51 protein-coding genes (2 of these 51 cut by a window edge) are annotated in these 57,188 nt (G+C 61.1%); 27 read left to right on the plus strand and 24 right to left on the minus strand.

Translation table 11 applies throughout. The annotated features are described in order from the left end of the window. Positions 1–874, minus strand: partial view of a threonine aldolase family protein gene (locus BLQ55_RS16230; RefSeq protein WP_092255130.1) — the 5' portion only. It extends 167 nt beyond the left edge of the window; only the first 874 of its 1,041 coding nucleotides appear in the window; it begins with the start codon at positions 872–874; its stop codon lies off the left edge, out of view. 194 nt (positions 875–1,068) lie between these two features. On the opposite strand from BLQ55_RS16230, the gene BLQ55_RS16235 reads away from it, so the two are divergent. The 8 genes from BLQ55_RS16235 to fdhA all read left to right on the plus strand — a co-directional run bounded on the left by BLQ55_RS16235 (position 1,069) and on the right by fdhA (position 11,131). Further along, the gene (locus BLQ55_RS16235) at positions 1,069–1,773 is read left to right on the plus strand and encodes a TraX family protein (RefSeq protein WP_092255133.1); all 705 of its coding nucleotides are present in this window, start codon (positions 1,069–1,071) and stop codon (positions 1,771–1,773) included. A 343-nt stretch (positions 1,774–2,116) separates the two neighbouring features. Continuing rightward, positions 2,117–3,370 (plus strand): serine hydroxymethyltransferase, encoded by a 1,254-nt coding sequence (gene glyA / locus BLQ55_RS16240; RefSeq protein ID WP_003206308.1) that lies wholly within the window; start codon positions 2,117–2,119, stop codon positions 3,368–3,370. Between the two features lie 21 nt (positions 3,371–3,391). Next, on the plus strand, positions 3,392–4,642 hold the full coding sequence (locus tag BLQ55_RS16245; protein ID WP_003177603.1) for a sarcosine oxidase subunit beta: 1,251 nt from the start codon (positions 3,392–3,394) through the stop codon (positions 4,640–4,642). A gap of 14 nt (positions 4,643–4,656) precedes the next feature. Then, entirely contained in the window at positions 4,657–4,986 is a 330-nt protein-coding gene (locus BLQ55_RS16250) for a sarcosine oxidase subunit delta (RefSeq protein ID WP_014340581.1), read from the plus strand. Continuing rightward, the gene (locus BLQ55_RS16255; protein ID WP_092255135.1) at positions 4,983–8,000 is read left to right on the plus strand and encodes a sarcosine oxidase subunit alpha; all 3,018 of its coding nucleotides are present in this window, start codon (positions 4,983–4,985) and stop codon (positions 7,998–8,000) included. The genes BLQ55_RS16250 and BLQ55_RS16255 overlap by 4 nt, the downstream gene beginning before the upstream one ends. Before the next feature lie 167 nt (positions 8,001–8,167). Further along, the gene (locus BLQ55_RS16260) at positions 8,168–8,800 is read left to right on the plus strand and encodes a sarcosine oxidase subunit gamma (RefSeq protein ID WP_072405821.1); all 633 of its coding nucleotides are present in this window, start codon (positions 8,168–8,170) and stop codon (positions 8,798–8,800) included. A 106-nt stretch (positions 8,801–8,906) separates the two neighbouring features. Further along, positions 8,907–9,764, plus strand: a complete 858-nt coding sequence (gene purU, locus BLQ55_RS16265; RefSeq protein ID WP_060740301.1) for a formyltetrahydrofolate deformylase — start codon at positions 8,907–8,909, stop codon at positions 9,762–9,764. Positions 9,765–9,931: 167 nt separating this feature from the next. Then, positions 9,932–11,131, plus strand: a complete 1,200-nt coding sequence (fdhA, locus tag BLQ55_RS16270; RefSeq protein ID WP_092169460.1) for a formaldehyde dehydrogenase, glutathione-independent — start codon at positions 9,932–9,934, stop codon at positions 11,129–11,131. Positions 11,132–11,171: 40 nt separating this feature from the next. Here the strand turns inward: fdhA and BLQ55_RS16275 are convergent, their stop codons facing one another. The 6 genes from BLQ55_RS16275 to BLQ55_RS16300 form a co-directional block, all read right to left on the minus strand. Next, positions 11,172–12,155 (minus strand): RHS repeat-associated core domain-containing protein, encoded by a 984-nt coding sequence (locus tag BLQ55_RS16275; RefSeq protein WP_092255137.1) that lies wholly within the window; start codon positions 12,153–12,155, stop codon positions 11,172–11,174. A gap of 148 nt (positions 12,156–12,303) precedes the next feature. Continuing rightward, a complete protein-coding gene (locus BLQ55_RS16280; RefSeq protein ID WP_092255139.1) occupies positions 12,304–13,392 on the minus strand; it encodes an RHS repeat-associated core domain-containing protein in 1,089 nt (362 codons plus the stop codon). After that, positions 13,376–13,633, minus strand: a complete 258-nt coding sequence (locus BLQ55_RS16285; RefSeq protein WP_092255142.1) for a cold-shock protein — start codon at positions 13,631–13,633, stop codon at positions 13,376–13,378. Before BLQ55_RS16285 ends, BLQ55_RS16280 begins: the two co-directional genes overlap by 17 nt. A 179-nt stretch (positions 13,634–13,812) precedes the next feature. Continuing rightward, positions 13,813–14,085, minus strand: coding sequence for a hypothetical protein (locus tag BLQ55_RS16290; protein ID WP_053213219.1), 273 nt, complete (start codon positions 14,083–14,085; stop codon positions 13,813–13,815). 607 nt (positions 14,086–14,692) lie between these two features. After that, positions 14,693–15,268 carry a hypothetical protein gene (locus tag BLQ55_RS16295; protein ID WP_092255144.1) on the minus strand — a complete coding sequence of 192 codons (576 nt, stop codon included), beginning with the start codon at positions 15,266–15,268 and terminating at the stop codon, positions 14,693–14,695. A gap of 105 nt (positions 15,269–15,373) precedes the next feature. Continuing rightward, positions 15,374–15,796 (minus strand): DUF3757 domain-containing protein, encoded by a 423-nt coding sequence (locus BLQ55_RS16300; protein WP_092255146.1) that lies wholly within the window; start codon positions 15,794–15,796, stop codon positions 15,374–15,376. 303 nt (positions 15,797–16,099) lie between these two features. Here BLQ55_RS16300 and BLQ55_RS16305 point away from each other — a divergent pair, with 303 nt between their 5' ends. Beyond that, on the plus strand, positions 16,100–16,669 hold the full coding sequence (locus BLQ55_RS16305) for a DUF2780 domain-containing protein (protein ID WP_092255148.1): 570 nt from the start codon (positions 16,100–16,102) through the stop codon (positions 16,667–16,669). Here BLQ55_RS16305 and BLQ55_RS16310 read toward each other — a convergent pair whose 3' ends face one another. After that, positions 16,670–17,557, minus strand: coding sequence for an acyltransferase (locus tag BLQ55_RS16310; protein ID WP_092255150.1), 888 nt, complete (start codon positions 17,555–17,557; stop codon positions 16,670–16,672). Between the two features lie 328 nt (positions 17,558–17,885). Between BLQ55_RS16310 and BLQ55_RS16315 the strand changes: the two genes are divergently transcribed. Then, on the plus strand, positions 17,886–18,392 hold the full coding sequence (locus BLQ55_RS16315; protein WP_092255152.1) for a retropepsin-like aspartic peptidase RloA2: 507 nt from the start codon (positions 17,886–17,888) through the stop codon (positions 18,390–18,392). 112 nt (positions 18,393–18,504) lie between these two features. Here BLQ55_RS16315 and BLQ55_RS16320 read toward each other — a convergent pair whose 3' ends face one another. Continuing rightward, positions 18,505–19,599: an RHS repeat-associated core domain-containing protein gene (locus BLQ55_RS16320; protein WP_092255154.1), complete on the minus strand. Its 1,095-nt coding sequence runs from the start codon at positions 19,597–19,599 to the stop codon at positions 18,505–18,507. Positions 19,600–19,777: 178 nt separating this feature from the next. Between BLQ55_RS16320 and creB the strand changes: the two genes are divergently transcribed. The 3 genes from creB (at position 19,778) to creD (ending at position 23,470) form a co-directional block, all read left to right on the plus strand. Beyond that, on the plus strand, positions 19,778–20,458 hold the full coding sequence (creB, locus tag BLQ55_RS16325; protein WP_092255156.1) for a two-component system response regulator CreB: 681 nt from the start codon (positions 19,778–19,780) through the stop codon (positions 20,456–20,458). Then, complete coding sequence (creC, locus tag BLQ55_RS16330) at positions 20,458–21,876, plus strand: two-component system sensor histidine kinase CreC (RefSeq protein WP_092255158.1); 1,419 nt, start codon at positions 20,458–20,460, stop codon at positions 21,874–21,876. The genes creB and creC overlap by 1 nt, the downstream gene beginning before the upstream one ends. A gap of 220 nt (positions 21,877–22,096) precedes the next feature. Beyond that, positions 22,097–23,470 carry a cell envelope integrity protein CreD gene (creD, locus tag BLQ55_RS16335; protein ID WP_092202758.1) on the plus strand — a complete coding sequence of 458 codons (1,374 nt, stop codon included), beginning with the start codon at positions 22,097–22,099 and terminating at the stop codon, positions 23,468–23,470. A 197-nt stretch (positions 23,471–23,667) separates the two neighbouring features. On the opposite strand, the gene BLQ55_RS16340 is transcribed toward creD, so the two are convergent. The 9 genes from BLQ55_RS16340 to BLQ55_RS16380 form a co-directional block, all read right to left on the minus strand. Beyond that, positions 23,668–24,297 carry a glutathione S-transferase family protein gene (locus BLQ55_RS16340; protein WP_092202756.1) on the minus strand — a complete coding sequence of 210 codons (630 nt, stop codon included), beginning with the start codon at positions 24,295–24,297 and terminating at the stop codon, positions 23,668–23,670. Positions 24,298–24,398: 101 nt separating this feature from the next. Beyond that, positions 24,399–25,697 carry an MFS transporter gene (locus BLQ55_RS16345; protein ID WP_092255160.1) on the minus strand — a complete coding sequence of 433 codons (1,299 nt, stop codon included), beginning with the start codon at positions 25,695–25,697 and terminating at the stop codon, positions 24,399–24,401. Positions 25,698–25,903: 206 nt separating this feature from the next. Then, positions 25,904–26,083: a hypothetical protein gene (locus tag BLQ55_RS16350; protein WP_060740312.1), complete on the minus strand. Its 180-nt coding sequence runs from the start codon at positions 26,081–26,083 to the stop codon at positions 25,904–25,906. Beyond that, a complete protein-coding gene (locus tag BLQ55_RS16355) occupies positions 26,080–27,210 on the minus strand; it encodes a PepSY-associated TM helix domain-containing protein (protein ID WP_092255162.1) in 1,131 nt (376 codons plus the stop codon). The genes BLQ55_RS16350 and BLQ55_RS16355 overlap by 4 nt, the downstream gene beginning before the upstream one ends. 129 nt (positions 27,211–27,339) lie before the next feature. Next, a complete protein-coding gene (locus BLQ55_RS16360; RefSeq protein ID WP_092255164.1) occupies positions 27,340–29,778 on the minus strand; it encodes a TonB-dependent siderophore receptor in 2,439 nt (812 codons plus the stop codon). A gap of 231 nt (positions 29,779–30,009) precedes the next feature. Next, the gene (locus BLQ55_RS16365; protein ID WP_092202747.1) at positions 30,010–30,984 is read right to left on the minus strand and encodes a FecR domain-containing protein; all 975 of its coding nucleotides are present in this window, start codon (positions 30,982–30,984) and stop codon (positions 30,010–30,012) included. Continuing rightward, positions 30,981–31,499 (minus strand): RNA polymerase sigma factor, encoded by a 519-nt coding sequence (locus BLQ55_RS16370; RefSeq protein WP_092255166.1) that lies wholly within the window; start codon positions 31,497–31,499, stop codon positions 30,981–30,983. The genes BLQ55_RS16365 and BLQ55_RS16370 overlap by 4 nt, the downstream gene beginning before the upstream one ends. A gap of 224 nt (positions 31,500–31,723) precedes the next feature. Then, positions 31,724–32,431, minus strand: coding sequence for a 3'-5' exonuclease (locus BLQ55_RS16375; RefSeq protein WP_092202743.1), 708 nt, complete (start codon positions 32,429–32,431; stop codon positions 31,724–31,726). After that, entirely contained in the window at positions 32,428–34,362 is a 1,935-nt protein-coding gene (locus tag BLQ55_RS16380) for a putative nucleotidyltransferase substrate binding domain-containing protein (RefSeq protein ID WP_305367283.1), read from the minus strand. The genes BLQ55_RS16375 and BLQ55_RS16380 overlap by 4 nt, the downstream gene beginning before the upstream one ends. 258 nt (positions 34,363–34,620) lie before the next feature. Between BLQ55_RS16380 and BLQ55_RS16385 the strand changes: the two genes are divergently transcribed. Next, the gene (locus tag BLQ55_RS16385; RefSeq protein ID WP_060740319.1) at positions 34,621–35,067 is read left to right on the plus strand and encodes a response regulator; all 447 of its coding nucleotides are present in this window, start codon (positions 34,621–34,623) and stop codon (positions 35,065–35,067) included. 182 nt (positions 35,068–35,249) lie between these two features. On the opposite strand, the gene BLQ55_RS16390 is transcribed toward BLQ55_RS16385, so the two are convergent. Beyond that, entirely contained in the window at positions 35,250–37,427 is a 2,178-nt protein-coding gene (locus BLQ55_RS16390) for a malate synthase G (protein WP_092202739.1), read from the minus strand. 562 nt (positions 37,428–37,989) lie between these two features. Between BLQ55_RS16390 and BLQ55_RS16395 the strand changes: the two genes are divergently transcribed. Next, positions 37,990–38,511, plus strand: a complete 522-nt coding sequence (locus BLQ55_RS16395; RefSeq protein WP_092255170.1) for a glycine cleavage system transcriptional repressor — start codon at positions 37,990–37,992, stop codon at positions 38,509–38,511. Positions 38,512–38,725: 214 nt separating this feature from the next. Here the strand turns inward: BLQ55_RS16395 and rarD are convergent, their stop codons facing one another. The 5 genes from rarD to BLQ55_RS16420 form a co-directional block, all read right to left on the minus strand. After that, positions 38,726–39,613, minus strand: a complete 888-nt coding sequence (gene rarD / locus BLQ55_RS16400) for an EamA family transporter RarD (protein WP_092202735.1) — start codon at positions 39,611–39,613, stop codon at positions 38,726–38,728. A gap of 205 nt (positions 39,614–39,818) precedes the next feature. Then, entirely contained in the window at positions 39,819–40,793 is a 975-nt protein-coding gene (locus BLQ55_RS16405) for a serine/threonine protein kinase (RefSeq protein ID WP_060740323.1), read from the minus strand. Positions 40,794–40,999: 206 nt separating this feature from the next. After that, on the minus strand, positions 41,000–42,901 hold the full coding sequence (locus BLQ55_RS16410; RefSeq protein WP_092202733.1) for a PhoX family protein: 1,902 nt from the start codon (positions 42,899–42,901) through the stop codon (positions 41,000–41,002). 67 nt (positions 42,902–42,968) lie between these two features. Beyond that, on the minus strand, positions 42,969–43,733 hold the full coding sequence (locus BLQ55_RS16415; RefSeq protein WP_092255172.1) for a TOBE domain-containing protein: 765 nt from the start codon (positions 43,731–43,733) through the stop codon (positions 42,969–42,971). A 58-nt stretch (positions 43,734–43,791) separates the two neighbouring features. After that, positions 43,792–44,532, minus strand: coding sequence for a ComF family protein (locus tag BLQ55_RS16420; protein WP_092255175.1), 741 nt, complete (start codon positions 44,530–44,532; stop codon positions 43,792–43,794). A gap of 91 nt (positions 44,533–44,623) precedes the next feature. On the opposite strand from BLQ55_RS16420, the gene bioB reads away from it, so the two are divergent. The 12 genes from bioB to BLQ55_RS16480 all read left to right on the plus strand — a co-directional run. Then, positions 44,624–45,679 (plus strand): biotin synthase BioB, encoded by a 1,056-nt coding sequence (bioB, locus tag BLQ55_RS16425; RefSeq protein WP_014340550.1) that lies wholly within the window; start codon positions 44,624–44,626, stop codon positions 45,677–45,679. Between the two features lie 161 nt (positions 45,680–45,840). Beyond that, positions 45,841–47,019: an 8-amino-7-oxononanoate synthase gene (bioF, locus tag BLQ55_RS16430; RefSeq protein ID WP_092255177.1), complete on the plus strand. Its 1,179-nt coding sequence runs from the start codon at positions 45,841–45,843 to the stop codon at positions 47,017–47,019. Next, positions 47,012–47,743, plus strand: coding sequence for an alpha/beta fold hydrolase (locus BLQ55_RS16435; protein ID WP_092202723.1), 732 nt, complete (start codon positions 47,012–47,014; stop codon positions 47,741–47,743). The genes bioF and BLQ55_RS16435 overlap by 8 nt, the downstream gene beginning before the upstream one ends. Continuing rightward, positions 47,736–48,548, plus strand: coding sequence for a malonyl-ACP O-methyltransferase BioC (bioC, locus tag BLQ55_RS16440; RefSeq protein WP_092202721.1), 813 nt, complete (start codon positions 47,736–47,738; stop codon positions 48,546–48,548). Before BLQ55_RS16435 ends, bioC begins: the two co-directional genes overlap by 8 nt. After that, positions 48,545–49,225, plus strand: a complete 681-nt coding sequence (gene bioD / locus BLQ55_RS16445) for a dethiobiotin synthase (protein ID WP_092202719.1) — start codon at positions 48,545–48,547, stop codon at positions 49,223–49,225. The genes bioC and bioD overlap by 4 nt, the downstream gene beginning before the upstream one ends. A 118-nt stretch (positions 49,226–49,343) precedes the next feature. Further along, positions 49,344–49,640 carry a pyrroloquinoline quinone biosynthesis protein PqqE gene (locus BLQ55_RS16450; protein WP_092255179.1) on the plus strand — a complete coding sequence of 99 codons (297 nt, stop codon included), beginning with the start codon at positions 49,344–49,346 and terminating at the stop codon, positions 49,638–49,640. A 276-nt stretch (positions 49,641–49,916) separates the two neighbouring features. Beyond that, positions 49,917–51,722, plus strand: coding sequence for a phenylacyl-CoA dehydrogenase (locus tag BLQ55_RS16455; protein WP_092202715.1), 1,806 nt, complete (start codon positions 49,917–49,919; stop codon positions 51,720–51,722). Between the two features lie 479 nt (positions 51,723–52,201). Continuing rightward, positions 52,202–52,693 (plus strand): DUF1097 domain-containing protein, encoded by a 492-nt coding sequence (locus BLQ55_RS16460; RefSeq protein ID WP_092202713.1) that lies wholly within the window; start codon positions 52,202–52,204, stop codon positions 52,691–52,693. A gap of 86 nt (positions 52,694–52,779) precedes the next feature. Further along, positions 52,780–53,292, plus strand: coding sequence for a DoxX family protein (locus tag BLQ55_RS16465; protein WP_256326592.1), 513 nt, complete (start codon positions 52,780–52,782; stop codon positions 53,290–53,292). Positions 53,293–53,472: 180 nt separating this feature from the next. Beyond that, positions 53,473–54,759 carry a GGDEF domain-containing protein gene (locus BLQ55_RS16470; protein ID WP_092255180.1) on the plus strand — a complete coding sequence of 429 codons (1,287 nt, stop codon included), beginning with the start codon at positions 53,473–53,475 and terminating at the stop codon, positions 54,757–54,759. A gap of 91 nt (positions 54,760–54,850) precedes the next feature. Continuing rightward, the gene (locus BLQ55_RS16475) at positions 54,851–56,647 is read left to right on the plus strand and encodes an acyl-CoA dehydrogenase C-terminal domain-containing protein (protein ID WP_092255182.1); all 1,797 of its coding nucleotides are present in this window, start codon (positions 54,851–54,853) and stop codon (positions 56,645–56,647) included. 245 nt (positions 56,648–56,892) lie between these two features. Beyond that, a protein-coding gene (locus BLQ55_RS16480; RefSeq protein ID WP_092255184.1) for an acyl-CoA dehydrogenase C-terminal domain-containing protein crosses the window boundary here: on the plus strand, positions 56,893–57,188 show its start. The gene runs 1,483 nt beyond the window's last position; only the first 296 of its 1,779 coding nucleotides appear in the window; its start codon is at positions 56,893–56,895; its stop codon lies off the right edge, out of view.

A 57,188-nucleotide genomic window follows, 5' to 3' on the forward strand; every position in this document is an offset into this window, starting at 1 on the left:
CGCCGTTGGCCTGGACCGGGAACATCAGTTCCACGCCGGGAATGTCGTTGACCAGCTCTGCCAGCAATTGGGCGCAGTGGTTGGCGTGGCGGGCGTGTTTGAGCCAGGCGTCGTCTTGCAACAGGCCGACCCAGGGCGCTGACAGGAAGCGCATTTTCGAGGCCAGTTGCCCGGCCTGTTTGCAGCGGTAGTCGAAATCCACGGCCAGGTCATGGTTGAAGAACAGAATCGCTTCCCCTACCGCCATGCCGTTCTTGGTGCCGCCGAAGCACAACACGTCCACGCCGACCTTCCAGGTCAGGTCCGCCGGCGAGCAGCCGAGGAAGGCGCAGGCGTTGGAAAAGCGCGCGCCGTCCATGTGCAGGTTCAGCCCCAGTTCCTTGCAGGTGACGCTGATGGCGCGGATTTCATCCGGCGTGTAGACGCTGCCGACTTCCGTGGCTTGGGTCAGGGTGACGACCCGAGGCTTGGGGTAGTGGATGTCCTGGCGCTTGAGGGCGATCTCGCGGATCGCCTCGGGGGTCAGCTTGCCGTTTTCGGTGCGTGCCAGCAGCAGCTTGGAGCCGTTGGAGAAAAACTCCGGTGCGCCGCATTCGTCGGTTTCGACGTGGGCGGTTTCCGAGCAGATCACGCTGTGATAACTCTGGCACAACGAGGACAGGGCCAGGGAGTTGGCCGCCGTGCCGTTGAACGCGAAGAACACTTCGCAGTCGGTTTCGAACAAGGCCCGGAAATCGTCCGCCGCGCGGTGGGTCCACTCATCGTCGCCATAGGCACGCTGGTGACCCTGGTTGGCTTCTTCCATGGCGGCCCAGGCTTCGGGGCAAATGCCGGAATAGTTGTCGCTGGCAAACTGTTGACTCTTGTCGGTCATGGCCTTGCTCCTGAATAGAGAGTCCTGGATAAAGAGATCCCTGGCGGAATGCCCGGATGGGGCGTTCCCTGGTCCGGCGTGTTTGGGTCCACAGCGCCGTGGTCGATACTGGTGCGCACTTTACCCAAGATTAGTGGGGGAACACACCGGATGTTTCTGTCGGAAAGTATCAATCTCATTGCGCGGCTTTATACATGAACCGGCGTGACGGGGCCCTGGACCTGCTCAAGTGGTTGGCTCTTTTGTCGATGGTCCTCGATCATCTGCGATATGTCGGTTTTTCCGTCGATTGGCTCTATGTGCCGGGACGCCTGGCATTCCCGTGGTTCTGCCTGGCGATGGCGGCGAATCTGGCGCGCAGCGGTGCCAGCGTCGCTCCATGGCGGTACCTGGGCTGGCTGCTGCTATTCAGTGCCGTCAGCGAAATGCCCTACCGCTTGTTCATTCCTGATCCCAGCACCCTGAATGTGATGCCAACCTTGGTGCTGGGATTGTTGGTGGCGCGCTGTTGGCAAACGCCCAGCCTGGAGGCGCGATGCCTGGCGGTGATGGCGGTGCTGTTGGCGGCGCTGTTTTCGTCGCGGTTGATGTTCGGTTTCTTCGGTGTGCTGCTGCCGCTGGCGATGTTGCTGGTATTCAAGCGCCCCTTGTACATGGCGTTGTTGCCGGGACTGGTCTGCGTGGCGGCCAACCAATGGCGGGTGTTGTATGGCGCGGCGTGGTTGGGCGATGGGGTGGCGTTGTGGGGGCTGGTGGCTTGCCTGATTGCGCCATGGCTTGGGCAGGTGCTTTTGCGACACGCCGGTCGTTTTCATCCACCGGCGATGCGGCGCTGGGCCTATGGCCTGTATCCGGCGCATTTCCTGGTTTTGCTTGTGGTTCGCCACCTATCGGCCTGAACAGAACCCTGTCGCTAGGGATTTATCTGTGGTGAGGGGATTTATCCCCGTTGGGCTGCGAAGCAGTCCCCAAGCTGGCTAACTCGATCAATCCGACACACCCAGTTGTCTGGTTTTAGGGCCGCTTCGCGCCCCAGCGGGGATAAATCCCCTCGCCACAAGGACCCTGTCTCCAGTCCAAACAGGACCGTGTCTGTTCCTATGTCGTAAACGCACCTTTGCGTGGCGTCCATAGGCATTTGACATGCCTGCGCCAGCCATACCATCGCATCCAAAGGGCACGACCGAATGGTCCGTGCCTCACCGAGACGAAAGGCGCACCGCCGCCGCTGGGAGAGACGCGATGTTCAGCAAACAAGACCAAATTCAAGGCTACGATGATGCGCTGCTGGCGGCGATGAACGCCGAAGAGCAACGCCAGGAAGATCACATCGAGCTGATCGCGTCGGAGAACTACACCAGCAAGCGCGTGATGGAGGCCCAGGGCAGCGGCCTGACCAACAAGTACGCCGAAGGCTATCCGGGCAAGCGCTACTACGGTGGCTGCGAGCACGTCGACAAAGTCGAAGCCCTGGCCATCGAGCGCGCCAAGCAGTTATTCGGTGCCGATTACGCCAACGTCCAGCCGCACTCCGGGTCTTCGGCCAACAGCGCCGTGTACCTGGCCCTGCTGCAGGCCGGCGACACCATCCTGGGCATGAGCCTGGCCCATGGCGGTCACCTGACCCACGGTGCCAAGGTGTCGTCCTCGGGCAAGCTCTACAACGCGGTGCAATACGGCATCGACACCACCACCGGCCTGATCGACTACGACGAAGTCGAGCGCCTGGCGGTCGAGCACAAGCCGAAAATGATCGTGGCCGGTTTCTCCGCTTACTCCAAGACCCTGGATTTCCCACGTTTCCGTCAGATCGCCGACAAGGTCGGTGCCCTGTTGTTCGTCGACATGGCCCACGTGGCTGGCCTGGTTGCCGCCGGTCTGTACCCGAACCCGCTGCCGTACGCCGACGTGGTCACCACCACCACCCACAAGACCCTGCGCGGTCCGCGTGGTGGCCTGATCCTGGCCAAGGCCAACGAAGAAATCGAGAAGAAGCTCAACGCCGCGGTATTCCCCGGCGCCCAGGGCGGCCCGCTGATGCACGTGATCGCCGGCAAGGCGGTGTGCTTCAAGGAAGCGGCGGAGCCTGGCTTCAAGGCTTATCAGCAGCAAGTGATCGACAACGCCCAGGCCATGGCTGGCGTGTTCATCAAGCGCGGCTACGATGTAGTGTCCGGTGGTACCGATAACCACCTGTTCCTGGTCAGCCTGATCCGTCAGGGCCTGACCGGCAAGGATGCCGATGCTGCCCTGGGCCGCGCCCACATCACCGTCAACAAGAACGCCGTGCCGAACGACCCGCAATCGCCATTCGTGACGTCGGGCCTGCGCATCGGCACCCCGGCGGTGACCACCCGTGGCTTCAAGGTTACCCAGTGCGTCACGCTGGCCGGCTGGATCTGCGACATTCTCGACAACCTCGGCGATGCCGATGTCGAGGCCAATGTCGCACAGCAAGTGGCGGCCCTGTGCGCGGACTTCCCGGTTTATCGCTGAGTCGGTTTTGGAGTAATGACTATGCAACGCTATTCGGGCTTCGGCCTCTTCAAACACTCACTCAGCCATCACGAAAACTGGCAGCGGATGTGGCGCACGCCGACCCCGAAAAAGGTCTACGACGTGGTCATCGTCGGCGGTGGCGGGCATGGTCTGGCGACCGCCTACTACCTGGCCAAGGAACACGGCATCACCAACGTGGCGGTGGTCGAGAAGGGCTGGCTGGGCGGCGGTAACACCGCGCGCAACACCACCATCGTGCGCTCCAACTACTTGTGGGACGAATCGGCCCACCTGTACGAACACGCGATGAAACTCTGGGAAGGCCTGTCCCAGGACCTGAACTACAACGTGATGTTTTCCCAGCGTGGCGTCTACAACCTGTGCCACACCCTGCAGGACATCCGTGATTCCGAGCGTCGCGTCAGCGCCAACCGCCTAAACGGCGTGGATGGCGAGCTGCTCAACGCCAAGCAAGTGGCCGACGAGATCCCGTACCTGGATTGCTCGAAAAACACCCGCTACCCGGTGATGGGCGCCACCGTCCAGCGTCGCGGCGGCGTGGCCCGTCACGATGCCGTGGCCTGGGGCTTTGCCCGGGCGGCGGACGCGTTGGGCGTGGACCTGATCCAGCAGACCGAAGTGATCGGTTTCCGCAAGGAAAACGGCGTGTGCATCGGTGTGGAAACCAACAAGGGCTTCATCGGCGCCAAGCGCGTCGGCGTGGTGACCGCCGGTAACTCCGGGCACATGGCCAAGCTCGCCGGCTTCCGCCTGCCGATCGAATCCCATCCGCTGCAAGCGTTGGTGTCCGAGCCGATCAAGCCGATCATCGACAGCGTGATCATGTCCAACGCCGTGCACGGCTACATCAGCCAGTCCGACAAGGGCGACCTGGTGATCGGTGCCGGTATCGACGGCTACAACGGCTACGGCCAGCGCGGCTCGTACCCGGTGATCGAACACACGGTCCAGGCCATCGTCGAGATGTTCCCGGTATTGTCCCGCGTACGCATGAACCGCCAGTGGGGCGGCATCGTCGACACCACGCCGGACGCCTGCCCGATCATCTCCAAGACCCCGGTGCCGAACATGTTCTTCAACTGCGGTTGGGGCACCGGCGGCTTCAAGGCCACGCCGGGTTCGGGCAACGTCTTCGCTGCAAGCCTGGCCAAGGGTGAAATGCACCCGCTGGCCGCGCCGTTTTCCATCGACCGTTTCCACAACGGCGCACTGATCGACGAACACGGCGCTGCTGCCGTCGCCCACTAACAGGAGAAATCCCTATGTTGCACATCTTCTGTCCTCACTGCGGCGAACTGCGCTCCGAAGAGGAATTCCACGCATCCGGCCAGGCGCATATCCCGCGTCCGCTGGATCCGAACGCCTGCACCGACGAGGAGTGGGGCGACTACATGTTCTTCCGTGACAACCCACGCGGGTTGCACCATGAACTGTGGGACCACGTCGCCGGCTGCCGCCAGTACTTCAACGTGACCCGTGACACCGTGACCTACGAGATTCTCGAAACCTACAAGATCGGCCAAAAGCCGCAGTTCACCGACAAGGCTGACAGTCCGAAAGCGGCTGCACAGGCTCTGGGAGAGAAGGTATGAGCCAGATCAATCGCCTGTCCAACGGCGGACGGATCGACCGCAACAAAGTGCTGAGCTTCACCTTCAACGGCCAGACCTACAAAGGCTTTGAGGGCGACTCCCTGGCCGCTGCACTGCTGGCCAACGGCGTCGACATCATTGGCCGCAGTTTCAAGTATTCCCGCCCGCGCGGCATCTTCGCCGCCGGTGCCGAAGAGCCAAACGCGGTGCTGCAGATCGGGGCCACCGAAGCCACGCAGATCCCTAACGTGCGCGCCACGCAACAGGCGCTGTATCAAGGTTTGGTCGCCACCAGCACCAACGGTTGGCCGAACGTGAACAACGACATGATGGGCATTCTCGGCAAGGTCGGCGGCAAGCTGATGCCGCCGGGCTTCTACTACAAAACCTTCATGTACCCACAATCGTTCTGGATGACCTACGAGAAGTACATCCGCAAGGCCGCCGGGCTGGGTCGCTCGCCGACCGAGAACGATCCGGACACCTACGACTACATGAACCGTCACTGCGACGTGTTGATCGTCGGTGCTGGCCCTGCTGGTCTGGCCGCCGCACTGGCCGCGGCCCGCAGCGGTGCGCGCGTCATCCTGGCCGATGAGCAGGAAGAGTTCGGCGGCAGCCTGCTCGACTCCCGCGAGAGCCTGGACGGCAAGCCGGCGACCGAATGGGTCGCGGCTGTGGTGGCTGAACTGCGCTCGATGCCTGAAGTGGTGTTGCTGCCTCGTGCCACGGTGAACGGTTACCACGACCATAACTTCCTGACTATCCATGAGCGCCTCACCGACCACCTCGGTGACCGCGCACCGATCGGCCAGGTCCGTCAGCGTATCAACCGCGTTCGCGCCAAGCGCGTGGTGCTGGCGACCGGCGCTTGCGAGCGCCCGCTGGTCTACGGCAACAACGACGTGCCGGGCAACATGCTGGCCGGTGCGGTGTCCACCTACGTGCGTCGCTACGGCGTGGCACCGGGCAAGAAACTGGTGCTGAGCACCAACAACGACCACGCCTATCGCGTCGCCCTGGACTGGTTCGACGCCGGTCTGCAAGTGGTGGCCGTGGCCGATGCGCGCAGCAACCCACGTGGTGCGCTGGTGGAAGAAGCCCGCGCCAAAGGCATCCGTATCCTTACCGGCAGCGCCGTGATCGAGGCCCGTGGCAGCAAGCGCGTCACCGGGGCCCGTGTCGCCGCGATCGACGTCCGCGCCCATAAAGTCACCAGCCCTGGCGAATGGCTGGACTGCGACCTGGTGGCCAGCTCCGGCGGCTACAGCCCGGTGGTCCACCTGGCATCGCACCTGGGCGGCAAGCCGATCTGGCGTGAAGACATCCTCGGTTTCGTACCGGGCGAAGCACCGCAAAAACGTGTCTGCGTCGGCGGTGTGAACGGTGTCTACAGCCTCGGTGACAGCTTGGCCGACGGTTTTGAAGGCGGCGTGCGCGCGGCCAGCGAAGCCGGCTTCAAAGCGGTGGAGGGCGTGTTGCCCAAAGCCCTGAGCCGTCATGAAGAGCCGACCCTGGCGCTGTTCCAGGTGCCGCACGAAAAATCCACCGCACGGGCGCCGAAGCAATTCGTCGACCTGCAGAACGACGTCACTGCCGCCGCTATCGAACTCGCCACCCGCGAAGGCTTCGAGTCGGTGGAACACGTCAAGCGCTACACCGCACTGGGCTTCGGTACCGACCAGGGCAAACTGGGCAACGTCAACGGCCTGGCCATCGCGGCCCGCTCGCTGAACGTGAGCATCCCGCAGATGGGCACCACCATGTTCCGTCCGAACTACACGCCGGTGACGTTCGGCGCGGTGGCTGGCCGGCACTGTGGGCACATCTTCGAGCCGGTGCGCTTCACCGCACTGCATGCCTGGCATGTGAAGAATGGCGCCGAGTTCGAAGACGTCGGCCAATGGAAACGCCCTTGGTACTTCCCGAAGAACGGCGAAGACATGCATGCGGCGGTCAAGCGCGAATGCAAGGCGGTGCGTGACAGCGTCGGCCTGCTGGACGCCTCGACCCTGGGCAAGATCGACATCCAGGGCCCGGATGCCCGCGAGTTCCTCAACCGCGTCTACACCAACGCCTGGACCAAGCTCGACGTGGGCAAGGCCCGCTACGGCCTGATGTGCAAGGAAGACGGCATGGTCTTCGACGACGGCGTAACGGCCTGTCTGGCGGACAACCACTTCCTGATGACCACCACCACGGGCGGTGCGGCGCGCGTGCTGCAATGGCTGGAGATCTATCACCAGACCGAATGGCCGGACCTGAAGGTGTACTTCACCTCGGTCACCGACCACTGGGCGACCATGACCCTGTCGGGCCCCAACAGCCGCAAACTGCTGAGCGAAGTCACCGACATCGACCTGGACAAGGACGCGTTCCCGTTCATGACCTGGAAGGAAGGCCTGGTGGGTGGCGTGCCGGCACGGGTGTTCCGGATCTCGTTCACCGGTGAACTGTCGTACGAAATCAACGTACAGGCCGACTACGCCATGGGCGTGCTCGAGCAGATCGTCGAGGCCGGGAAGAAATACAACCTGACCCCGTATGGCACCGAGACCATGCACGTATTGCGGGCCGAGAAGGGCTTCATCATCGTCGGTCAGGACACTGACAGCTCGATGACGCCGGACGACCTGAACATGGGCTGGTGCGTAGGCCGGACCAAACCGTTCTCGTGGATCGGCTGGCGTGGCATGAATCGCGAAGATTGCGTGCGTGAAGACCGCAAGCAACTGGTGGGTCTCAAGCCGATCGACCCGAATGTCTGGCTGCCGGAAGGCGCGCAACTGGTGTTCAACACCAAGCAGGCGATCCCGATGACCATGGTCGGTCACGTGACCTCCAGCTACGCCCACAACTCCCTGGGTTATTCATTTGCCATGGGTGTGGTCAAGGGCGGCCTGAAGCGGATGGGCGAGCGAGTGTTCGCGCCATTGGCCGATGGCAGCGTGATCGAGGCAGAGATCGTTTCTTCGGTGTTCTTCGATCCGAAGGGGGATCGGCAGAATATCTAGTGGCTTGAGGTCCTGTGGGAGACCGGCGATGCCGCGTCGGCATCATCGCGAGCAAGCTCGCTCCCACAGTTGATCGCGTAACCCTTGTGGGAGCGAGCTTGCTCGCGATGACGGCCTGACAGCCACAACAAGGGTTTGACTCAACAGCATTCAGACAGGTGCTCCATATGACCGCAGTCAACGTGTACCAACAACGCCCAACCACCGGGGCCAAGGCCGAGTCGTCGCTGCACCATGCCGACCTCGCCAGCCTGGTGGGCAAGGGTCGCAAGAACGCCGGTGTGACCGTGCGCGAGAAAAAACTCCTGGGCCACCTGACCCTCCGTGGCGATGGCCACGATCCGGCATTTGCCGCGGGCGTGCACAAGGCCCTGGGCCTGGAATTGCCAGGCGCCCTGGCCGTCATCGTCAAGGGTGAAACCAGCCTGCAATGGCTCGGCCCGGATGAATGGCTGCTGGTGGTCCCCACTGGCGAAGAATTCGCCGCCGAGCAGAAACTGCGTGAAGCCCTGGGCGACCTGCACATCCAGATCGTCAATGTCAGCGGCGGCCAGCAGATCCTCGAACTGTCCGGCCCGAACGTGCGCGACGTGCTGATGAAATCCACCAGCTACGATGTACACCCAAGCAACTTCCCGGTGGGCAAGGCCGTGGGTACGGTGTTCGCCAAGTCGCAACTGGTGATTCGCCACACGGGCGAAGACACCTGGGAACTGGTGATCCGCCGCAGCTTCTCCGATTACTGGTGGCTGTGGTTGCAGGATGCCGCGGCTGAGTATGGGTTGAGCGTGCAGGCCTGAATATCGCAGTCCAAAGCCGGACACTTTTGTGGCGAGGGGATAAATCCCCTCGCCACAGAGTTCTGTGTTCGGCGGGGCTTATCCATAACAAACAGGAGTCACCGCAATGAGCCGCGCCCCGGATACATGGATCTTGACTGCCGACTGCCCCAGCGTGCTCGGCACCGTGGACGCGGTGACCCGCTTTCTGTTCGAGCAGGGTTGCTATGTCACCGAACACCATTCCTTCGACGACCGGCTCTCGGCGCGTTTCTTCATTCGCGTGGAGTTTCGCCAGCCCGACGGTTTTGACGAGCAGGCCTTTCGCGCCGGCCTGGCCGAGCGTGCGCAAGCCTTCGGCATGGTCTTCGAACTGACGCCGCCCAACTACCGGCCCAAAGTGGTGATCATGGTCTCCAAGGCCGATCACTGCCTCAACGATTTGCTCTACCGCCAGCGCATCGGCCAGTTGTCCATGGATGTGGTGGCCGTGGTGTCCAACCACCCCGACCTCAAGCCGCTGGCCGACTGGCACCAGATTCCCTACTACCATTTCCCCCTGGACCCGAACGACAAGCCGGCCCAGGAGCGACAGGTGTGGCAGGTGATCGAAGACACCGGTGCCGAGTTGGTGATCCTTGCCCGCTACATGCAAGTGCTGTCGCCGGAATTGTGTCGCAAGCTCGACGGCAAGGCGATCAACATCCATCACTCGCTGCTGCCGGGCTTCAAGGGGGCCAAGCCGTATCACCAGGCCTATAACAAAGGCGTGAAGCTGGTGGGCGCCACGGCGCACTACATCAACAACGACCTGGACGAAGGCCCGATCATCGCCCAGGGCGTGGAAGTGGTGGACCACAGCCACTATCCCGAAGACTTGATCGCCAAGGGCCGCGACATCGAAGGGCTCACCCTGGCCCGGGCGGTGGGGTATCACATTGAAAGAAGGGTGTTCTTGAACGCCAATCGCACGGTCGTTCTTTAAGGCCGACATCGCGAGCAAGGGGGACGCGGTCAAATTGTGGGAGCGAGCTTGCTCGCGATGAGGCCCTTGAGACAACAAAGAAACAAGACACAAGCACTAACCCGAGCAATCAACGCGCTGCCTGCCTGGGCAACGCAGTTCCACAAAAACAACAGCGAGGTGAAAGCATGTCTGGTAATCGTGGTGTCGTGTATCTCGGCAACGGCAAGGTCGAAGTACAGAAAATCGACTATCCAAAAATGCAGGACCCGCGCGGCAGGAAGATTGAGCACGGTGTCATCCTGCGCGTGGTCTCCACCAACATCTGCGGCTCCGACCAGCACATGGTCCGCGGCCGTACCACTGCCCAGACCGGCCTGGTCCTGGGTCACGAGATCACCGGTGAAGTGATCGAAAAGGGCAGCGACGTCGAGAACCTGAAAATCGGTGACCTGGTGTCGGTGCCGTTCAACGTGGCTTGCGGACGCTGCCGTTCCTGCAAGGAGCAACACACGGGCGTCTGCCTGAGCGTCAACCCGGCCCGTGCCGGTGGTGCCTACGGTTATGTGGACATGGGCGACTGGACCGGCGGCCAGGCCGAATACGTGCTGGTGCCGTACGCCGACTTCAACCTGCTGAAACTGCCGGATCGCGACAAGGCCATGGAGAAGATCCGTGACCTGACCTGCCTGTCCGACATCCTGCCGACCGGCTACCACGGCGCCGTCACTGCTGGCGTTGGCCCTGGCAGCACCGTCTACATCGCGGGTGCCGGCCCGGTTGGCCTGGCGGCTGCCGCTTCCGCTCGCCTGTTGGGCGCGGCGGTGGTGATCATCGGCGACGTCAACCCGATCCGCCTGGCTCACGCCAAGGCCCAGGGTTTCGAAATTGCCGACCTGTCCACCGATACACCGTTGCACGAACAGATCGCTGCGCTGCTGGGCGAGCCTGAAGTCGACTGTGCTGTCGATGCGGTAGGCTTCGAAGCCCGCGGCCATGGCCATGACGGCGTCAAGCACGAAGCCCCGGCCACCGTGCTCAACTCGTTGATGGGGGTGGTCCGCGTCGCTGGCAAGATCGGTATTCCCGGTCTCTACGTTACCGAAGATCCGGGCGCAGTTGATGCCGCCGCGAAAATGGGCAGCTTGAGCATCCGCTTCGGCCTCGGCTGGGCCAAATCCCACAGCTTCCACACCGGCCAGACCCCAGTGATGAAGTACAACCGCCAGCTGATGCAGGCGATCATGTGGGACCGTATCAACATTGCTGAAATCGTCGGTGTGCAGGTGATCAGCCTGGATGACGCGCCGAAGGGTTATGGCGAATTCGATGCGGGCGTGCCGAAGAAGTTTGTGATTGATCCGCATAAGTTGTTTAGTGCGGCGTAAGAACGGCCTGCACGGGAAAGGGCGACTTCGGTCGCCTTTTTTAGCTTCGTATATTGAATTTTTGTGTATTTTTGTTTTGTGATGAAGACGGAGAAGGAATAATTACTCTGTCTTTGTTAAGGGTGTTTCGATCAACTATCACAGCCTTAAGTTCGTCGGCTCGTTTTGTATTGAGCTTGTTACCGATCACCCTGTGTACCAGAGCTCTAACGGCGGGACTCTTCCTTAATGTCGTGAATGCTCCGTGTGTTGCCTTCATACCGGCCCCTAGACTCAGCAGTGCGCCACCGCCATTCTGTAGGGCTACTCCTGCTGTGTAACCTGCCATCTGCAACGTCGTACCTGTCACTACGCTGGTATATCCCGCATTGGTAATCAGCTCAGCATATCCTTGGAATCCCACCGGGCGCGCTCGAAATAAAGCCCCTACGATATTCTCCGTATGTGTCGCGAGCGCTTCGAAAAATTCGAAGAGCTGAAAAAGTGACAGGCTAAATTGCCCGGTAGGGTCTACTCGATTTATCGGATCTCCAACGCAATAGCCGTAGGCATTAAACCCGCCCTGGCCAAACGGGCTCAACTTGTCCGGGCTGTTGAACCGCATCAACAACGGGTTGAATGCCCTGTATCCGTTACCCAACAGATAGTGTCCAGTCACCGGGTCCGGCCGTTCGCCGTTGAAACCGAGCATGCTGAGTAGACCGCTTTCTGTGGCACGGTGGCCGTAAGGTGTGTACGCGAGACAATGAGGGCCCGTTGCATCGAGCGCGTGCAATACCGAGCGTTGTTGATCGGTGGCAAGCAAAGTAGTTTCGAGGGCCCCGTTCTGACGTTGGTGCAGCGCCAGCAGTTGGTCATCGTGCTGGAGAATCGACCATTGCTCCGTGCCCTGAATTTCACAGGTCAATCGATCTTTCAAGTAAAAGCGTTGGGTGCCGGCTTGCGCCGTTGGTGTGCAATCGACCAGCCGATCCAACGGGTCGTAGCGGTATCGACAGAGTAGGTTTTCGCGTTCGAATGGCATCGGCAGTACTCCCTGGAGGGTACGCGTATTTCAAAAGTTACTTTGGCACAATTGGTTAAAGTCGTCACTAGTAACTCTGTTAGGGCCGAGGGGGAAAAAACGTCACTCACGTTAACTTACTCAGGGATTTAAATTGACGCTGCTTTATTTACCAGTCGTATCGAATTCTTTTTCCTCTTTCAATAATTTCCCGGGCCTTTTGTTGCCGAAGCCGAAGGTCTTTTGGTGACTCAAATATTGTTTCCATGGGTGAGAAGCGCTCAGTCGGAATAGGTATATACAAATCTTGACGCGTTGTAGGAGGTGCTTTAGGGTCCATAACGCTGGGTGAGTGATAAATATTTGTAGGCCGTTCTGTAGCCCGAGGGAACGCCCAATAAGTGTGCAGTCGTGCATTGGCAGGCAATGGTGGTAACGGTCCAATTTTTGGAAGTCTCTGCTTTGGCATAGAACTGCTAGGAGCCCCAGCACTGATTGAGTCTTGGAAGCCGGGCGATGTGGCATTTTTTGGGGGGGCTGGGGTGGGAATAGACCCGCGCAATGGTTTGGACGAAGCTGAAGCCATCGAGCCCGAATTTACGATCCGGGAAGCACTGTTTGCTGCGTTTACAGTCGTGGCTTGAAACGAAGTCGCGGGTGACGGGGTATTTGGCGTCCGAGGTCTTAAGAAGTTTAAAAAGGCTTTCCAAAGACTGGAAAAGCTAATGTAGTGCCCTGAAGGGTCAGTGCTGTTAACAGGGTCGCCTATACAATAGACGTAGGCGTTCAACCCACCTGCCCCAAACGGACTGAAACTGTCTGGGCTGTTGAACCGCATCAACACCGGGTTGAATGCCCGATAACCATTACCCAGCAAATAATGACCCGTCACCGGGTCCGGCCGTTCGCCATTGAAGCCGAGCAAGCTAAGCAAATCGTTTTCCGGCGGGCGGTGGCCGTAAGGCGTATAGACAAGGGCACAAGGCTGCGTTGCATTGAGCGCGTGCAATACCGAGCGTTGTTGATCGGTGGTAAGCAAAGTGGTTTCGACGGCGCCGTCCCGGCGCTGTTGTTGCGCCAGGAGATGATCCTCCTGCTGGAAAATCGAACGCTGTATTGAACCTTGTATCTCGGAGGCCAGGCGGCTTTTCAGATAGAAGCGCTGAATGCTGGCCTGAGTGGAACGCGTGCAATTGGCCAAGCGATCCAATGGATCGTAATGATAGCGGCAGAGCTGCATTTTACGGTTCGTCGACATGGTTCGCTCGCTGTGTGGAACCGGTCTTTAATTCCGGCATCACTCTCGTGGCTTGCATACCTTTTTCTCCTTTCTCGATTTCAAACGAAACGCTCTGCCTCTCCTTCAAAGTTTTATAGCCCTCACCAGCAATCGCCGAATAGTGAACGAACAATTCTTCACCACCTTTGCCACATGTAATGAAGCCATAGCCTTTTGCATCGTTAAACCATTTAACGGTTCCTTTGATTCGGTCGTTCATTTTTATTGTCCTGCTTGCCCGAATGGATAAAGGCGTGGTTGCCCATGGCTTTGTTTTCGTTGACACAACAGGAGCTTAGGATCGGGGCAAATCGTTGCCTACTGTCAGAGTTGACAGTAGGCAATACCGAGAGGAAATAACCGGTGGCAGGTGATATTCAGATGACTGTCATGAGGCGGTCATGCCATGGCCTGCGCTTGCAATCGTCGGCCGATTACGTCCAGTACATCGCAGCCATCGCGCAAGGGAATCGCCAGGAGCAGGGCGAAGTCGTGGAGGACGACGGCGTCGGAACTGATCTCCTCGCGGAAGGCGATATTTTCCAATAATTGAGTGACGGCGCGGATGCGGTAGGCGGCGGTTTCGTAGAGGACGTCGAGGGGGGCTTGGGTGTCGATGAGCAGGGTGGCGGGGGTGCAGTCGACGCCAGTGATGGGGATGTATCGGTTCATTGGATAGAGCTCCCGTAGCTTGGTGGATGCCGCCACTCACTCGTCGCCAAACGAATGGGTGGCAGCTGTACGCGGGTTGGCGAACCGGATAGCTACGGACTCCGGCAGACCTCAGGTCTCCCGCGCACAACTACCATTAAGTAGTTTTTCGAGTGCAAAAGCCCGTGCCAAAAAGCAGGGCTTCTGACCGTAGTTTATCGAGTCGCCAAACCCGAGTCGCCATGTGGACGACGGGAAGAACTATAAGCATCGCCTATTGGGCTGGGCAAGGCTCGCTGTTGCGGGGGATTTCCCAAGTATTTGTGGGATTTTTGGTCGTGAGTATTCAGGCGGGAACACCGCTTCCTTTGTGGCGAGGTGCAGCAGCCCCAAAATGCCAGTCAGTTAAAGCCTCAAATCCGTGGGAGCAAAGCTTGCTCGCGATTGGGGTGAGCCAGTTGACAACGCCATTGACTGGTCTGCCGCCATCGCGAGCAAGCTTTGCTCCCACAGGTTTTGTGTCGTTTGATTCTTAACTGACTGGGCATTAGGCGGCAGCCCCCTGCTTTTCAGATACCAGCGGCGAGCGCTTCGCACTCGAGCGGGAGCAAGCTCCCTCGCCACCCGGTTATTGGTGTGCAGTTGCGGCCCCGATCCGGTCGCAGAATTCAGGGTAGAACCCCCGGGCGCTGGGGCCTTGGCAATAGTCTTGCGCCTGGGTCAGGGCATCGGCGCTGAAATCCAGACTGCGGGGCATGCTGGCGAAGGTGACGTAGCCACCTTGTTGCGTTTTGATGGCGTCGAAACCCTGCATGTCGTAGACCAGTTCCACGTCATCGTCGGCCAGCAGTCGCGCCTTGACCGTCACTTTTGTGTATTGCTTGCCCCCCGGCGCGCCATTGAGCGCCGCCAGGCCGTGGCCGACCACGCGCAGCATGTGCGGGACCCAGGGCTCGCAGTCGTCCGTGCAAGCGCCGGGACGGTAGAGCATGGTCAGTGCTTGCTGATCGCGGCTTACCTCGGTCAGGGCCGGGTCGGAGCGTTTGATGCGATGCTCGATGGTCAGCCAGGTCTTCTGCGCATCACTGGTGTCGTCGGCAAGCTCTGGATTCAGCGGACCCCGCTGGCATTCGGTGACACCAAAGGCAATGAGCATGCCTGTCAGAATGACCGCGAGGGTGGCGCCGCCGATTTTTACGTTCATGGGCAAACTCTGCAGGAGGAAGCCGCACTGTACGGTAATGGTGCTGGCGAGGGCAGGGGGCTTTGGGCGGCGGTGCTGGAACAGTGACGCGGTTACCAGGATCGATCAATAAATCAAATTGAAGTAGTCGCCGTTCATCAACCTGCACATTCGCGTCTCCGCGCTTTCGCAGCGATTGCTCACCCACTTTGAAAAGGCCGGTTCCAGGATTTGTTGATCGTCCAACTTCAGATTGATCGCCCCGTACCTGCACGTGATGGTCGCACGGGGGGCTGTCTGCTCGTCCCCATCGCCCTCATGGGTGACGTACTCGGCACCTTCGAATTGCAACGAGGTCGGGTCGACCACGTCCACCAGGCTTTCGCTCTTCCATTCGAGGTCTTCCCGGATATCGACGAAGTAAACGTCTTCCAGAGATTCAATGTTCCTGTGAATGTCAGTGACGGCGGGGCACGTTATTTCACCGGCATGGACATGGCCGATGATCATCAAAAGCATGATCGCGCCTCCAGCCAGTATTTTTTTCATATGCCAGGCTCCAGGGCTCGGTTCGACAATTTCACGGCTTTGGTCGGGGCGGGCTACTGTCAATGTTGGCAGTTATTTATGTCAATTTAGAACTGTATAAGGATGTTTGGTAACTTTTTGCTATATAAAAAAGCGCAGTTTTCGTTAAATCAGATGCTTCCTACGGTCCTTGAAGAATTTTCCGTAATGGCTATCGGCCATTCACGTAATGCGTTTAGGAACAATCCCCGTCCGTGTCAGTCCAAAGCACGCTTTACGCCGCTCTTTATGGGCGGCTTTTTCATGCTTAAGAGGATGTCCCGGATGAAGGTTTCACGAGGTTTTGCACTGTCTTGGCTGCTGACACTGGCCGCCAGCCCGGCCTTCGCGCAGTTCAGCCTCAGCGATGCGGCCAATGTGGTGTCGGCGATGCAAGGCAACTCAGGTGAGAAGGAGGGCGTCGTGGCCGCCGCGCCGAAAGCTGCCGGTCTGCTCAATACTCTGGGATCGGAACTCAAGATCACGCCGGAACAGGCCATCGGCGGTGCTGGCGCGATGCTGGGACTGGCGAAGAATCGGCTCAGCGAGCCGCAGTTCTCCGAGTTGAGCAGAAGTGTGCCGGGCCTGGATCAGATTGCTGGCAACAGCGCCATCGGGGGGCTCAATGGCCTGGGCGGTCTGCTCGGTGGCGGGGCGGACAAAAATGCTTTGCTCGATGGTCTGCTGGGTAACGTCAAGGACACCGGCGACCTGAACAATGCCTTCAGTGCGCTGGGCATGGACAGTGGCATGATCGGCCAGTTTGCCCCGATCATTCTGCAGTACCTCGGCCAGCAGGGTGTGACCGGTTCGCTGCTGCAGAACCTGGGTGGTATTTGGGGCGCAGGTGTCTGATCAACCACCCTCGTTGCGCAAATACGTAATACGCCGGTCCTTTTCAGTCCAGAGCTGATTGACCCAGTTCTGCACGTGCTGGCGAAACACCGGGTCGTTTTCATAATCCCCCTGCCACAACGCCGGGTCCAACTCGCGGGTCTGGATGTCGACGATGACCCTGGGCACCGCGCCGCTGATCAAGTCCCAGAACCCGGGAATCTTCTCTTGCGGGTACACCACCGTCACGTCCAGTACCGCATCCAGTTGTTCACCCATGGCCGCCAGCACGAACGCCACGCCACCGGCCTTGGGCTTGAGCAGGTGGGTGAAGGGCGATTGCTGTTGTTGGCTTTTGGCGGTGGTGAAGCGGGTGCCTTCGAGGTAGTTGACCACGGTGACCGGTTGACGCTTGAACAGCTCGCAGGCGGCCTTGGTGATTTCCAGGTCCTTGCCGGCCAGCTCCGGGTTCTTCGCCAGGAACGCCTTGGTGTAGCGTTTCATGAAAGGGTAGTCCAAGGCCCACCAGGCCAGCCCCAGGAACGGTACCCAGATCAGTTCCTTCTTGAGGAAGAACTTGAAGAACGGCGTGCGCCGGTTGAGGGTCTGGACCAGGGCGGGGATGTCCACCCAGGACTGGTGATTGCTGATCACCAGGTAAGAGGTATCGCCGCGCAGATCCGCGCCGCCGCGGATGTCCCAGCGGGTGGGGATGCACAGGGCAAAGATCAGCTTGTCGATCTCGGCCCAGGTCTCGGCGATCCACATCACCGCCCACGAGGCGTAGTCGCGAAAGCGCCCGGGCAGGACTAGTTTGAGCAGGGCGAACACCATCAGCGGCCCGAACAGCACCAGGGTGTTGAGCAACAGCAACAGGGTGACGAAACAGCCGGTGAGCAGGCGGCGCATAGATGACTCTTGCAAACGGGTGGGCGGGCCATGATAAGCAAGCTTCGGGCGCCAGGCCAAATCGGTGTGGACGAATGTTTCACCTTTTGATCGGTATGCTGGGTTTGCTTCTGTGGCGAGGGGATTTATCCCCGTCGGGCTGCGCGGCGGCCCGGATTCTGTACAGCGGTTCAGCACCATGGCGAGCGCTTCGCACTCGAACGGGGATAAATCCCCTCGCCACAGGGGCCGCGCCGGGCTGGTTGTTCTCGGCTATCGATCTTGAAGTACGCAGAACGAATCCCTTTGCCACTGTCTAAAAGCCCACCCATACAGGAAGCCCTATCCCATGAAATCCCTTCTCGCCCTGCTTACCCTGGTGGCCCTCCCAGTGCTGGCCGCCGAGCCGACCCTGTACGGGCGCTACGAATACATCGCGCTGCCGGAAATCGGCGGTGAAGTGCTCAAGGCCAAGATGGACACCGGCGCCCTGACCGCCTCGCTGTCGGCCAAGGACATCGAGACCTTTACCCGTGACGGCGATGATTGGGTGCGGTTCCGCCTGGCGACCAAGGATGCGAGCAACAAGGTCTACGAACACAAGATCGCCCGCATCAGCAAGATCAAGACCCGTTCCGAAGAGGATGAGGACGACGACGAAAAGATCGCCCCCACCAAGCGCCCGGTGGTCGATCTGGAATTGTGCCTGGGTAATGTCAAGCGCACGGTCGAGGTCAACCTGACTGACCGCAGCAGTTTCAATTACCCACTGTTGATTGGTGCCAAGGCGTTGCGTGAGTTCGGCGCGGCGGTGAACCCGGCGCGGCGTTATACGGCTGACAAGCCGGACTGCTGATGGCGTAGCTCAGCAATTCTTATAAGGGTTCCGAAAATTAGAAGGTGTTTTTTCGGGGCCTGGTGGCTTGGGCGTTAGGGTAATATATAAAAGTTTTTATGTTTAAATTTACTTAAGATTGACGGATCTCCTTGGTTAAGTCGAGTTTAGTAAAATGCTGTATATATTTGTAGCGAGCTATTTCTGCACCGGTTATCCTGATTGCAGGGAGGATATTTACCTCAGGTAGTCCCTCATTAGATAAAAAATTATTTAACTTTTCGAGGTTTGCTTGTTTGCTTAAGCTTTTCGCAAGGTCAATTCTTGTGTCGAAAGCTATGGTGTTAAGTAGTTCGGCCCCGCTGGGCAGTGAAAAGGCAATTTTCTTATATATATTTGGAAATGTCTCAAACTCATGTAAAAGTTTAAGGAATTCATATTGAGTCCAAATTTCTATTGGGTCGGTGAGAGGTGGGTTAATGGTAAAATGATCATGTTGCCCTAATCTTGCTTCATTGGCTTTCGCGATCTCGACTATGGCTTTGTTCTGTTTTAGGTTACTTACTTTTTTTGCTGTCTGTAGTGTTGGTGTGGATTTGGCAGCTCGCTCACTCCGTGCTCCGATGGATGTTAAGGTGGTTGACTGGGTCGTGAGCGGTTTTCGAACACTCTTTAACATCGACCGAATTGGAGTGTGCCCTGTCGGATCGTTCCGGTTAATGGGGTCTCCTATACAATAGCCATACGCATTCAATCCCCCCTTTCCAAATGGGCTCAAACTGTCTGAACTGTTAAATCGCATCAATACCGGGTTGAAAGTTCTAGACCCATTTCCCAATAAATAGTGTCCTGTCACCGGATCGGGCTGCTCACCATTAAACCCAAGTAAACTGAATAAACCATTTTCTGAGGGGCGATGGCCATAAGGTGTATAGCTTCGGTAGGGGCGAGCCCCGGTTGCGTCGAGTCCAGTCAATACCGAACGCTGTTGATCGGTCGCCAGCAGGGCAGTCCAGCCATTTACATCCACGCGTCGAAGTAGGGCCAGCAACTGGTCTTCGTGCTGGAAAATACTACTTTCCACTGCGCCCTGTATTTCGGTAGCCATTCGGTTCTTGCAATAAAAGCGCCGAATGATGGCCTCCGCGGATGGTGCACGGTCGACCAGCCGATCGAGCGGGTCGTAGCGGTAGTGGCACAATACGGCTCTGCGAGAGTAGGTAGTCATGGGCTAAGCTCCATCTGAAGCCTTCAAGAACGGTCTCCAGCATCAGCCGTTTTTCAGCGGGTGCCTACTATCAGAACTGTTAGGTATGACGGCTAACCGCGCAAGCTTGAATGCCGGTTGACGTGCTCCAAGCCTTGCGGCACCGTTCCGGCAACTTTTACTGCCGGGCTCGCAAGCCATGCCTCATATCCTGATTGTCGAAGACGAAGCCGCCATCGCCGATACGCTGGTGTTTGCCCTGCAAGGGGAGGGGTTTGACACCACTTGGCTGAGCCTTGGCGCCGCCGCCCTCGATCACCAGAAGAACACCCCGGCCGACCTGATCATCCTCGATGTGGGCCTGCCGGATATCAGCGGATTCGAGACGTGTAAAAGTCTCAGACGTTTCAGCGACGTTCCGGTCATCTTTCTGACAGCCCGGGATGGGGAGATCGAGCGGATCGTAGGCTTGGAAATCGGCGCCGACGATTACGTAGTCAAACCCTTCAGCCCCCGCGAGGTGGCGGCCAGGGTCCGGGCGATCCTCAAGCGCGTGGCGCCGCGCCCAGCGGTGGAGCCGGGCACGGGACTGTTCCAGGTCGATGCCGACCGTGTGCAGATCAACTATCGCGGCAAACCGCTGAACCTCACCCGCCACGAATTCCGCCTGCTCAATTGTCTGCTGGAGCAACCCGAGCGGGTCTTCAGTCGCGAACAATTGCTCGATGCCTTGGGCGTTGCCAGCGATGCCGGCTACGAGCGCAGCATCGACAGCCACATCAAGAGCGTGCGCGCCAAGTTGCGCCTGGTCCGGGCCGAGGCCGAACCGATCCAGACACATCGAGGCCTGGGCTACAGCTACAGCCCGGGGCACAGCTGATGTCGCTGGGGATCCGGATTTTCCTGGTGTATGTGCTGTTTATCGCCCTGACCGGCTATTTCGTGCTCAACACGGTCATGGAGGAAATCCGCCCCGGCGTGCGCCAGTCCACCGAAGAAACCCTGGTGGACACCGCCAATCTGATGGCCGAGATCCTGCGGGACGATTTCAAGGCCGGCACCCTCAACCAGAATCGCTGGCCGCAGTTGCTCAAGGCCTACGGCGAACGCCAGCCGGCGGCGACGATCTGGGGCCTGCCGAAGAATCAGGTCAGCCATCGCATCTACGTCACGGATGCCAACGGCATCGTGGTGCTCGACTCCAGTGGCGTGGCGGTAGGGCAGGATTATTCGCGCTGGAATGACGTCTACCTGACCCTGCGCGGCCACTACGGCGCCCGCTCGAGCCGTAGCGATCCGGACGATCCGGCGTCTTCGGTGATGCACGTCGGCGCGCCGATTCGCGACAACGGCCGGATCATCGGCGTTGTCACCGTCGCCAAGCCCAACAGTTCCTTGCAGCCTTATGTCGACCGCACCGAGCGGCGCCTGTTGGCCTATGGCGCCGGCCTGGTCGCCCTGGGCTTGTTGCTGGGCGGCTTGCTGTCGTGGTGGCTCAGCGCGGCACTGCGGCGTTTGACGAGCTACGCCCAGGCGGTCAGCCAGGGGCGTCGGGTGGAAGTGCCGCATTATCGTGGCGGCGAGTTCGAGCAATTGGCGGGTGCCGTGGAGCACATGCGCACCCAACTCGAAGGCAAGGCGTACGTCGAGCGTTACGTGCACACACTCACCCACGAACTCAAGAGCCCGCTGGCGGCGATTCGTGGCGCCGCCGAACTGCTGCAAAGCGACATGCCCGCCGCCCAGCACCAGCGCTTCGTCAGTAACATCGACAATGAAAGTGCGCGCATGCAGCAGTTGATCGAACGCTTGCTCAACCTGGCCCAGATCGAGCAGCGCCAGGGGTTGGAAGAAGAAGTCTCGGTACCGCTGGCGGCGTTGATGGACGAGTTGCTGGAGGCGCGCGGCGGCTGGATCGAAAGTCGCCAGTTGAAAGTCGAACGGCACATCGCTGCCGGCTTGACGTTGACGGGAGAGCCGTTCCTGTTGCGCCAGGCCTTGGGCAACTTGTTGGAAAACGCCCTGGACTTCACCCCTGTCAACGGCTTGCTACGGGTCAGCGCCGAGCGCCGTGGGAACCGCGTCGAGATCCGCCTGTTCAATCAGGCCGCGCCGATCCCCGACTACGCGCTGCCCCGCCTGAGCGAACGCTTCTACTCCCTGCCGCGCCCGGACAGCGGTCGCAAGAGCACCGGCCTGGGGCTCAACTTCGTGGAGGAGGTGGTGCAGTTGCATGGGGGGCAGTTCAGTATTGGCAATGTCGAGGGTGGGGTGGAGGTGGTTTTGCGGTTGTCCTGACCCCGCAGTTGCTATCTGACTAAACACCCATTCCTGTGGGAGCGAGCTTGCTCGCGATAGCGGGGTACCAGTCGGCATAACTGGCGCTGACCCACCGCCATCGCGAGCAAGCTCGCTCCCACAGAGGTTCCTGGTTCTCCACACAATCTCCACATTCCCCCCATAAACCCCTCACACAACCACCCCAGACTCTCCCTCATTCGAACAGGGAGAGCCCCACATGAACCGCAGCCTCGCCATTAAACTGGGCATGATCGCCCTCTTGATTCTCTTGCTGATGATTCCGCTGTTGATGATCAATGGCCTCATCGATGAGCGCCAGGAATTGCGCGACGGTGTGCTGCAGGACATCGCCCGCAGCTCCAGCTACAGCCAGCAATTGATCGGGCCGATGATCGTGGTGCCGTTTCGCAAGAGCGTGAAGGTCTGGAACACCAACGAGAAGACCGGTGTGCGTTTCCTGGAAACCGTCGAGCGAACGGGGGAGTTGTATTTCTTGCCCGAGCAATTCGAGCTCGACGGCCAGGTCCGCACCGAAACCCGTGCCCGGGGTATCTACGAAGCGCGGATGTTCCACGCCGATAACCGGATCGATGGCCGCTTCAAGGTGCCTGAGCGCTATGGCGTCGCCGCCAAGGACTTTGCCGACTACCGCTTCGACGAACCGTACTTGAGCGTTGGCATCAGCGATATTCGTGGCATCGAGAACGCGCTGACCCTGACGCTGAACCAGCAGACCGTCGACTTCCTGCCCGGCTCGCGGCTTGGCTGGCTGGGGCAGGGTGTGCATGTGCCGCTGCCGATGATCACCGCCCAGGGCGGTCCCGAGCTGACCTTCGGTTTTGACCTGCGCCTGCAAGGTACTGGCGAGTTCCAGATTCTGCCGGTGGGCAAATCCACCAAAGTGCACTTGTCGGCGGACTGGCCGCACCCGAGCTTCATTGGCAACTATCTGCCCAGCAATCGCGAGATCAATGAGCAGGGCTTCAGTGCCGACTGGCAGACGTCGTTTTTCTCCACCAACCTGCTGGAAACATTACAAGCCTGCGAGCCGAGCGATAGCTGTGAAGCGTTCCGCAGCCGGGCCTTCGGTGTGAGCTTCATCGACCCGGTGGACCAGTACCTCAAGAGCGACCGGGCGATCAAATATGCGCTGCTGTTCATTGCCCTGACGTTCGCCGGCTTCTTTCTCTTCGAAGTGCTCAAGAGCCTGGCCGTCCACCCGGTCCAGTACGCCTTGGTGGGTGTGGCGCTGGCGTTCTTCTACCTGCTGCTGTTGTCGCTGTCGGAACACATCGGCTTCACCCTGGCGTACCTGGTGTCGGCCAGTGCCTGTGTCGTGCTGATCGGGTTTTATGTCTGCCATGTGTTGCGCAGTGTGAGCCACGGCCTGGGGTTTTCGGCGGGGCTGGCGGGTTTGTACGGTTTACTCTACGGCCTGTTGAGCGCGGAGGACTATGCACTGCTGATGGGGTCGCTGCTGCTGTTCGGCCTGCTGGGCGTGTTCATGGTGCTGACCCGCAAGCTGGATTGGTACGGAGTGGGGTCGAAGCCGGCCGCTGCAATGGCCTTCGATCTGGGAGAAGTGAAATGAGCCGGTCGTTGGGGTTGCGTGAGGATCAGCGGGAGGGAGCGATGTTGGTGGCGCTGATTGCCGGGTTGTTTCCGCTGGACCGCAGTGGTCCTATCGCGAGCAAGCTCGCTCCCACAGGAGATCCCGGTCGTCCAGGCAAAGCAACCCAATGTGGGAGCGAGCTTGCTCGCGATGGGGCCGGTGCAGCCAGTGCAGCACTAAACCTTGGGCACCGTCGCTGCCATTGAAGGCCGCAAGCTCACCTCGGCAAACCACGCCGCCAATTGCGGGTTGGCCTTGCGCCATTCCAGGTCGGGATGGCGCAGGTCCAGGTAGCCCAGGGCGCAGGCCACGCTGATGGAGGCCACGTCGAAATGGCTGGCCAGTTCGGCGATCGCCTCGGCTTCCAGCAGGCCCAGGGCCCGGCGAATCTTGTCCCGTTGCGCATCGAGCCATTCGTCCCAGTGTTTTTCCACAGGACGTAGCGCGGTTTCGTAGCGGATCATCACCGCCGCATCCATGACTCCATCGGCCAGGGAGGCCAGGGTCAGGCGCCGCCAGCGGGCCGCACCCTCGCGGGGAATCAGCGGGTTGCCGACATGCTGGTGATCGAGGTAGTCGAGAATGACCCGACTGTCATGGATCACGCTCCCGTTGGCCAGGCGCAGGGCCGGGATCTTGCTCAACGGATTGTCCTCGATCAGCACGCGGTCCGGCTTGACCGGTGTGAGCTGGCTGAGCTGCAACGCCACGCGGTCTTGCTGGCCGGTTTCGTGCAGCAGCACCAGGACCTTGCGAACGAAGGGCGAAGCGGGGTTGTGGAACAGCGTCATGCTGGGGGTGGACATGGCAACGTCTCGATTCAAGGGGACTTGTTGCGCAGCATAGCGCGTTCATCCGTGTTCGAGGCAGGCGCGACCGGGGTGAAGAAGGCCGGTCGCGCCATGCATCAGGCGGCCGGTTGAAGGGCCTGCGGTTCTGGCGTCGATGTCGTCGGTTGCTGCTTGAGTTCCCGGGCGACAGTCCAGACGATGAACGCGGCGATGACATCGAAGATTGCCAGCAGCACGAACAGTGGGCTGTAGCCGATCCGGGTCACCATGACGCCGAAGAGCAGGGTGAAGGCGGCGGCGCCCAGGTAACCGAACATGCCGCCCATGCCGGTGGCGGTGGCGACTTCATTCTTGCCGAACGAATCGGACGTGATGGCGTACAGCGCCCCGGACAGGGTCTGGTGGGCGAAGCCGCCGATGCACAGCAGGGCGATGGCGGTGTACGGGCTGGCGACCAAACCGATGCAGGCTGGGCCGATCATGCAGGAGGCGCCGAACAGCAGGACCATCTTGCGCGAAGTGAACAACGACACCTTGCAGTATTTATGGAAGAACGGGCTCAGGTAACCGCCCAGCACGCAACCGAGGTCGGCGGCCAGGAACGGCAACCAGGCGAACATCGCGATCTCCTTGATGTTCATGTGCCGCTCGGTCATGAGGTACAGCGGGATCCAGGCGTTGAACGTCTGCCAGGCCGGCTCGGAGAGGATCCGCGCGCTGGCGATGGCGTAGAAGTTGCGGCTGGCGATGATGCGTTTCCAGCTGCCTTTCTTCGGCGTCGGGTCTTGAAAGTGAGCTTCCTGGCCGCTGAGGATGTAATCGCGCTCGGTGTCGCCCAGGAGCTTCTGGTCGCGTGGATGTTTGTAAAAGATCAGCCAGAGGAACGTCCAGGCCACGCCCAGGCCGCCAACGATCAGGAACGCCAGCTCCCAACCACTGTTCAGGATCGCCCAGACCACTAGCGGCGGAGCCAGCACGGCGCCGATCGAGGAGCCGATGTTGAACCAGCCGATGGCCACCGAGCGTTCCTTGGCCGGGAACCATTCGGTAGAGGTCTTTACCGCAGCCGGCAGCCCAGCGGCTTCCGTCAGGCCAAGCAAACCGCGGAAAAACGCCAGGCCCTGCCAGCCCGACGCCATGGCCGCCGCGGCACAGGCGATGGACCAGGCGAACGCGAAAATGGCGAAGCCCATCTTGGTACCGATGGCATCGATGATGTAGCCGGCCACTGGTTGCATCAAGGCATAGCAGACCTGCCAGGCCACGACGATGTGGGAGTATTGCTCCGTGGAGATGTTCATTTCGCTCATCAGGGTGGGAGCGGCCACCGAGAGGGTATTGCGAGCCAGGTAGTTGACCATCAGGCCGGCCGTGACCAGGCCGACCATCCACCAGCGGATGCCTTTGATTTTCATCACTTCACCATCGATTATTTTTGGATTTGGCGTGGCGTGTTTCGTTGTAGGTTGTCGTACAACCAGCGCACTTATAGAGGGTCAAGAATTAATTTGTCAATAAATATGTCAAAGGCTGGGCGGTCTGAAACAGCCGGCGCGCTTGCGGTTGTCGTATGACGAAGAGAAAAGGGGCGCCCACTCTGGCAAGTGCACGCCCGGATGACTCAGCGGCGAGGGATCAGTCCCCACACCGCCAACACGGAGGGTATACCCAACCCCAGCCAACTGACGGCGTCCCACAGACCATCCCCCAGCAAGGCACTGAACAGCCCGGCGGCGCAGAGAATGGCGATCAGCACGGGCATGCCGAACACTTTCCAGAAACTCGATTGCCGTGGCCTCACGAGGCGACCTCCGTACCGACCGTTGCACGCTTGGCCGCTTTGCGCCGCACCAGCCACAGGTAGACGCCGCTGCCGAGGACGATGATGGTGAGCACGTCGAGGGTGGCCCAGAAGATCTGCATCGGCCGGCCACCGTAGTCGCCGAAGTGCAACGGTAGAGACAGGCTCATGACGTCCATGTACCACGGCCGCTCGGCCACCGCGGTGACCTCCAGGGTGCTGGCATCGATCAATACCGGCGTCAGCAAGTGCGAGGTCAGGTGGGTGCTGCCTTTCATGAACACGCCGTAGTGGTGCTGGCTGGAAAACAACGTGCCGGGGAAGGCGATGAAGCTGGGCTCCATGCCCGGCGCGACCTCCCTGGCGATGTCGAGCAAGCGGGTAGCCGGGGCCAATTGCGTCAGCGGCGGGGCGTTGCGATAGGGTTCGACCATGGCGCTGAGGCTGTCGTTGCGCCAGGCGGCGATGATCAGGTCGGCGCACGCGGCAATCACGCCAGTGACGCCCACGGTGAGCGCCCAGACCAGCGTCACCACGCCGATCAGGTTATGCAGGTCGAGCCAGCGCAGGCGCGTGGATTTGTCCTGGCGTACCGTGGCGAATTTCAAGCGCCGCATGAACGGCAGGTACAGGACCACCCCGGAAACGATGGCGATCACGAACAGCAACCCCATGAACGCCAGCAGCAACTTGCCCGGCAAACCCGCGAACATATCCACGTGCAGGCGCAGCATGACCATCATGAAACCGCCATTGGCCGAGGGCCTTTCCAAGGCCTCGCCGGTGCGCGCATCGAGCATGAAGGTATGGGAGGAGTTGGGCTCGGTGTCCGCTGTCGGCGCCATGATGGTGAAGATGCCGTTGGGCTCGTCTTCGTCCCAGCCAAAATACTGGACCACTTCACCCGGACGATGGGCTTTGGCCTTTTCCACTAACTGCTGGAGGTCCAGGTGTGGCGTGTCGGCAGGCATCTCCCGGAACTCGGGAGCGTCGCCCAGCAGGTGTTCGATTTCGTGGTGGAAGATCAATGGCAGCCCGGTAATCGCCAGCATCAGCAGGAACACCGTGCAGATCAGGCTGGTCCAGGTGTGGACGAAGGACCAGCGGCGGATGGTTTTGCTTTTCATGAGCGATCCGAATGCAAGAGGGCCTCGATGCCTGAGCCCCGTCAGTCAAACCGCTCCCACAGGGATTTCATTTGACTGACAGGTCTCGGGTACAGGTGCCCTCAAAAAGGTTTTGCAAATGCTAACCGTTTACCATTTGTAATTCACGCTGGCGACGACGTTGCGTTGGTCGCCGTAGTAGCAGTAGAAGCCATCGCAAGTGGACAGGTAGTCCTTGTTGAAGATGTTCTTCGCGTCCACCGCCACCGTGACGCCTTTGAGGGTCTTGTTCAAACGCCCGAGGTCGTAATGGGCCGAGGCGTCGTACACGGTGTAAGAGCCGACATGACCCCAGTCGGTGTTGGTGGTGTTGCCGTAGGTGTCGCCGACATAACGCACACCGGCGCCGACACCGAAGCCATCCAACGGGCCGTTGTGCCAGGTGTAGTCGGCCCAGGCGGTGGCCTGGTTGCGCGGCACCTGGGCCATGCGCTTGCCTTTTTCCGCTGCGGTGCCCTTGGTGATTTCACTGTCGTTGTAGGTGTAGGAACCGATGAGCTTCAGGTTGTCGGTCACATCGCCCGAGGCTTCCAGTTCCAAGCCACGCACCTGGACTTCACCCACTTGGCGGGTGACGTTGTTTTCGGTCACGGAGTTGTTTTTCTGGGTCAGGTCGAACACAGCCGCGGTCAGCAAGGTCTTGGTGCCCGGCGGTTGATATTTGATGCCGGCTTCGTATTGTTCGCCTTCTGTTGGCTTGAACGCTTCGGTGCTGTTGACGGTTGAACCGGCCGCCGCCTGGAACGACTGGGCGAAGGAAATGTAGGGCGTCACACCATTATCGAAGACGTAGCTCAACGCCGCGTTGCCGCTGAATTTCTTGTCGCGCTGGGTGTTGGTGACGTTGTTCTGGTTGTGGAATTCGGTGCCGGTGTGAATCCAGTCTTCACGGCCGCCGAGGGTCAGGCGCCAGTTGTCCAGGGCGATCTGGTCCTGGACATACAGGCCGGTCTGGTTGGTTTTCTGGTTGTAGTCATACATGGTGAAGTACTGGACGTTGGAGAAGTCCTGTCCGTAGATCGGGTTGTGGATGTTGCTGGTCGGCACGCCGGTCGAGCCCCACAGCCAACGGGAATTGCTGTTGGAGCGCTGGTGATCCAGGCCCAGCAGCAGGGTGTGACTGAGGGCGCCGGTCTGGAAGTCGGCCTGGAAGTTGTTGTCCACGGCGAATTGGCTGATGTCTTCGTCAATGACACTGGCGCTGCGCTTGATGGTGCCATCGGCGCTGACTGCTTCCTCAGGCCCCGCCGGCCAGAATTGCCCACCAGCGGAGATGCCCTGGGTTTGCAGGTCGCTCTTGGTGTAGCGCAGGTTCTGGCGGAACTGCCAGGTGTCGTTCAGACGGTGTTCGAACGCATAACCGAGGGCGTAGTAGGTACGGTCGTAGAACTCCCAATCCGGGTCGCCGAGGTTCTTGTGATGGGAAATCTTGCCCGCTGGTGACGACAGCTTGGTGCCTTGCAACGGCAGGAATTGTCCGGTGATGCCCGTGTCGTCGCGGGTGTACTGGGACAGGAAGGTCAGGCGCGTGTCGTCGTTGATGTTCCAGGTCAGGCTCGGCGCGAGGTTGTAGCGCTTGTCCGGGATGTGGTCGACCTGGGAGTTGCTGTCGCGCACGGTGCCGCTGACCCGATAGAGGAACCGGCCTTCGTCATCGACTTTGCCGGTGCTGTCGAAGTTGATCTGCTTGTGCTCGTAGCTGCCGGCCTGCAACTCGACCTCATGGCTGCTTTCGGCCTGTGGGCGACGGCTGACCATGTCCAGCATGCCACCGGGTGGCGTCTGGCCGTAGACCGAGGATGCCGGGCCGCGCAGCACGGCGATGCGCTCAAGGTTCCAGGGCTCGATTTTCGGCGTGATGTAGTTGCCCTTGGGCAGTGGCAGGCCATCGAGGAACTGGGTCGGCACGAAGCCGCGAACCAGCAGCCAGTCGTTGCGCGAATCCGAGCCGTAGCCGCTGCTCTGCACGCCGGCGGTGTAGCGCAGGGCATCATTGAGGTTGAGGACAGAGCGGTCCTCCATCTGTTGGCGGGTGACCACGGAGACGGAGCGCGGCAGTTCGACGATCGGCGTGTCGGTCTTGGTGCCGGCGGCGGTGCGGGTGGCGACGTAGCCCTCGGTCGGGCCCCACGCGGTTTCGCTGAGACCGGCACCGATCACGCTGGTTTCCGGCAAGGCCATGACGCCTTCAGGTACGGCCACCAGGCTGTAGGTGCCAGCGCTGCTTTGTTCCAGTTGCAGGCCGGTGCCGCGCAAGGCCTCGCGCAATGCGCCGGTGGCGTCGAACTGGCCCTGGACCGGGGCCGAGGTCTTGCCCGAGGCCAGGGACGGATTCAGGCTCAGCGCGAGGCCGGCCTGGCTGGCGATCTGGTTCAGGGTGCTGGCCAGGGGCGCGGCGGGCAGGTTGTAGGTGCGCACGCTCGTGGCTTGTTCGGCGGCCAGCAGCGGGGCGCAGGTCAACGGGACGGCGAAGGCAATGGCAACGGCCAACAGGCTGGGGCGCAACAGGGTGTCTAGCGGGCGGGACATACGGCGGCTCCTGAATGGAAATATTTCTCAATTGCCTGGGTGCCGGATGAAAATCGAAAAGTGATAGGGCTGGATGAAAATAATTTAGATTCGTTTTGCAGATGGTGGCTTTGTGGTGAAGCGAATGGCCTCATCGCGAGCAAGCTCGCTCCCACAGGATGATTCGTGGGCGACCCGGTCAATGTGGGAGCGAGCTTGCTCGCGATGAGGCCATCCCTGACATAAAGCCATTCAGGGCTTGGCTGCAGCCCGTGGCCCCACCACCACCCACCACCGCGTGTGATGCTCGATCTGCACCGGCAAGGTCGGCAACAGGGCGGTCAGGGCCAGGTCGGTGTCATGCAGCGGGAAACTGCCGGTGATGCGCAGGTCGGCCACTCGTGGCTCGACACCGAGGTAGCCGCGCCGGTAACGCCCCAACTCATGGATCAGGTCTTCAAGGCGGGCGTTGTCCACCACCAGCATGCCGCGGGTCCAGGCATCGGCGCCGGGGCTCAGGGCAACGGTCGGCCCGAGGCCGTCGCGGCGCATCAGCACTTGTTGGCCTTCGCGCAGGATCTGTTCGCTGTCCGTGGCCTGGGGATGCGCCGCCACGGCGGATTTCAGCACGCTCAGGCGCGTGCCTTCGTCTTCACGCTTGACCAGGAATCGTGTGCCCAACGCGCGCAGGCGGCCTTCGCGGGTCTCGACAATGAACGGACGCGGGTCGTCGTGCCCGGTTTCCACCAGGATTTCGCCTTCCTGCAGGACGATACGGCGCTGCTTGTCATCGAAACGCACGTCCAGCGCACTGTGGGTGTTGAGGTTGATCAGCGTGCCGTCGCTCAGGCGCAGGGTGCGTTGCTCGCCTGTCGCTGTGCGCTGGTCGGCCAGCCAGTAATCCAGTGGCAGGTAACGTTCACCGGCGAGCAACGCCAGGCCGATGACCGCGACAACGCTGGCCAGGCCGCTGCCGATCTTGCGTATCCGCCGGCGAATGCTCACCCGTGATTGCAGCAGCGCCGCCCGTGCCGGCCCATTGGCCACGCTGAAGCGCTGGTCGAGCATGCCCAGTTGCCGCCAGGCCCGGGCGTGTTCTTCATCGGCGGCATGCCAGCGGGCGAACGCTTCATGTTCCTGGGCGCTGCTCGCGTCCAAAGACAGCTGCCAGGCAATGGCGGCATCCAGCACGCTGGCCGAGACCGGCTTGGCATGGGCCTGGCTCATGTCGGTTCACCGTACAGGGCGATGTAGCATTGCCGGATGCCCTGGGCCAGGTACTGCCGTACCCGCGGGACCGAAACCCCCAGGCGCTCGGCGATTTCGGCATGGCCGAGGCCGTCGAGGCGGTTATAGAGGAAGGCTGCGCGGGCCTTGCTCGACAGTTTGCCGAGCAGGCGATCGATGGCCTTGAGGTCTTCCAGGATGATTTGCTGTTCTTCCACCGAGGGTTGCTCGGCCTCGGGGATCAGCATCAGTTCGGTGAGGTAAGCCTGCTCCAATGCCGCTCGACGGAAATAATCGAACAACAGGCCCTTGGCGATGGCCACCAGAAACGCCCGGGGTTCGCGGGGCGCCTTCAGGTCCTCGCGTCCCAGCAAACGCACAAAAGTGTCCTGGCTCAGGTCTTCCGCCCGGTGCGCACACGCCACGTTGCGTCGCAGCCATGCCAATAGCCAAGCGCGATGGTCACGGTACAACGCACCAACCAAATCACTGTGGGGGCCAGGAACTGACGACACGGAGCATCACCGATGTTTTAAGTAACGAGAATTGTTCGCGATTGTGGCAGAGGCGGGGGCGGGAAAGCAATTGGCGCCGGTCGGGCGGTGTAGGTCAGGAAATTGAGGCCGGGTCTGTGTGGGAGCGAGCTTGCTCGCGATAGCGGCAGGTCAGTCAACATCAATGCCGACGGACAGTGCGCCATCGCGAGCAAGCTCGCTCCCACAGGTAGTGTGTTCATCTTTTAAAGCGAAGGCGCCTGCTGCCGCCGTTTCCACTGGCCCAGGCGCTGTTGCAGGTCAAGCGGGCTGTGGATCTGTTGCTGGCGGGCGCGGCTGAACAGGATCAGCGCCAGCTCCGCTGTGGCCAGGGCGTCGGCGCTGGCGTTGTGGCGGTCGAAGACTTGCAGCTTGAACCAGTCGATCCACTCGTCCAGGCCGGACTTGCGCAGATTGGCTTGTGGACAAAGCATCGGGGCCAAGTCCGCCACGTCGAGGAACGGATGCTGCAGGCGATAGCCCAGGTGGTCTTTCAAGGCACGCCCGAGCATGTGGGAATCGAACGGCGCGTGAAAGGCCAGCAGCGGGCTGTCGCCCACGAACGCCATGAACGCCAGCAGCGCCTCCGCCGGGTCGCTGCCGGCGGCGATGGCACTGGGCGCCAGGCCATGGATCAACACACTGGGCCCGAGCTTTTGCTGATTGCACTGCAAGGTACGTTCGAATTGCTGGCTGAAGTCGATGGCACCGTCTTCGATGACCACCGCGCCGATGGACAGCACTTGGTCCTTGTTCAGGTTCAACCCGGTGGTTTCCAGGTCCAGGACGACCCAGCGTTGCTCCCGCAGGTCGCCTTCGCCCAGTGGCGAGGGCGCGGGCAGGCGCTCCAGGCGCTGCTGCAGCACGTCGGGCAATGTCGGCTGGGCCGGGCGCAGCCAGGAAAACAGGTTCACAACTGGTACCTCAGCGTCAGGCTGCTTTGCAGGCGTTGGGCCTGGCGCAGGGATTCGCGCAGGATGCGTCGGTCCAGATGGTTGAGGCTGTCGGGGTCGACGCGGTTGGAATAGGACAGGTTCTCGCGGGTTTGCCGTTGGTGTTGCTGCATGCGGGTCTGCTGGATGAAGTGATAGGCCTCTTCATAGGCCGCGCCATCGAGCGGTTCGATCACTTCCTTGACGACCAGTTGCCGCAGGCGTTCCAGGGTATTGTTGGCTTCGATGCCGTTGGCCAGGGCCAGCAGGCGGGCGCCATCGACGAAGGGCGTCAGGCCCTGCACTTTCAAGTCCAGGGTCGCCTTTTCGCCATTCTTGCGGCTTAGCACGAAGTCCCTGAAGCGTCCCACCGGCGGGCGATGACGCAGCGCGTTCTCGGCCATCATGCGCTGGAACAGGCGATTGTCGGCCACTTGGCCGAGGATCTGTTGGCGCAACTGCTCGCAACCTTGCTCATCGCCCCAGACTACCCGCAGGTCGAAATAGATGCTCGAGCCCAGCAGGTTTTCCGGCGTCGCTTCGCGAATGAATGACGCGAAGCGCCGGGCCCATTCGGCGCGGGACAGGCACAGCTCGGGGTTGCCGGCCATGATGTTGCCCTTGCACAAGGTGAAGCCGCACTGAGCCAGGCTCTGGTTGATCTGTTGGGCGATGGGCAGCAGCAGGCCGCGGATCTGCGCGGCATGGGCGGCGTCCCGGGCTTCGAACAACATGCCGTTGTCCTGGTCGGTGTGCAGGGTTTGCTCGCGCCGGCCTTCACTGCCGAAACACAGCCAACTGAACGGCACACCCGGGTCGCCTTTGTCGGCCAGGGTCAGTTCGATGACGCGGCACACCGTGTGGTCGTTGAGCAGGGTGATGATGTGGGTGATCTGGGTCGACGACGCGCCGTGGGCCAGCATGCGCTCCACCAGTTGGCCGATCTCGCCGCGCAGGGCCACGAGGTTTTCCACCCTGGGGGCGTTGCGGATGGTCCGGGCCAGGTGCACCAGGTCGACACGTTGCAAGGAAAACAGATCGCGCTCCGAGACCACGCCACACAGGCGCTGGTCCTTGACCAGGCAAACGTGGGCGATGTGGCGCTCGGTCATGGCGATGGCGGCGTCGAAGGCGCTGTGGTCCGGCGAAAGGAAGAAGGGGGCCTGGGTCATGTGGCCTGCGATGGCCTGGGAAAAGTCCCCGGAACCATCGGCCACCACCTGCCGCAGGTCGCGCAAAGTGAAAATCCCCACCGGCGCTTTTTGCTCATTGACCACGACGATGCTGCCGACCTGCTGCTCGTGCATCAGTTTCACGGCTTCGCGCAGCGGCGTGTCCGGGCTGCAACTGACTGGATGGCGCATCGCCAGTTCACCCAGCCGCGTATTGAGGGAGTACTGGGTGCCCAGGGTTTGCGCGGATTTCTGCTGGACCTGTTGGTTGACCTGGTCGAGCAGGCTGCTGACGCCGCGCAGGGCGAAATCGCGAAACGGGGCGGACAGGGCGAAGAGCTTGATGAAGGCCTGTTTGTTCAGTTGCAGGCAGAACGTGTCTTCGCCGGCCCGGTGCTCGGTGCGCGTGGCCCGCTCGCCCAGCAGCGCGGCAAGGGGGAAACATTCGCCGGTGGTGATCTCGAAGGTGGTCTCGGTGCCACCCTTGGCCGAATGCGGGCGTTCGCCCACCACCCGGCCCTGCTTGACGATGTAAAAGTGCTCCACCGGGCCGTCGGCCGGTTTGATGATGGTGTCGCCCGGGGCGTAGAAACGCAGCAGGCATTTCTCCACCAGATAGGCCAGGTGGGCATTTTCCATCTGGTTGAACGGCGGAAAGCGCTGGAGAAACTGCAGCGTCCCCTGGATGTTTTGCAACACCGCGGTTTTCCCTGCCTGGATGAAGGCGTCCGCTTTTTTCATAACCATTACGCAGTCTTTTTCGAATTGTTGTGGTCGGATCTGTTCCCATGGTCGGCCCCTCAGCACGGGGTGCCCATTGGACGTAAGTCTAGGTCGCGGCCTAAGGGCCGCACTCACGGAAAAGTCTTACGCCGGGCGTCGGAAAAATCTTCATTGAATGTTCTTGGAAAAAAATCCGACGAAGTGCACATTGAAGCGCCGCAGAACGATGTCTGACCACTGTGCCAGGGGATCGATTTAAAGAACGTAGAGAGCACCATGTCCGACCACGATATTTTGAGTGACGCCGAGCGCGAGGCGCTGAGTGCCGTCATGTTGGAACCTGACCTGCCGCCGCAGCGTGTCTTGATCGTTGACGACGATAAGGACGCCCGCGAGCTGTTGTCGGAGATCCTGGCCTTGGACGGGATTCACTGCATGACCGCCGCCAGCGGCGAAACGGCACTCAAGATGCTGGAAACCAAGCCGTCGATCGGCCTGCTGATCACCGACCTGCGCATGGGCAATGTCGATGGCCTGGAACTGGTCCGCCTGGTGCGCGAGTCCGAGCGGGCAGCGCTGCCGATCATCATCGTGTCGGGCGATGCCGACGTGAAGGACGCCATCGAAGCGATGCACTTGAGCGTGGTGGACTTTCTGCTCAAGCCGATCGATACCGACAAGCTGCTGGGGTTGGTCAAGCATGAGTTGGGGATGGATCTTTAAGACCGTCCGCCGAGGACCGGTGTCATCGAATGTGGGAGCGAGCTTGCTCGCGATGGCGGCCTGACATTCAACATCGCCATTGAGTGCCACACCGCTATCGCGAGCAAGCTCGCTCCCACAGCGGCATAAAAAAGCCCCGATCTTTCGATCAGGGCTTTTTTTGTGCCGCGTCTACTGCTCAATCACAACCCATTGGCTGCCTTGAACTCGCGACGGCGACGGTGCAGCACCGGCTCGGTGTAGCCGTTAGGTTGCTTCGTGCCTTCGATCACCAGTTCGACCGCCGCCTGGAAGGCGATGTTGCTGTCGAAGTCTGGCGCCAGCGGCCGGTACAGCGGGTCGTTGGCGTTCTGGCGGTCGACCACCGGCGCCATACGCTTGAGGCTTTCCATCACCTGGTCTTGCGTGACGATGCCGTGGCGCAGCCAGTTGGCGATGTGCTGGCTGGAGATACGCAACGTCGCACGGTCTTCCATCAGGCCGATGTCGTTGATGTCCGGCACCTTGGAGCAGCCGACGCCCTGGTCGATCCAGCGCACCACATAGCCGAGGATGCCCTGGGCATTGTTGTCCAGTTCGTTCTTGATCTGCTCCGGCGTCCAGTTCGGGTTGACGGCCAGCGGGATGCTCAGGATGTCGTCCACCGAAGCGCGAGCGCGCTTGGCCAGTTCGGCCTGGCGAGCGAACACGTCGACCTTGTGGTAATGCAGCGCGTGCAGGGCGGCGGCGGTTGGCGAGGGCACCCACGCGGTGTTGGCGCCGGCCAGCGGATGAGCGATTTTCTGTTCGAGCATCGCGGCCATCAGGTCCGGCATCGCCCACATGCCCTTGCCGATTTGCGCGCGGCCCTGCAGGCCGGTGCTCAAGCCGATATCGACGTTCCAGTTTTCATAGGCGCCGATCCACTTCTCGGCTTTCATGTCGGCCTTGCGCACCATCGGGCCGGCTTCCATGGAGGTGTGGATTTCATCGCCGGTACGGTCGAGGAAGCCGGTGTTGATGAACACTACGCGTTCGCTGGCGGCCTTGATGCAGGCCTTGAGGTTGACCGTGGTACGGCGCTCCTCGTCCATGATCCCGACCTTGAGGGTGTTGCGCGGCAGGTTCAGCACGTCTTCGACGCGACCGAACAGCTCGTTGGTGAATGCGGCTTCTTCCGGGCCGTGCATCTTCGGCTTGACGATGTACACCGAGCCGGTGCGGCTGTTGCGGCGCGAGGTGTTGCCGTTGAGGCTGTGGATCGCCGCCAGGCTGGTGACCAGGCCGTCGAGGATGCCTTCCGGCACTTCGTTGCCGTGCTTGTCCAGGATCGCGTCGATGGTCATCAGATGGCCGACGTTACGCACGAACAGCAGCGAGCGGCCGTGCAGGGTCACGCCCGAGCCGTCGACGGCGGTGTAGACACGGTCAGGGTTCATGGTCCGGGTAAACGTCTGGCCGCCCTTGGCGACTTCTTCCGACAGGTCGCCCTTCATCAAGCCGAGCCAGTTGCGGTAGATCACCACTTTGTCATCGGCGTCGACGGCGGCGACCGAGTCTTCGCAGTCCATGATGGTGGTCAGTGCCGCTTCCATCAGGATGTCTTTGACGCCGGCGGCATCGGTCTGGCCGACGGGAGTGCTGGCATCGATCTGGATTTCGAAGTGCAGGCCGTTGTGTTTCAGCAGCACGGCGGTCGGTGCCGAGGCATCGCCCTGGAAGCCGATCAGTTGGGCATCGTCACGCAGGCCGCTGTTGCTGCCGCCCTTGAGGGCGACCACCAGTTTGCCCTCGACGATCTTGTACGCAGTGGAGTCGACATGGGAGCCGGCCGCCAGGGGGGCCGCTTCGTCGAGGAAGGCGCGGGCGAAGGCGATGACCTTGTCGCCACGCACCTTGTTGTAGCCTTTGCCTTTTTCCGCGCCATCGGCTTCGCTGATGGCATCGGTGCCGTACAGCGCGTCGTACAGCGAACCCCAGCGGGCGTTCGAGGCATTGAGGGCGAAGCGGGCGTTCATCACCGGTACCACCAGCTGCGGGCCGGCCATGCGGGCGATTTCGTCATCGACGTTCTGGGTCGTGGCCTGGAAATCCGCCGCTTCTGGCAGCAGATAGCCAATGTCTTGCAGGAAGGCTTTGTAAGCCACGGCGTCGTGGGCCTGGCCGGCACGGGCCTGGTGCCAGGCATCGATCCGTGCCTGGAAATCATCGCGTTTGGCGAGTAGGGCTTGGTTCTTCGGGGCCAGGTCGTGGATGACCTTGTCGGCACCGGCCCAGAACGCGTCGGCGGTGAGGCCGGTTCCGGGAATGGCTTCGTTATTCACGAAGTCGAACAGGACTTTGGCGACCTGCAGGCCACCGACTTGAACGTGTTCAGTCATTGCTTGCCTCACTCTGCTCAGCTATTTCGCTTTTCAGCTCTTCGATTTTGACAATGAAGCCTCGGGACATTTAAACCACAAACCCCGGAACCAGTACATGCCATCGCTGGCGGCTGGGTATTCAAGCCTTGCTGACGGGGCTTTTCAGGGATGCGACTGGCCTTAAGCAGACATCGGTACAACAGGGGTGTCGCGATTATGTAGTGCGTGCTGCGGCATACTACATGATCAGTTGCGGTTGTGAAAATTAGACTAATTGCGTCGTTCCGCGACCGACTAAAGCAGTACAGTCACGGTGCGGCACGGGATGTTCTCAAAAAACTTATGGATTGTTCCAGATAAATCTAAAATTCGTACACATATTCCGTTGTAGGAGCTGCCGAAGGCTGCGATCTTTTGATCTTTCGCTTTGGACTCAATTGATAGGGACAAGATCGCAGCCTCGTTGCACTCGACAGCTCCTACGGGCCGGCGGAAGCGTGTTCCATTGCCGTGAAAGCGCGACCGTGTTGATTTTCTGCCTTGCCTATACTGTCCCTTCCATCAACAAGAGGACTGCGCCATGGACCACCTCGTCATCACTGTCTTCGCCCCGGACAAGCCCGGGCAGGTCGAGCGCATCGCCGATTGCATTGCCGAACATGGCGGTAACTGGCTGGAAAGCCGCATGGCGCATCTGGCCGGGCAATTTGCCGGGATCGTGCGCTTCAGCGCCCCGGCCGAGACCCATGAGGAGTTGATCGAAGCGTTGCAGGGGCTGGCGGCCCATGGCATCCGCGTATTGATCGCTGAAAGCGCCGTTGAGGAGGCCTGTACCTGGAAACCCATCACCATGGAACTGGTGGGCAACGATCGTCCCGGTATCGTGCGGGACATCACCCGGTTGTTGAGCGAGCAGGGCGTCAATGTCGAGCGTCTGGTGACCCATGTCCGGCCGGCGCCAATGAGCAGTGAGCTGCTGTTTCATGCCGAAGCGATCCTGGGCGTGCCTTTGACCTTGTCCCTGGAGACCTTGCAGGAACGCCTGGAGACCTTGGCCGATGAGTTGATGGTGGAACTCAGGCTCGGCGACGAAGTGCAATGAAGGTTATCCAAGGAAAAACTGCGCCTGCCTGTGGATAACCTGTAGAGACCCGGCCCCAGCCCAGGCCCGCCAGGGCTCAGCGGCCAATGATCAAAAAATCACCAGTTTTCAAGGGCTTGTGCACAAACGGCGGGGATCACGCTGTGGATAACCTTGGGAAGGATAAGCGCAGGCCACGGCGGACGTGGCCTGTAGGGATTTGTGCGTTTTCTGATCAGCTGCGCCGGCGCATGCTGATCACCGCATCGACGCTGTACACCGCCAGGCCGGCCCAGATGAACAGGAACGCCACCAGCGTGCTGGACGACAGGTGCTCACCGAACAGCAGCACGGCGAGCAGCAGTACCAGCGTCGGTGCGATGTACTGGAGAAACCCAAGGGTGGTGTAGGGCAGGTGCCGGGCCGCGGCGTTGAAGCTCACCAGCGGAACCAGTGTCACGGGGCCGGCCGCCACCAGCCACCAGGCTTCGGAGGTGGTCCAGAACGCGGCCTGGGCACTGGTGGCTGCGGGATTGAACAGCAACCAGGCGATGGCGATCGGCACCAGCATCCAGGTTTCCACCACCAGGCCCGGCAAGGCCTTGACTGGCGCTTGTTTGCGGATCAGCCCATAGAAACCGAAGGTCAGCGCGAGCACCAGCGACACCCACGGCAGGCTGCCTACTTGCCAGACCTGCTGCGCCACGCCGACGGCCGCCAGCCCCACCGCCAGCCATTGCATGCGGCGCAGGCGCTCGCCGAGGATCACCATGCCCAGCAACACGTTCACCAGCGGGTTGATGTAGTAACCCAGGCTGGCTTCGAGCATGCGTTCGTTGTTCACCGCCCAGACGTAGGTCAGCCAGTTGGCCGCGATCAGTGTCCCACTCAGGGCGAGAATCGCCAGGCGCTGTGGATTGTCCCGCAGTTCGCGCCACCAGCCCGGGTGTTTCCAGACCAGCAGCAATGCCGCGCCGAACAGGGCCGACCACAGCACCCGGTGGATGATGATTTCCACTGACGGCACGCTGGCGATGGCCTTGAAGTAGATCGGGAACAGACCCCAGATGATGTAGGCACTCAGGCCCAGGATATACCCGCGACGCGGGTTGGCGGCTTGCATGCAGAATCCTTGCTTAGGCAGCTAACAAAGGCGTGATTGTAAGGAGATTTGTCAGGTTGTGCTGTGAACCTTTGTGAGCGTTCGAGCGCAAATCCCTTTGTGGGAGCGAGCTTGCTCGCGATAGCGATGTGTCAGGCGACAGAGGTGTCGAGTGATCGAACGCCATCGCGAGCAAGCTCGCTCCCACAGAGGGACCCGCAGTAGGTCAGAACAACTTCAACGGCTCTTCATTGAGCGCCGCCAATTGCTCGCGCAATGCCAGCACCTGGTCGCCCCAGTAGCGTTCGCTGCCGAACCACGGGAAGCTGCGGGGGAACGCCGGGTCGTCCCAGCGCCGCGCCAGCCAGGCACTGTAGTGCATCAGGCGCAGGGCCCGCAGCGGCTCGATCAGCGCCAGTTCACGCGGGTCGAAGTCGTGGAACTCACGGTAGCCGTCCATCAGTTCCGACAGTTGCCCCAGGCACTCCTGGCGATCGCCGGCGAGCATCATCCACAGGTCCTGCACCGCCGGGCCCATGCGGCAGTCGTCCAGGTCGACGATGTGGAACACCTCGTCGCGGCACATCATGTTGCCGGGATGGCAATCGCCGTGCATGCGGATGTTCTGGTGGGGCGTGGCGGCGTAGACCTCTTCGACGCGCTTGAGCAAGTCCCGGGCGACCGACTCATAAGCCGGCAGCAGGCTGCGGGGAACGAAGCCGCTGGCCAGCACGGTGGCCAATGAGTCGTGGCCAAAATTTTTCACGCCCAGGGCTTCGCGATGCTCGAACGGTCGGGTCGCCCCGAGCGCGTGCAGGCGTCCGAGCAATTGTCCCAGGCGATAGAGTTGGTCGAGATTGCCCGGCTCCGGCGCTCGGCCACCGCGACGAGGAAACAGGGTGAAACGAAACCCGGCGTGTTCGTGCAGGCTGGCGCCGTTGTGGATCAGCGGCGCCACCACGGGCACTTCGTATTCGGCCAGTTCGAAGGTAAAGCTGTGCTCTTCCAGGATCGCTTCGTTGGTCCAGCGCTGGGGGCGATAGAACTTGGCGATCAGCGGCTCGGAATCTTCGATGCCGACCTGATAGACGCGGTTCTCGTAGCTGTTGAGGGCCAGCACGCGGGCGTCGCTGAGAAAGCCGATGCTTTCAACGGCATCGAGCACCAGGTCGGGCGTGAGGGTTTCGAACGGATGGGACATGCTGACTCCTGCGCAGCGGCAGGGCTGCCGCGTCCGGCACAGCATGGTAGCGCAGACGGAGGCAGATAGGTGGCGGCTGTACTGACGTTATCGCGAGCAAGCTCGCTCCCACAGGGATAGCGGATCCATTGGACTGCCCCCAAAAGTCCAACTTTTTGGGGGCAGTCCACTTTTGTGGGAGCGAGCTTGCTCGCGATGAGGCCCTGTCAGGCGCCGATGACCCCACCATCTTCCCGGGTAATCACCATCACCGAAGACCGCGGCTTGCCGTTGGGCAGGTGCTCAGGGAACGTCGAACCACCGTTTTCTCCTGGATGCTGGATCCCGACGAACAAGGCTTTCTGGTCCGGGGCAAAACTGATCCCGGTCACTTCGCAGCCCACCGGTCCGACCATGAAGCGGCGGATTTCACCACTGTTGGGGTCGGCGCAGAGCATCTGGTTGTTGCCCATGCCGGCGAAGTCCCCGGTGTTGCTGACGTCGCCGTCGGTGAGAATCCACAGCCGGCCGGCCTTGTCGAAACCCAGGCCGTCGGGGCTGTTGAACATGTTCTGCGGGTTGATATTGGACGACCCGGCTTTCGGCGTGCCGGCGTGTACCGTCGGGTTGCCGGCGACCACGAACAGATCCCAGGAGAAGGTCTTGGAGGCATGATCGTCGCGGTCGGTGCGCCAGCGCAGGATCTGCCCGTAGACGTTCTTGGCCCGAGGGTTCGGCCCGCCCACCGGTTGGCCGTCTTCGCCGCGCTTGGAATTGTTGGTCAGGGTGCAATAGACCTGGCCGTCTTTCGGGCTGACCACGATCCACTCAGGGCGGTCCATGCGGGTGGCACCCACGGCACTGGCGGCCAGGCGCGCATGGATCAGCACCTCGGCCTGGTCGGCGAAGCCACTGCTGGCGTCGAGGCCGTTCTTGCCGTGGGTCAACTCGATCCACTGGCCCTTGCCTTTGGGATGGTCCGGGTTGCCGTCGCCGGCATCGAAGCGCGCCACGTACAAGGTGCCGTGGTCCAGCAGGTTGCGGTTGGCCTTGGCATTGCGATGATTGATGCGCTCGCGACTGACGAATTTGTAGATGAACTCACCGCGTTCGTCGTCGCCCATGTACACCACGGCGCGACCGTCATTGGTTTGTGCCAGGGCGGCGTTTTCGTGTTTGAAGCGGCCCAGGGCGGTGCGTTTCACCGGCGTGGATTCTGGATCGAACGGATCGATTTCCACTACCCAGCCATGGCGATTGAGTTCGTTGGGGTTCTTCGCCAGGTCGAAACGCGGGTCGTACAGGTGCCAGTTGATCTCGCGGCTGGTGACGGTGGCGCCATAGCGCTTTTGCGCCTCATCGAACTGCAGGTCGGTCTTGCTGCTGCCGAAGCAGTCGGTGAAGTTTTCTTCGCAGGTCAGGTAGGTGCCCCACGGCGTCATGCCGTTGGCGCAGTTCTGGAACGTTCCCAGTACTTTCTTGCCGCTCTTGTCGGCACTGGTTTTCAGCAGGTCGTGGCCGGCGGCCGGGCCACGCAGGCGAATCGGCGTGTTGCCGTGGATCCTGCGGTTGTAGCGCGATTCCTGGACGAACTGCCACTGCCCGCGACGACGCTGGACCTCGATCACCGACACCCCTTCGCTGGCCTGGGCCTTGTGCACGTCTTCGGCCGACTGCGGCTGGCCGCCGTGGGGGAAGAGGTAGCGGTAGTTGGTGTATTCGTTGTTGATCGCCATCAGCGCCCGGTTCTTGTCGCCGGGGAATTCGAACAGGCTCATGCCGTCGTTGTTGTCGCCAAACTGCACTTCCTGTGCGCGGGCTGTTCCATTGCCACTGGGATCGAACGCCGGTGCATTTTTCTGCAGCGGCTGGCCCCAACTGATCAGCACCGAGGCCTTGTAGCCCGGCGGCAGTGTGATGGTGTCGGCCGTGGCCGCGGCGATGCTGTTGAAACCCAGCAGCCGGCTGTTGCCTTCGCTCACGGCGGCGGCCAGCACGCTGCGGCTCAGCAGGTTGCCGCCCAGGAACATCGCCGCGCCGCACAGGGCGCCGGCGCTGATGAAACGGCGCCGGCTCAGGCCGACGATCTTTTCCAGGTCGGTGGATTGGTTTTCTTCTAATAGGCTCATCATCAGGCTCCCTGCTGGTTTTGGCAGTCACCTTAAAGCGGGTCGATGAAGCTATTGTTGCAGCGCGCTACAGCGGTGTGCCGAGCAGCACATTTGTCGCTGAAAACGTCACTTGAACCGGTGAGCCGGCTACCAGGTTCTGCCCTTGCAACTGAAGCGGCTCGGCCAGGGCGCACAGCGTCTGGCCGTTGGGCAGGCCGATGCGCACTTCGCTGGGGCCGTCTTCGGCGGCATCGACCTGCTCGATCATGCCACGCAGCGTATTGATCCCCGTTTTTTCCGCTTGTTCGACGGGGTGTAATTCCAGCCAGCCGGCCTTGATCAGCGCCACCACGTCGGTGCCGGCACCCAGCTCCAGGCGCAGCGTGCTGTCATGGGTGATCTGCGCTTCGATGACCAGGCCCCGGGCCAGTTCCAGGCGTACCCGGTCGTTGTGCCCCTGGGCCTCGATGCCCAGGACCTTGCCATGCAATTGATTGCGGGCACTGGTGCGCAGCATCAGGCGACTGAGCAGGCCCAGGTCGCCGGCGTCTTCGCTGGCTTCCAGCAGTTGCGCCTGCAGTGCTTGCAGGCGCTGGTACAGGCGCAGCACCCGTTGGCCTTCCCCCGACAGCCTGGCGCCGCCACCGCCCTTGCCGCCGACGCTGCGTTCCACCAGCGGATGGTCTGCGAGGTTGTTCAACTCATCGATGGCATCCCATGCCGCCTTGTAGCTCAGGCCCGCGCTCTTGGCGGCGCGGGTGATCGAGCCCTGTTCGGCGATGTGCTGCAGCAAGGCGATGCGTTGTGGTCGCCGAACGATGTGCTGGGTCAGGAGCGTGGGCAATGACATGAAGGCAAACCGCGTGCAAAAGTCGATGAACGGACGTTGGCGCCTTGGGCGCGGCACGTCAAGCCGGTTCACCGGGTTTCGGCGTGCGGGCCAGGCAATACACATCGACCCGCGCGGCGCCGGCATCGAGTAACAGGGCGGCCAGGGCCTGGGCGGTGGCGCCGGTGGTGAGCACATCGTCGACCAGCGCCAGGTGACGATTGCGTAACGTTGCCTGGGGCGCGAGGGCGAAGGCCTGGCGCAGGTTTTGTCGTCGGGCCCTGGCGTCGAGGGCCTGTTGGGCGGGCGTATCCTGAGTGCGTCGCAACAGGTTTTCTTCGCAAGGGATCGCCAGTGACCCACTGAGCCAGCGGGCCAGCAGTGTCGCCTGGTTGAAACCGCGCTGGCGCAAACGCCGGGTTGCCAGTGGCACCGGTACCAGTGCGTCGGGCCGCTCCAGCCCTTCGTCGAAATGATGTTGCAGCGATTGCGCCAGCAGTTCGCCCAGCAACCGGCCAAGGGGCCATTTCGCCTGATGCTTGAAGCGGGTGATCAGGCTGTCCACCGGGAAGTCGTAGGCCCAGGGCGCCAGGACTCGCTCGAAAGCCGGCGGTCGCGCGGCACATTGGCCGCAACGCAGTCCGGCCGTGGGCAGTGGCAGGGCGCAAATGCTGCATTGATCGCCGAGCCAGGGCAGCTCGCTTTCGCAAGGGGTGCAGATAGGCTGCGGGGTGTCCGTACTTTCGCCACATAGTAGGCAGGATTGTTTGTTTTTTAACCAGATGTAAACCGGTCCTTTGTATCGTGGTTGACAGCGCATGACTCTTCCTTAAATATGCCGAACATCCGTGTCGCGCCTGTGGGTATTGCATGCCCCCAGGCGCCAGCCAAGCATAATCAAGGAAATGCCCATGAGCGCCAGCACCACTGCCAACCTGCGTCATGACTGGTCTTTGGCCGAAGTCAAAGCACTCTTTGTCCAGCCATTCAATGACCTGTTGTTCCAGGCGCAGACCGTGCACCGCGCGCACTTCGACGCCAACCGCGTCCAGGTTTCCACGCTGCTGTCGATCAAGACCGGCGCTTGCCCGGAAGATTGCAAATATTGTCCGCAGTCCGGTCACTACAACACCGGTCTGGATAAAGAGAAATTGCTCGAAGTGCAGAAGGTCCTCGAAGAGGCTGCGCGGGCCAAGGCCATCGGCTCGACCCGTTTCTGCATGGGCGCGGCCTGGAAACATCCATCGGCCAAGGACATGCCGTATGTGCTGGAAATGGTCAAAGGCGTGAAGGCCATGGGCCTGGAAACCTGCATGACCCTGGGTCGTCTCGACCAGGAACAGACCGAAGCGCTGGCCCAGGCTGGCCTGGACTACTACAACCACAACCTCGATACCTCGCCGGAGTTCTACGGCAGCATCATCACCACCCGTACCTACAGCGAGCGCCTGCAAACCCTGGCCTATGTACGTGATTCGGGGATGAAGATCTGCTCCGGCGGTATCCTGGGCATGGGCGAATCCCTGGACGACCGCGCCAACCTGCTGATCCAGCTGGCGAACCTGCCGGAGCACCCGGAATCGGTGCCGATCAACATGCTGGTCAAAGTCGCCGGCACGCCGCTGGAGAATGCCGAAGACATCGATCCGTTCGATTTCATCCGCATGCTTGCCGTGGCGCGGATCATGATGCCCCAGTCCCACGTGCGCCTGTCCGCTGGTCGTGAAGCGATGAACGAGCAGATGCAGGCCCTGGCATTTTTTGCCGGCGCCAACTCGATTTTCTACGGTGACAAGCTGCTGACCACCGCCAACCCGCAAGCCGACAAGGACATGCAATTGTTCGCACGCCTGGGCATCCAGCCCGAAGCCCGTGAAGAACATGCCGACGAAGTGCACCAGGCGGCGATCGAACAGGCGCTGGTGGAGCAGAAGAGCAGCGAGCAGTTTTACAACGCCGCTGTTTGACCACTCACCGATACCCGGATTGGAATGCAAGACCCTGTGGGAGCGAGCTTGCTCGCGATGGCGATGGAACATTCACATTAATGTCGACTGACACACCGCTATCGCGAGCAAGCTCGCTCCCACAAGGGGCTTTGGCCAGTCTTTAAACAGTTGAGGCCTGCATGCCCTTCGATCTCGCCGCACGCCTGGCTGCCCGTCGTGCCGACAACCTCTACCGCCAGCGCCCGCTGCTCGAAAGCCCCCAGGGCCCGCAAGTGGTGGTGGACGGCCAGCCGTTGCTGGCGTTCTGCAACAACGATTACCTGGGCCTGGCCAATCACCCGCAGGTGATCGAGGCCTGGCGCGCCGGCGCGGCGCGTTGGGGCGTCGGGGGCGGGGCCTCCCATTTGGTGATTGGCCACAGCAGCCCTCATCACGCTCTGGAAGAAGCGTTGGCCGACCTGACGGGGCGTCCGCGGGCGTTGCTGTTCACCACCGGTTACATGGCCAACCTCGGCGCGGTCACCGCGCTGGTGGGGCAGGGCGATACGGTGCTGGAAGACCGCCTCAATCATGCTTCGCTGCTCGACGCCGGGTTATTGTCCGGCGCGCGTTTCAACCGATACCTGCACAACGATGCCCAGAGCCTGGCCAGTCGCCTGGAGAAAGCCACTGGCAATACCCTGGTGGTCACCGACGGCGTGTTCAGCATGGACGGCGATATTGCCGACCTGCCGGCCCTGGCCCGTGAGGCAAAGGCCCGGGGTGCCTGGCTGATGGTCGACGATGCCCACGGCTTCGGTCCGCTGGGGGCCCATGGCGGCGGTATTGTCGAACATTTCGGCTTGAGCCAGGACGACGTGCCGGTGCTGGTCGGCACCCTGGGCAAGGCCTTTGGTACCGCCGGTGCCTTCGTCGCCGGTAGCGAGGAACTGATCGAAAGCCTGATTCAGTTCGCGCGTCCCTACATCTACACCACCAGCCAACCGCCGGCCCTGGCCTGTGCCACGCTCAAGAGCCTTGAACTGCTGCGCGACGAGCATTGGCGGCGCGAACACCTGCAGGTGCTGATCCGCCAGTTCCGCCAGGGGGCCGAGCAGATCGGCCTGCAATTGATGGACAGCTTCACGCCGATCCAGCCGATCCTGGTGGGCGATGCGGGGCGGGCCATGCGCTTGTCGCAGATGCTGCGTGAGCGGGGGCTGATGGTCACGGCGATCCGCCCACCCACCGTGCCGGCCGGCAGCGCTCGTTTGCGGGTGACCCTGACCGCCGCCCACAGCGAGGCCCAGGTGCAGCTATTGTTGAATGCACTGGCCGAGTGTTTTGCCCTGTTGGGACCGGAGCCAAGCCATGCGTGATCGATTGATTTTGCTGCCCGGTTGGGGCTTGGGTGTTTCTCCGCTGGAACCGCTGGCGGCGGCCTTGCAAGGGCTCGACGAGCACCTGCGGGTGGAAATCGAGCCGTTGCCGGCGTTGCTATCGAGCGACCCCGATGAATGGCTCGAAGAATTGGACGCCACCGTGCCTCAGGACACCTGGCTGGGCGGCTGGTCCCTGGGCGGCATGCTGGCCTCGGTGCTGGCGGCGCGCCGGGGTGAGCGCTGCTGTGGCTTGCTGACCATGGCCAGTAATCCGTCCTTTGTCGCCCACGAACAATGGCCGAGCGCGATGGACGGCCAGACGTTCGATGGCTTTCTCGCCGGCTGTGCAGTCGACCCACGTCAGACCCTCAAGCGTTTCAGCCTGCTGTGTGCCCAGGGCTGCGGCGATCCACGCGGGTTGTCGCGGTTGTTGTCGGCCGGGGCGCCAAGCACTTCGCCTGAAGTATTGATGGCTGGGCTCGAACTGCTGGCGCGATTGGACACCCGCGCTGCGTTGCAGAGTTTCCGAGGCCCGCAACTGCATCTGTTTGCCGGGCTCGACGCCCTGGTGCCGGCCGAGGCCGCGGGTGATTTGCTGGTCTTGTTGCCGGATGTCGAAATCGGTCTGATTGAACAGGCCGGCCACGGATTCCTTCTGGAGGACCCTCACGGTGTAGCGGCGGCGATCCAGGCTTTTTTGCATGAGTCCGGCGATGACTGATTTGTCTCTTCCTCCATTGCCCGGTGCCTTGCCCGACAAGCGCCAGGTAGCGGCTTCGTTTTCCCGGGCGGCGACCAGCTATGACAGCGTGGCCGAGTTGCAGCGCGACGTGGGCCAGCAATTGCTCGGTCGCTTGCCGCCTTCTTTCACGCCGCAACGTTGGCTGGACCTGGGCTGCGGCACCGGCTACTTCACTCGGGCCTTGGGGGCGCGTTTTGGTGCGAGCACCGGCCTGGCGTTGGATATCGCCGAAGGCATGCTCAACCATGCGCGTCCCCAGGGTGGCGCCGCGTATTTTGTCGCCGGTGATGCCGAGCGGCTGCCTTTGCAGGCGGCGAGCTGCGACCTGGTGTTCTCCAGCCTGGCGGTGCAATGGTGCGCGGATTTCGCCATGGTGCTGAGCGAGGCCCATCGTGTGTTGAAGCCGGGTGGGGTGTTGGCCTTCACCAGCCTCTGCGTGGGCACTTTGTACGAATTGCGCGACAGCTGGCGTCAGGTGGATGGCTTGGTGCACGTCAACCGTTTCCGTGCGTTCGAGACGTATCAACGCCTTTGCGCGGCCAGCGGGCTGAATGTCGTCAGTCTTGAAAATCGTCCTCATGTGCTGCATTACCCTGATGTGCGCAGCCTGACGCATGAATTGAAAGCTTTGGGTGCCCACAATCTGAACCCAGGTCGCCCCGGTGGCTTGACGGGCAGGGCGCGGATTCTCGCGTTGGTTGAAGCCTATGAGCAGTTTCGTCAGGCCCAGGGGCTGCCGGCAACTTACCAGGTGGTCTACGCCGTTTTGGAGAAACCGCTATGAGCAAGGCCTATTTCATTACCGGCACCGACACCGATGTAGGCAAGACCACGGTCGCGGCGGGCCTGCTGCATGCTGCGCGACAGGCTGGCATGAGCACGGCTGCCGGAAAGCCCGTGGCCTCTGGCTGCGACGTGACGCCCAAGGGCCTGCGCAACGCCGATGCCTTGGCCTTGCTGGCCGAATGCTCCGTACCGTTGACTTATGCACAGGTCAATCCGGTGGCGTTCGAACCGGCAATAGCGCCGCACTTGGCCGCCCGGGAAGCGGGCGTTGCGTTGACGGTGCAGTCGCTACTCGGCCCGATGCGCGAAGTGCTGGCGCTGGGCGCCGATTTCACCTTGATCGAGGGCGCGGGTGGTTGGCGCGTGCCGCTGGCCGGCCAGGACAATCTTTCCGATCTGGCGATCGCGCTGGGCTTGCCGGTGATTCTGGTGGTGGGCGTGCGCCTGGGTTGTATCAGTCACGCATTGTTGACCGCCGAGGCGATCGCCCGTGATGGCTTGCAGCTTGCCGGTTGGGTCGCGAATATCATCGACCCGGCCACCTCGCGCCTGGAAGAAAACCTGGCAACCTTGGCCGAGCGACTTCCGGCGCCCTGCCTGGGCAGGGTGGCGCGGATCCAGAGCGTGACGGCCGAAGCCGTGGCCGGACACCTGCAACTGGATCTGTTGGACTGAGACCCGCCAAGGTTTTGCCTATGACACGGCACTGTGCCATTAGTGTTTTTGTCGGGCCTTTTCCCTGGGCTTCTGATTCAATGGCCACTGTCGACCCTTCAAGAAGACGAGCTCTGCCATGGAAATCTCAGGAAGTACCGCGTTCTATGCCGGTCTGAGCACGATTCAGACAGGGCAGAACCGCGTCGATCAGGCCGCCAGCCAGATCGCCAACAACACGATCGAGCGTTCGGTCACCAGCCAGTCCTCGGAAGTCCAGGTCGATCGCTTGCGTTCGGTGGATCGTAGCCAGCAGTCGGACCAGGCCGCTAACATGGTCGAAATGGCCCAAGGCAAGTTCCAAGTGCAACTGGGTGTCAACGTCGCCAAGGCATCCGACGAAATGCTCGGGACATTGATCGATACCTTTGCCTGATCCTGCTCTTCAGATTTGCCAAGACGCCGCGATTATTCGCGGCGTTTTTGTCTCTAACGTCTTATTGCTCAACTAATCTTTTCCTACGCGCATCGCGGATTCTTTAGGGCGATGGGTTTCCTGTGTCCGACATTTTTCTCAGGCTGATGACGAACGGCAAAAGATCGGCGCTTGACAAGATTTGGGCGTAAACGTATGTTTCAAACAACTGTTTGACCGCCACAACAAATCCACGCGGTCGTTCATTCCCGGTTACATCAGCAGAGGTTTATCGCTATGCCTGACTACAAGGCCCCCTTGCGTGATATTCGCTTCGTTCGTGACGAGCTGCTTGGCTACGAAGCGCATTATCAGAGCCTTCCGGCTTGCCAGGACGCAACTCCGGACATGGTTGACGCCATTCTCGAAGAAGGCGCCAAGTTTTGTGAGCAGGTGCTGGCTCCGCTGAACCGTGTGGGCGACATCGAAGGTTGCACTTGGAGCGAGTCCGGCGTGAAAACCCCGACCGGTTTCAAGGAAGCCTACAAGCAATTCGTCGAAGGCGGCTGGCCGAGCCTGGCCCACGACGTCGAGCATGGCGGTCAAGGCCTGCCGGAATCCCTGGGCCTGGCGGTCAGCGAGATGGTCGGTGAAGCCAACTGGTCGTGGGGCATGTACCCGGGCCTTTCCCATGGCGCGATGAACACGATTTCCGAGCACGGTACGCCCGAGCAGCAAGAGGCCTACCTGACCAAGCTGGTTTCCGGCGAATGGACCGGCACCATGTGCTTGACCGAACCGCACTGTGGCACCGACCTGGGCATGCTGCGCACCAAGGCCGAGCCTCAGGCCGACGGTTCCTACAAGGTTTCCGGTACGAAGATCTTCATTTCGGCCGGTGAACACGACATGGCCGACAACATCGTTCACATCGTGCTGGCACGCCTGCCGGACGCACCGGCTGGCACCAAGGGTATTTCGCTGTTCATCGTTCCCAAATTCCTGCCTAACGCCGACGGCTCCATCGGTCAGCGCAACGCGGTGAGCTGTGGTTCCCTGGAACACAAGATGGGCATTCACGGCAACGCCACTTGCGTGATGAACTTCGACGCGGCCACCGGTTACCTGATCGGCCCGGCGAACAAAGGCCTGAACTGCATGTTCACCTTCATGAACACCGCACGCCTGGGCACTGCGCTGCAAGGCCTGGCCCACGCCGAGATCGGCTTCCAGGGCGGCCTGAAATATGCCCGTGATCGTCTGCAAATGCGTTCCCTGACGGGCCCGAAAGCGCCAGACAAGGCCGCCGACCCGATCATCGTGCACCCTGACGTGCGTCGCATGCTGCTGACCATGAAGGCCTTCGCCGAAGGTAACCGGGCAATGGTGTACTTCACCGCCAAGCAGGTCGACATCGTCAAGTACGGCGTGGACGAAGAAGAGAAGAAGAAAGCCGATGCGCTGCTGGCGTTCATGACGCCGATCGCCAAGGCCTTCATGACCGAAGTCGGTTTCGAATCGGCCAACCATGGCGTGCAGATCTACGGCGGCCACGGCTTTATCGCCGAGTGGGGCATGGAGCAGAACGTTCGTGACAGTCGTATTTCGATGTTGTACGAAGGCACCACCGGCATCCAGGCCCTCGACCTGCTGGGCCGTAAAGTGCTGATGACCCAGGGCGAGGCACTCAAGGGCTTCACCAAGATCGTCCACAAGTTCTGCCAGAGCAACGAAGGCAACGAAGCGGTCAAGGAGTTCGTCGAACCCCTGGCTGCGCTGAACAAGGAATGGGGCGAGCTGACCATGAAGGTCGGCATGGCGGCCATGAAGGATCGTGAAGAAGTGGGCGCGGCATCGGTGGACTACCTGATGTACTCCGGTTACGCCTGCCTGGCCTATTTCTGGGCCGACATGGCGCGTCTGGCGGCGGAAAAACTCGCGGCCGGCACCACCGAAGAAGCCTTCTACACCGCCAAGCTGCAGACCGCGCGCTTCTACTTCCAGCGCATCCTGCCGCGGACCCGTACTCACGTGGCAACCATGCTGTCGGGCGCGAACAACCTGATGGACATGAAAGAAGAAGACTTCGCGCTGGGTTACTAAGCCTTACGCGATTCTTTGAAAAAAGCCGCTGCTTCTTCGGGAGCAGCGGTTTTTTTTCGTCGCCGACAAACGCGCGCCTCAAGCACCAGCAGACTTCAAGTCGCCGAATTTCTCACTGTGGAAATCCAGCCTCGTCTTCAAATTCCATCACCTGTCCCTGCAACGCGTCGAAACGGTCCATAGCGGCCCATTTGTTGTGGTTTTTGGAATAGATAAGTCAATTTCATCCCGTTTATTCACAGGCGGTCAATCGACATCATGGGGTTGTGGGCTGACAACCTTCGCCCCATGTGGGCTCGGCCGGTGCCGATCCCGTGAAACCAGCTTCATCGCACGTACCGGAAAGGAATTGACCATGAAAGTGAACATCACTCTTGCGGCCTGGTGCCTGATCGCCGCTGGCGATCGCTTCCCGCATCGTATTGCCCTGTCTGGCCTCTTGACGTCACGGTGGGTACCTGCGACCCGGGAGGTGAGTCATGGCCAATAATGCATTTTTCACTCATCTGAAGGTGGTGGTGGGTGAGTCGGTCATTGCCTCATCAGCCGCCACCCTGAGCGTGATGGCGCTGGAGGTTCCGGTGTGGGCCATGTTTGTCGGGTGGATTTCATTCTTTACCCGCGGGCTCAACCTCAAGCAAGGGGCGATCAACCTGGCCTGCGTGTTGATTGGCATCGTTCTGGGGATCGGTGCGGCCCATGCCATGGCTGCCCTGACGCCTGTTCTGGGCGGCTATGCCATCAGTGCAGTGGTGTTCGCCATCACGGTCATTGCGCTGTCTTTGGCCAAGGCGCCGGTGTTCAACAACCTGCTCGGTTTCTTCCTGGGGCTGGTGGCGTATTTCGCATCGCACCAACCCCCGTCGCTCACAACCTTCGGGATGCTGGCCCTGGCCGGGACGCTGGGAGCGACAGCGGCCCTGCTGGCGCATTCGCTGCAAAAGCGGGTTCGCCAGGGCGCTGGTCATTGACGCGAGAGGTCCAGCATCTCGCCAGCAAGTGCCGGCCGCGTTAGCGGGGTGGCCCGAAAACCTCATTCATAAAAAGGACTACCGAGATGGACACGTCACGAAGTAAATCCGGGATGACCTCCATGGGAACCACTGCCTCTCGAGAGCGCCTGCTGTTTCCGGCGCTGGATGGGCTTTACACCCGTGCGGAACCGGTTTTGTATGCAGTGCTGCGCTTTGCGTTCGGCGCTGTCATGTTCACCCACGGCCTTCCAAAAGCCCTGGGGATATCCCACGGTTCCATGGCGGACCCCATGGCGGGCTCCATCAACCTGATCCAGAACGTCATGGGCTTGCCGTTCGCCGCGCAATGGGCGGTTCTGGTCATGCTTCTTGAAACGATCGGCGCGGTCATGCTGGCTGTCGGTCTTTGGGCGCGCCCGGTCGCGTTCATGATGGCGGTGCAAATGGTGGCTATCAGCTACGCGCTTGGCCCCACTTGGCCGTGGATCGATCGCGGCATTGAATTTCCCGTATTGATGGGATTTCTTGCGCTCTATATTGCCGTGCGCGGTAGCGGCCACTTTGCGGTGGATCGCAAGCTCAGGTTTTCCATCTGAGCAGGCGCAGTTGTTTGCATGAAAATTCTGTAACAACAATTGCTCCGACAAGGCCTTAAGAAAACCTCCCGCCCTGCCGTTACAGCGATGGCAGTGTGACATCTGTCACATCTCGCGTGCCTTACTGTTCCAGTTGCAGGCACAATGCCATCTTTGATCAGCCGGGTCGGAGCTTTACCCTTGCCGCGTTCTTCCGCTGTACGTTTGAGCCATTTCCTACCGTCGTTGCTGTTGTTGGTGGCGGGGCTTGCGGCTGCCTACGTCAAGGATCTCAACGTTTTCTTCACCTCGCTGTTCAACGTGCTCCCGACGCTGGTGTTGCTGCTGGGCGGTGCGTATTGCGCGGTCTATCGTCGCCAGCGTGAACTGTTTCTGATGGTCACGGTGTATATCGCCTACTTTCTCCTCGACACCCAGACCGACTTTTATCGCGATAACGGCAAGGTGCGCGAAGACGCGGCGGTGGTGTTCCATCTCGTCTGCCTGTTGTTGCCGCTGCTGTTCGGGCTGTTCGCGGCGTGGCAGGAGCGCACCCACCTGTTCCAGGACATGGTGGCGCGGTTCGCAGTGTTGCTGGTCTTTGGCAGTGTGGCGCTGGCCTTGGAGCAGAGTTTTCCCCAGGCCTTGTTGTTGTGGCTCTCGGAGATCCGCTGGCCGGCGTTGCACGGTGCCTGGATGAGCCTGATCCAATTGTCCTACCCGATGTTCGCCGCCGCGTTCCTGCTGTTGGCCTGGCAATACTGGCGCAATCCCCGGCCACTGCACGCCGCACAACTGGTGGGGTTGCTGGGGTTGTTCTGGATGCTGCCCAAAACCTTTATCCTGCCGTTCACCCTGAACATCATGTGCAGCCAGGTGATGTTGATGATCGCCGCGGCGGTTGCCCACGAGGCCTATCAAATGGCCTTCCGTGACGAACTCACCGGCCTGCCGGGCCGGCGGGCACTGAACGAACGCATGCAGCGCCTGGGGCGCAACTATGTGTTGGCGATGAGTGACGTGGACCATTTCAAGAAATTCAACGACACCCACGGCCACGACGTGGGCGACCAGGTGCTGCGCCTGGTCGCCAGTAAGTTGTCGAAGATCGGCGGTGGCGGTAGGGCATATCGCTACGGCGGTGAGGAATTTGCCCTGGTGTTCGCAGGCAAGACCATCGACGAGTGCATGCCCCATCTGGAGGTCATCCGCCAGTCCATCGAGACGTATGCCATCCAGCTGCGCAACCCCGATAGCCGTCCCCAGGACGACCAGCAAGGCCGCCAGCGTCGCTCCGGCGCGGGTGCTTCCAGCGTATCGGTGACGGTCAGCATCGGCGTCGCGGAGCGCCTTGAGCAACGCACGCCCGAAGAAGTGCTCAAGTCCGCCGACCAGGCGCTGTATAACGCCAAGGGCGCGGGGCGTAACTGTGTGGTTGCCTTCGGCCAGAACCGCCGCGGCGCGGTGCGCATGGAAGCCGCGGGTTGAGTGATGACGGCGCATTCAGCGTCTGGACTGTGATTGTGGGCCGGGGTGGCCGGCAGTAGGTTGAAACGATCTGCTACCGGAGAAAACCACCATGCCCGAGTACAAAGCCCCCCTGCGCGACATGCGCTTTCTGATCGATCACGTCTTCGATTTCCATGGCCGTTATGCCGAGCTGGGCGCCAGCGATGCCAGCCCGGACATGGTCAGCGCAATCCTCGAGGAAGGCGCCAGATTCTGTGAAAACGTGCTGGCGCCGCTCAATCGCTCCGGTGATGAAGAAGGCTGCCATTTCGACAACGGCGTAGTCGCCACGCCTACAGGCTTCAAGCAGGCTTTCGCACAGTACGTGGAAGGCGGCTGGCACGGCTTGGCGGCAGATCCGGTTTATGGTGGCCAAGGCTTGCCCAGCTCCCTGGGCCTGGTCATCAGCGAGATGATCGGTTCCAGCAACACGTCCTGGGGCATGTACCCGGGCCTGACCCACGGTGCCATGTCGGCCATTCATGCCCACGGCACTGAAGAGCAGAAACAGACCTACCTGAGCAAACTCACCGCCGGCCAGTGGACCGGCACCATGTGCCTGACCGAAGCCCACTGCGGCACCGACCTGGGCATCATCAAGACCCGCGCCGTGCCCCAGGCCGACGGCAGTTACGCGATCTCCGGCAGCAAGATTTTCATCTCCGCCGGCGAACACGACATGAGCGATAACATCATCCACCTGGTGCTGGCCAAGCTGCCCGACGCCCCCGCCGGGACCAAAGGCATCTCGTTGTTCATCGTGCCCAAGTTCCTGCCCGACGCTACGGGTGAGGCCGGGGCGCGCAATGGCGTTTCCTGTGGCTCGATCGAACACAAGATGGGCATCAAGGCCTCGGCCACTTGCGTGTTGAATTTCGATGGGGCCAAGGGGTTTCTGATCGGCGAGCCGAACAAGGGCCTCAACTGCATGTTCACCATGATGAACCACGCCCGGCTTGGCACCGGCATGCAGGGCCTGTGCCTGGGTGAGGCGAGCTTCCAGGGCGCGATCAAATACGCCAACGACCGTCTGCAGATGCGCGCGCTGACCGGCCCCAAGGCGCCGGAAAAAGTCGCCGACCCGATCATCGTCCATCCCGATGTGCGCAGGATGTTGCTGACCATGAAGGCCTTCAACGAAGGCAACCGGGCACTGACCTATTTCACCGCGCAACTGCTCGATACCGCCCACCTGAGCCCGGACGAAACCGCGCGCCAGGAGGCCGAGGACCTGCTGGCGTTTCTTACCCCGATCTGCAAGGCCTTCATGACCGACACCGGGCTGGAAGTCACCAACCACGGCATGCAAGTGTTCGGCGGCCACGGCTTCATTCGCGAGTGGGGCATGGAACAGTTGGTGCGCGACTGCCGCATCGCGCCGATCTACGAGGGCACCAACGGCATCCAGGCCTTGGATCTGCTGGGGCGCAAGGTGCTGGGTAGCCAGGGCAAGTTGTTGCGTGGTTTCACCAAGATTGTCCATAAGTTCTGCGCTGCCAACGCGCAACATCCGCAGCTCAAGGCGTACGTCGCGCAACTCGATGGGCTCAATCAGCAATGGGGTGAACTGACCACCCGGGTCGGCATGGCGGCCATGAAGAATCCAGATGAAGTGGGTGCCGCCTCGGTGGACTACCTGATGTACAGCGGCTACATCATCCTGGCCTACCTGTGGTTGCGCATGGCCTTGGTGGCCCAGGCGCAACTCGACAGCGGCAACGGTGACGGCGATTTCTGCCAGGCCAAACTGGCGACCTGCGAGTTCTACTTCAAGCGGCTGCTGCCACGTACGACCGCCCATCGGGCTGCCATCGAGGCGGGGAGCGAGTGTTTGATGACGCTGCCGGCAGCGTTGTTTGCCCTCTGACTGAACCGTGGCGAGGGAGCTTGCTCCCGCTGGGCTGCGTAGCAAGCGCTCTTTTTGTGAGTGCTGCGCACTCAAGCGGGAGCAAGCGCCCTCGCCGCGATTAATCTTCAAATCCCGCTTGTGACCAAAAATAATAAAACGGTCATGGATTGACCCTATGTGTCGCAAAAGTTGTTGAGGTACACTCAGGTCATTGCGAAACCGTCTTTTACGAACCCAACTGTTTAGATCCTGCGAGGTTTGCCATGGCTGACTACAAAGCGCCCCTGCGCGATATGCGCTTCGTCCTCAATGAAGTGTTCGAGGTCGCGAAGCTTTGGGCCCAATTGCCGGTACTGGCCGACACCGTGGACGCTGAAACGGTCGAAGCGATCCTCGAAGAAGCCGGCAAAGTCACCAGCAAAAGCATTGCCCCCCTAAGCCGTGCCGCTGATGAAGAAGGTTGCCACTGGGCCGACGGCGCCGTCACCACGCCGGCAGGTCTCCCACAGGCCTACAAGACTTACGCTGAAGGCGGTTGGGTCGGTGTCGGCGGTGATCC

The sequence above is a fragment of the Pseudomonas sp. NFACC13-1 genome (genome assembly GCF_900104425.1).
In the GTDB taxonomy this organism is placed as follows: Bacteria; Pseudomonadota; Gammaproteobacteria; order Pseudomonadales; family Pseudomonadaceae; genus Aquipseudomonas; species Aquipseudomonas fluorescens_AA.

Excerpts from the sequence above, each read along its gene's own strand:
- BLQ55_RS16365 (WP_092202747.1), bottom strand. The coding sequence starts at position 30,984 with ATGAGCCAGGCCCATGCCAAGCCGGTCTCGGCCAGCGTGCTGGATGCC.
- creD (WP_092202758.1), top strand. The coding sequence starts at position 22,097 with ATGAACCGCAGCCTCGCCATTAAACTGGGCATGATCGCCCTCTTGATT.
- BLQ55_RS16300 (WP_092255146.1), bottom strand. The coding sequence starts at position 15,796 with ATGAAAAAAATACTGGCTGGAGGCGCGATCATGCTTTTGATGATCATC.
- BLQ55_RS16245 (WP_003177603.1), top strand. The coding sequence starts at position 3,392 with ATGCAACGCTATTCGGGCTTCGGCCTCTTCAAACACTCACTCAGCCAT.
- BLQ55_RS16290 (WP_053213219.1), bottom strand. The coding sequence starts at position 14,085 with ATGAACCGATACATCCCCATCACTGGCGTCGACTGCACCCCCGCCACC.
- rarD (WP_092202735.1), bottom strand. The coding sequence starts at position 39,613 with ATGCAAGCCGCCAACCCGCGTCGCGGGTATATCCTGGGCCTGAGTGCC.
- BLQ55_RS16455 (WP_092202715.1), top strand. The coding sequence starts at position 49,917 with ATGCCTGACTACAAGGCCCCCTTGCGTGATATTCGCTTCGTTCGTGAC.
- purU (WP_060740301.1), top strand. The coding sequence starts at position 8,907 with ATGAGCCGCGCCCCGGATACATGGATCTTGACTGCCGACTGCCCCAGC.
- BLQ55_RS16390 (WP_092202739.1), bottom strand. The coding sequence starts at position 37,427 with ATGACTGAACACGTTCAAGTCGGTGGCCTGCAGGTCGCCAAAGTCCTG.
- bioF (WP_092255177.1), top strand. The coding sequence starts at position 45,841 with ATGCCCTTCGATCTCGCCGCACGCCTGGCTGCCCGTCGTGCCGACAAC.
- BLQ55_RS16385 (WP_060740319.1), top strand. The coding sequence starts at position 34,621 with ATGTCCGACCACGATATTTTGAGTGACGCCGAGCGCGAGGCGCTGAGT.
- BLQ55_RS16295 (WP_092255144.1), bottom strand. The coding sequence starts at position 15,268 with ATGAACGTAAAAATCGGCGGCGCCACCCTCGCGGTCATTCTGACAGGC.
- BLQ55_RS16275 (WP_092255137.1), bottom strand. The coding sequence starts at position 12,155 with ATGCCATTCGAACGCGAAAACCTACTCTGTCGATACCGCTACGACCCG.
- BLQ55_RS16260 (WP_072405821.1), top strand. The coding sequence starts at position 8,168 with ATGACCGCAGTCAACGTGTACCAACAACGCCCAACCACCGGGGCCAAG.
- BLQ55_RS16395 (WP_092255170.1), top strand. The coding sequence starts at position 37,990 with ATGGACCACCTCGTCATCACTGTCTTCGCCCCGGACAAGCCCGGGCAG.
- BLQ55_RS16450 (WP_092255179.1), top strand. The coding sequence starts at position 49,344 with ATGGAAATCTCAGGAAGTACCGCGTTCTATGCCGGTCTGAGCACGATT.
- BLQ55_RS16345 (WP_092255160.1), bottom strand. The coding sequence starts at position 25,697 with ATGAAAATCAAAGGCATCCGCTGGTGGATGGTCGGCCTGGTCACGGCC.
- BLQ55_RS16320 (WP_092255154.1), bottom strand. The coding sequence starts at position 19,599 with ATGACTACCTACTCTCGCAGAGCCGTATTGTGCCACTACCGCTACGAC.
- creB (WP_092255156.1), top strand. The coding sequence starts at position 19,778 with ATGCCTCATATCCTGATTGTCGAAGACGAAGCCGCCATCGCCGATACG.
- BLQ55_RS16310 (WP_092255150.1), bottom strand. The coding sequence starts at position 17,557 with ATGCGCCGCCTGCTCACCGGCTGTTTCGTCACCCTGTTGCTGTTGCTC.
- BLQ55_RS16355 (WP_092255162.1), bottom strand. The coding sequence starts at position 27,210 with ATGAAAAGCAAAACCATCCGCCGCTGGTCCTTCGTCCACACCTGGACC.
- glyA (WP_003206308.1), top strand. The coding sequence starts at position 2,117 with ATGTTCAGCAAACAAGACCAAATTCAAGGCTACGATGATGCGCTGCTG.
- BLQ55_RS16255 (WP_092255135.1), top strand. The coding sequence starts at position 4,983 with ATGAGCCAGATCAATCGCCTGTCCAACGGCGGACGGATCGACCGCAAC.
- bioC (WP_092202721.1), top strand. The coding sequence starts at position 47,736 with ATGACTGATTTGTCTCTTCCTCCATTGCCCGGTGCCTTGCCCGACAAG.
- BLQ55_RS16280 (WP_092255139.1), bottom strand. The coding sequence starts at position 13,392 with ATGTCGACGAACCGTAAAATGCAGCTCTGCCGCTATCATTACGATCCA.
- BLQ55_RS16285 (WP_092255142.1), bottom strand. The coding sequence starts at position 13,633 with ATGAACGACCGAATCAAAGGAACCGTTAAATGGTTTAACGATGCAAAA.
- BLQ55_RS16475 (WP_092255182.1), top strand. The coding sequence starts at position 54,851 with ATGCCCGAGTACAAAGCCCCCCTGCGCGACATGCGCTTTCTGATCGAT.
- BLQ55_RS16435 (WP_092202723.1), top strand. The coding sequence starts at position 47,012 with ATGCGTGATCGATTGATTTTGCTGCCCGGTTGGGGCTTGGGTGTTTCT.
- BLQ55_RS16315 (WP_092255152.1), top strand. The coding sequence starts at position 17,886 with ATGAAATCCCTTCTCGCCCTGCTTACCCTGGTGGCCCTCCCAGTGCTG.
- bioB (WP_014340550.1), top strand. The coding sequence starts at position 44,624 with ATGAGCGCCAGCACCACTGCCAACCTGCGTCATGACTGGTCTTTGGCC.
- BLQ55_RS16415 (WP_092255172.1), bottom strand. The coding sequence starts at position 43,733 with ATGTCATTGCCCACGCTCCTGACCCAGCACATCGTTCGGCGACCACAA.
- BLQ55_RS16305 (WP_092255148.1), top strand. The coding sequence starts at position 16,100 with ATGAAGGTTTCACGAGGTTTTGCACTGTCTTGGCTGCTGACACTGGCC.
- BLQ55_RS16380 (WP_305367283.1), bottom strand. The coding sequence starts at position 34,362 with ATGAAAAAAGCGGACGCCTTCATCCAGGCAGGGAAAACCGCGGTGTTG.
- BLQ55_RS16340 (WP_092202756.1), bottom strand. The coding sequence starts at position 24,297 with ATGTCCACCCCCAGCATGACGCTGTTCCACAACCCCGCTTCGCCCTTC.
- BLQ55_RS16250 (WP_014340581.1), top strand. The coding sequence starts at position 4,657 with ATGTTGCACATCTTCTGTCCTCACTGCGGCGAACTGCGCTCCGAAGAG.
- BLQ55_RS16460 (WP_092202713.1), top strand. The coding sequence starts at position 52,202 with ATGGCCAATAATGCATTTTTCACTCATCTGAAGGTGGTGGTGGGTGAG.
- BLQ55_RS16360 (WP_092255164.1), bottom strand. The coding sequence starts at position 29,778 with ATGTCCCGCCCGCTAGACACCCTGTTGCGCCCCAGCCTGTTGGCCGTT.
- creC (WP_092255158.1), top strand. The coding sequence starts at position 20,458 with ATGTCGCTGGGGATCCGGATTTTCCTGGTGTATGTGCTGTTTATCGCC.
- BLQ55_RS16405 (WP_060740323.1), bottom strand. The coding sequence starts at position 40,793 with ATGTCCCATCCGTTCGAAACCCTCACGCCCGACCTGGTGCTCGATGCC.
- fdhA (WP_092169460.1), top strand. The coding sequence starts at position 9,932 with ATGTCTGGTAATCGTGGTGTCGTGTATCTCGGCAACGGCAAGGTCGAA.
- BLQ55_RS16235 (WP_092255133.1), top strand. The coding sequence starts at position 1,069 with ATGAACCGGCGTGACGGGGCCCTGGACCTGCTCAAGTGGTTGGCTCTT.
- BLQ55_RS16410 (WP_092202733.1), bottom strand. The coding sequence starts at position 42,901 with ATGAGCCTATTAGAAGAAAACCAATCCACCGACCTGGAAAAGATCGTC.
- BLQ55_RS16420 (WP_092255175.1), bottom strand. The coding sequence starts at position 44,532 with ATGCGCTGTCAACCACGATACAAAGGACCGGTTTACATCTGGTTAAAA.
- BLQ55_RS16465 (WP_256326592.1), top strand. The coding sequence starts at position 52,780 with ATGGACACGTCACGAAGTAAATCCGGGATGACCTCCATGGGAACCACT.
- bioD (WP_092202719.1), top strand. The coding sequence starts at position 48,545 with ATGAGCAAGGCCTATTTCATTACCGGCACCGACACCGATGTAGGCAAG.